The organism is Niallia sp. XMNu-256 (genome assembly GCF_036670015.1).
Lineage (GTDB): Bacteria > Bacillota > Bacilli > Bacillales > Cytobacillaceae > Bacillus_BD.
The window spans coordinates 1,538,124-1,595,794 of sequence record NZ_CP137636.1; the positions used below are offsets into that span (position 1 = coordinate 1,538,124).

48 protein-coding genes, 3 pseudogenes and 1 riboswitch (2 of these 52 cut by a window edge) are annotated in these 57,671 nt (G+C 38.7%); of the genes and pseudogenes, 44 read left to right on the plus strand and 7 right to left on the minus strand.

Going from position 1 to position 57,671, the window contains the following annotated elements; translation table 11 throughout:
- Positions 1–360: the end of an alpha-galactosidase gene (locus R4Z10_RS07900; protein ID WP_338472646.1), read on the plus strand. The gene continues 1,869 nt to the left of window position 1, outside the view; the window shows 360 of its 2,229 coding nt (coding positions 1,870–2,229); its start codon lies off the left edge, out of view; it ends in the stop codon at positions 358–360.
- 213 nt (positions 361–573) lie between these two features.
- Here R4Z10_RS07900 and R4Z10_RS07905 read toward each other — a convergent pair whose 3' ends face one another.
- Positions 574–756, minus strand: a complete 183-nt coding sequence (locus R4Z10_RS07905; protein ID WP_338472647.1) for a BA3454 family stress response protein — start codon at positions 754–756, stop codon at positions 574–576.
- Positions 757–2,032: 1,276 nt separating this feature from the next.
- Here R4Z10_RS07905 and R4Z10_RS07910 point away from each other — a divergent pair.
- From R4Z10_RS07910 to R4Z10_RS08020, 23 genes are all read left to right on the plus strand, one after another.
- Positions 2,033–2,803: an electron transfer flavoprotein subunit beta/FixA family protein gene (locus tag R4Z10_RS07910; protein WP_338472648.1), complete on the plus strand. Its 771-nt coding sequence runs from the start codon at positions 2,033–2,035 to the stop codon at positions 2,801–2,803.
- Positions 2,804–2,818: 15 nt separating this feature from the next.
- The gene (locus R4Z10_RS07915; RefSeq protein ID WP_338472649.1) at positions 2,819–3,793 is read left to right on the plus strand and encodes an electron transfer flavoprotein subunit alpha/FixB family protein; all 975 of its coding nucleotides are present in this window, start codon (positions 2,819–2,821) and stop codon (positions 3,791–3,793) included.
- A gap of 173 nt (positions 3,794–3,966) precedes the next feature.
- Positions 3,967–5,175: an acyl-CoA dehydrogenase family protein gene (locus R4Z10_RS07920; RefSeq protein ID WP_338473191.1), complete on the plus strand. Its 1,209-nt coding sequence runs from the start codon at positions 3,967–3,969 to the stop codon at positions 5,173–5,175.
- Positions 5,176–5,396: 221 nt separating this feature from the next.
- On the plus strand, positions 5,397–5,819 hold the full coding sequence (locus R4Z10_RS07925) for a hypothetical protein (RefSeq protein ID WP_338472650.1): 423 nt from the start codon (positions 5,397–5,399) through the stop codon (positions 5,817–5,819).
- Complete coding sequence (locus tag R4Z10_RS07930; protein WP_338472651.1) at positions 5,820–7,124, plus strand: sigma 54-interacting transcriptional regulator; 1,305 nt, start codon at positions 5,820–5,822, stop codon at positions 7,122–7,124.
- A gap of 317 nt (positions 7,125–7,441) precedes the next feature.
- Positions 7,442–8,242 (plus strand): 1,4-dihydroxy-2-naphthoyl-CoA synthase, encoded by an 801-nt coding sequence (gene menB / locus R4Z10_RS07935; RefSeq protein WP_338472652.1) that lies wholly within the window; start codon positions 7,442–7,444, stop codon positions 8,240–8,242.
- A gap of 18 nt (positions 8,243–8,260) precedes the next feature.
- Positions 8,261–9,904, plus strand: a complete 1,644-nt coding sequence (locus tag R4Z10_RS07940; RefSeq protein WP_338472653.1) for an AMP-binding protein — start codon at positions 8,261–8,263, stop codon at positions 9,902–9,904.
- A gap of 60 nt (positions 9,905–9,964) precedes the next feature.
- Positions 9,965–10,711, plus strand: coding sequence for a 3-oxoacyl-ACP reductase family protein (locus R4Z10_RS07945; protein WP_338472654.1), 747 nt, complete (start codon positions 9,965–9,967; stop codon positions 10,709–10,711).
- 185 nt (positions 10,712–10,896) lie between these two features.
- Complete coding sequence (locus R4Z10_RS07950; protein WP_338472655.1) at positions 10,897–11,676, plus strand: enoyl-CoA hydratase-related protein; 780 nt, start codon at positions 10,897–10,899, stop codon at positions 11,674–11,676.
- 139 nt (positions 11,677–11,815) lie between these two features.
- Positions 11,816–12,571, plus strand: coding sequence for an SDR family oxidoreductase (locus R4Z10_RS07955; protein ID WP_338472656.1), 756 nt, complete (start codon positions 11,816–11,818; stop codon positions 12,569–12,571).
- 66 nt (positions 12,572–12,637) lie between these two features.
- Positions 12,638–13,069, plus strand: coding sequence for a MaoC family dehydratase (locus R4Z10_RS07960; RefSeq protein WP_338472657.1), 432 nt, complete (start codon positions 12,638–12,640; stop codon positions 13,067–13,069).
- 233 nt (positions 13,070–13,302) lie between these two features.
- Positions 13,303–14,073: an electron transfer flavoprotein subunit beta/FixA family protein gene (locus R4Z10_RS07965; RefSeq protein WP_338472658.1), complete on the plus strand. Its 771-nt coding sequence runs from the start codon at positions 13,303–13,305 to the stop codon at positions 14,071–14,073.
- A gap of 13 nt (positions 14,074–14,086) precedes the next feature.
- The gene (locus R4Z10_RS07970) at positions 14,087–15,070 is read left to right on the plus strand and encodes an electron transfer flavoprotein subunit alpha/FixB family protein (protein ID WP_338472659.1); all 984 of its coding nucleotides are present in this window, start codon (positions 14,087–14,089) and stop codon (positions 15,068–15,070) included.
- A 281-nt stretch (positions 15,071–15,351) separates the two neighbouring features.
- Positions 15,352–17,430, plus strand: a complete 2,079-nt coding sequence (locus R4Z10_RS07975) for a (Fe-S)-binding protein (RefSeq protein WP_338472660.1) — start codon at positions 15,352–15,354, stop codon at positions 17,428–17,430.
- Positions 17,431–17,647: 217 nt separating this feature from the next.
- Entirely contained in the window at positions 17,648–18,829 is a 1,182-nt protein-coding gene (locus R4Z10_RS07980) for an acyl-CoA dehydrogenase family protein (protein ID WP_338472661.1), read from the plus strand.
- Between the two features lie 109 nt (positions 18,830–18,938).
- Entirely contained in the window at positions 18,939–20,132 is a 1,194-nt protein-coding gene (locus tag R4Z10_RS07985) for a thiolase family protein (RefSeq protein ID WP_338472662.1), read from the plus strand.
- A gap of 15 nt (positions 20,133–20,147) precedes the next feature.
- Positions 20,148–20,999, plus strand: coding sequence for a 3-hydroxyacyl-CoA dehydrogenase (locus R4Z10_RS07990; RefSeq protein ID WP_338472663.1), 852 nt, complete (start codon positions 20,148–20,150; stop codon positions 20,997–20,999).
- A gap of 56 nt (positions 21,000–21,055) precedes the next feature.
- Positions 21,056–22,204, plus strand: coding sequence for an acyl-CoA dehydrogenase family protein (locus R4Z10_RS07995; protein ID WP_338472664.1), 1,149 nt, complete (start codon positions 21,056–21,058; stop codon positions 22,202–22,204).
- Positions 22,205–22,311: 107 nt separating this feature from the next.
- Positions 22,312–23,070, plus strand: coding sequence for an SDR family NAD(P)-dependent oxidoreductase (locus tag R4Z10_RS08000; RefSeq protein ID WP_338472665.1), 759 nt, complete (start codon positions 22,312–22,314; stop codon positions 23,068–23,070).
- A 20-nt stretch (positions 23,071–23,090) separates the two neighbouring features.
- Positions 23,091–24,311 carry an L-2-hydroxyglutarate oxidase gene (gene lhgO, locus R4Z10_RS08005; protein ID WP_338472666.1) on the plus strand — a complete coding sequence of 407 codons (1,221 nt, stop codon included), beginning with the start codon at positions 23,091–23,093 and terminating at the stop codon, positions 24,309–24,311.
- A 41-nt stretch (positions 24,312–24,352) separates the two neighbouring features.
- Complete coding sequence (locus R4Z10_RS08010) at positions 24,353–24,685, plus strand: DUF3870 domain-containing protein (RefSeq protein ID WP_338472667.1); 333 nt, start codon at positions 24,353–24,355, stop codon at positions 24,683–24,685.
- A gap of 366 nt (positions 24,686–25,051) precedes the next feature.
- Positions 25,052–25,585: an acyl-CoA thioesterase gene (locus R4Z10_RS08015; protein WP_338472668.1), complete on the plus strand. Its 534-nt coding sequence runs from the start codon at positions 25,052–25,054 to the stop codon at positions 25,583–25,585.
- A gap of 136 nt (positions 25,586–25,721) precedes the next feature.
- Entirely contained in the window at positions 25,722–27,494 is a 1,773-nt protein-coding gene (locus tag R4Z10_RS08020; protein ID WP_338472669.1) for an adenine deaminase C-terminal domain-containing protein, read from the plus strand.
- Between the two features lie 174 nt (positions 27,495–27,668).
- Here the strand turns inward: R4Z10_RS08020 and R4Z10_RS08025 are convergent, their stop codons facing one another.
- Positions 27,669–28,892, minus strand: coding sequence for an amidohydrolase (locus R4Z10_RS08025; protein WP_338473192.1), 1,224 nt, complete (start codon positions 28,890–28,892; stop codon positions 27,669–27,671).
- A gap of 1,418 nt (positions 28,893–30,310) precedes the next feature.
- On the opposite strand from R4Z10_RS08025, the gene R4Z10_RS08030 reads away from it, so the two are divergent.
- The 3 genes from R4Z10_RS08030 (at position 30,311) to R4Z10_RS08040 (ending at position 32,724) form a co-directional block, all read left to right on the plus strand.
- Positions 30,311–30,850 carry a hypothetical protein gene (locus R4Z10_RS08030; protein ID WP_338472670.1) on the plus strand — a complete coding sequence of 180 codons (540 nt, stop codon included), beginning with the start codon at positions 30,311–30,313 and terminating at the stop codon, positions 30,848–30,850.
- A 53-nt stretch (positions 30,851–30,903) separates the two neighbouring features.
- Positions 30,904–31,551 (plus strand): class D sortase, encoded by a 648-nt coding sequence (locus R4Z10_RS08035; protein ID WP_338472671.1) that lies wholly within the window; start codon positions 30,904–30,906, stop codon positions 31,549–31,551.
- Positions 31,552–32,091: 540 nt separating this feature from the next.
- Complete coding sequence (locus R4Z10_RS08040; RefSeq protein WP_338473193.1) at positions 32,092–32,724, plus strand: flavodoxin family protein; 633 nt, start codon at positions 32,092–32,094, stop codon at positions 32,722–32,724.
- 303 nt (positions 32,725–33,027) lie between these two features.
- On the opposite strand, the gene R4Z10_RS08045 is transcribed toward R4Z10_RS08040, so the two are convergent.
- Positions 33,028–33,993: an LCP family protein gene (locus tag R4Z10_RS08045; protein ID WP_338472672.1), complete on the minus strand. Its 966-nt coding sequence runs from the start codon at positions 33,991–33,993 to the stop codon at positions 33,028–33,030.
- Positions 33,994–34,549: 556 nt separating this feature from the next.
- Between R4Z10_RS08045 and R4Z10_RS08050 the strand changes: the two genes are divergently transcribed.
- On the plus strand, positions 34,550–37,864 hold the full coding sequence (locus tag R4Z10_RS08050) for a glycosyltransferase (RefSeq protein ID WP_338472673.1): 3,315 nt from the start codon (positions 34,550–34,552) through the stop codon (positions 37,862–37,864).
- 423 nt (positions 37,865–38,287) lie between these two features.
- On the opposite strand, the pseudogene R4Z10_RS08055 reads toward R4Z10_RS08050, so the two are convergent.
- Positions 38,288–38,425, minus strand: a pseudogene (locus tag R4Z10_RS08055) (IS110 family transposase); the annotation flags it as partial.
- A gap of 329 nt (positions 38,426–38,754) precedes the next feature.
- Between R4Z10_RS08055 and R4Z10_RS08060 the strand changes: the two are divergent.
- The 10 genes from R4Z10_RS08060 (at position 38,755) to R4Z10_RS08105 (ending at position 49,568) form a co-directional block, all read left to right on the plus strand.
- Positions 38,755–39,054 (plus strand): hypothetical protein, encoded by a 300-nt coding sequence (locus R4Z10_RS08060; protein WP_338472674.1) that lies wholly within the window; start codon positions 38,755–38,757, stop codon positions 39,052–39,054.
- A 128-nt stretch (positions 39,055–39,182) separates the two neighbouring features.
- Positions 39,183–39,554 carry an iron chaperone gene (locus R4Z10_RS08065; RefSeq protein ID WP_338472675.1) on the plus strand — a complete coding sequence of 124 codons (372 nt, stop codon included), beginning with the start codon at positions 39,183–39,185 and terminating at the stop codon, positions 39,552–39,554.
- Between the two features lie 234 nt (positions 39,555–39,788).
- Complete coding sequence (locus R4Z10_RS08070) at positions 39,789–40,160, plus strand: peptidylprolyl isomerase (protein ID WP_338472676.1); 372 nt, start codon at positions 39,789–39,791, stop codon at positions 40,158–40,160.
- A 198-nt stretch (positions 40,161–40,358) separates the two neighbouring features.
- Complete coding sequence (locus R4Z10_RS08075) at positions 40,359–40,493, plus strand: hypothetical protein (RefSeq protein ID WP_338472677.1); 135 nt, start codon at positions 40,359–40,361, stop codon at positions 40,491–40,493.
- A 902-nt stretch (positions 40,494–41,395) separates the two neighbouring features.
- Positions 41,396–42,994 carry a collagen-like protein gene (locus R4Z10_RS08080; protein WP_338472678.1) on the plus strand — a complete coding sequence of 533 codons (1,599 nt, stop codon included), beginning with the start codon at positions 41,396–41,398 and terminating at the stop codon, positions 42,992–42,994.
- A 307-nt stretch (positions 42,995–43,301) separates the two neighbouring features.
- Complete coding sequence (locus tag R4Z10_RS08085) at positions 43,302–44,372, plus strand: glycosyltransferase (RefSeq protein ID WP_338472679.1); 1,071 nt, start codon at positions 43,302–43,304, stop codon at positions 44,370–44,372.
- 38 nt (positions 44,373–44,410) lie between these two features.
- Entirely contained in the window at positions 44,411–44,770 is a 360-nt protein-coding gene (locus R4Z10_RS08090; protein WP_338473194.1) for a hypothetical protein, read from the plus strand.
- A gap of 1,477 nt (positions 44,771–46,247) precedes the next feature.
- A riboswitch (purine riboswitch) is annotated at positions 46,248–46,349 on the plus strand.
- A 230-nt stretch (positions 46,350–46,579) separates the two neighbouring features.
- Positions 46,580–47,515, plus strand: coding sequence for a nucleoside hydrolase (locus R4Z10_RS08095; RefSeq protein ID WP_338472680.1), 936 nt, complete (start codon positions 46,580–46,582; stop codon positions 47,513–47,515).
- Positions 47,516–47,565: 50 nt separating this feature from the next.
- Positions 47,566–48,807: a nucleoside permease gene (locus R4Z10_RS08100; protein WP_338472681.1), complete on the plus strand. Its 1,242-nt coding sequence runs from the start codon at positions 47,566–47,568 to the stop codon at positions 48,805–48,807.
- 560 nt (positions 48,808–49,367) lie between these two features.
- Positions 49,368–49,568 (plus strand): cold-shock protein, encoded by a 201-nt coding sequence (locus R4Z10_RS08105; protein WP_338472682.1) that lies wholly within the window; start codon positions 49,368–49,370, stop codon positions 49,566–49,568.
- Between the two features lie 1,024 nt (positions 49,569–50,592).
- Here the strand turns inward: R4Z10_RS08105 and R4Z10_RS08110 are convergent.
- Positions 50,593–50,838, minus strand: a complete 246-nt coding sequence (locus R4Z10_RS08110; protein WP_338472683.1) for a hypothetical protein — start codon at positions 50,836–50,838, stop codon at positions 50,593–50,595.
- A gap of 302 nt (positions 50,839–51,140) precedes the next feature.
- The gene (locus R4Z10_RS08115; RefSeq protein WP_338472684.1) at positions 51,141–51,437 is read right to left on the minus strand and encodes a hypothetical protein; all 297 of its coding nucleotides are present in this window, start codon (positions 51,435–51,437) and stop codon (positions 51,141–51,143) included.
- Between the two features lie 101 nt (positions 51,438–51,538).
- On the opposite strand from R4Z10_RS08115, the pseudogene R4Z10_RS08120 reads away from it, so the two are divergent.
- From R4Z10_RS08120 to R4Z10_RS08130, 3 genes and pseudogenes are all read left to right on the plus strand, one after another.
- Positions 51,539–51,793, plus strand: a pseudogene (locus tag R4Z10_RS08120) (GNAT family N-acetyltransferase); the annotation flags it as partial.
- An 86-nt stretch (positions 51,794–51,879) separates the two neighbouring features.
- Positions 51,880–52,280, plus strand: a pseudogene (thiT, locus tag R4Z10_RS08125) (energy-coupled thiamine transporter ThiT); the annotation flags it as partial.
- A gap of 620 nt (positions 52,281–52,900) precedes the next feature.
- Positions 52,901–54,004 (plus strand): beta-propeller fold lactonase family protein, encoded by a 1,104-nt coding sequence (locus tag R4Z10_RS08130; RefSeq protein WP_338472685.1) that lies wholly within the window; start codon positions 52,901–52,903, stop codon positions 54,002–54,004.
- A 723-nt stretch (positions 54,005–54,727) separates the two neighbouring features.
- On the opposite strand, the gene R4Z10_RS08135 is transcribed toward R4Z10_RS08130, so the two are convergent.
- Entirely contained in the window at positions 54,728–55,690 is a 963-nt protein-coding gene (locus tag R4Z10_RS08135) for an HTH domain-containing protein (RefSeq protein WP_338472686.1), read from the minus strand.
- 106 nt (positions 55,691–55,796) lie between these two features.
- Between R4Z10_RS08135 and R4Z10_RS08140 the strand changes: the two genes are divergently transcribed.
- The 3 genes from R4Z10_RS08140 to R4Z10_RS08150 all read left to right on the plus strand — a co-directional run.
- The gene (locus R4Z10_RS08140; protein ID WP_338472687.1) at positions 55,797–56,276 is read left to right on the plus strand and encodes a GyrI-like domain-containing protein; all 480 of its coding nucleotides are present in this window, start codon (positions 55,797–55,799) and stop codon (positions 56,274–56,276) included.
- A gap of 130 nt (positions 56,277–56,406) precedes the next feature.
- On the plus strand, positions 56,407–57,114 hold the full coding sequence (locus R4Z10_RS08145) for an FAD-dependent oxidoreductase (protein WP_338472688.1): 708 nt from the start codon (positions 56,407–56,409) through the stop codon (positions 57,112–57,114).
- A 328-nt stretch (positions 57,115–57,442) separates the two neighbouring features.
- A protein-coding gene (locus R4Z10_RS08150; RefSeq protein WP_338472689.1) for an SRPBCC domain-containing protein crosses the window boundary here: on the plus strand, positions 57,443–57,671 show its start. 272 nt of this gene lie beyond the right edge of the window; only the first 229 of its 501 coding nucleotides appear in the window; the start codon lies at positions 57,443–57,445; its stop codon lies off the right edge, out of view.

Sequence of the window (57,671 nt, forward strand, 5' to 3'; positions counted from 1 at the left end):
CTCTATCATCGGATAAAGGAACTGGTTTTCTTTGGGAACCTTTATAGGCTGTTAAGTCCTTTTGATGGAATGGATGCGGCTTGGATGTATGTGGCACAGAATCAGGAAAGAGCGGTTGTTTTTTATTTTAAAACCTTAGCCACTCCCAACCCGCCATTTCTCCGTCTTAAACTACAAGGACTAAATCCTTTGGAGAGGTACAGAATTAACGATGGCAAGTTAGAATACTTCGGTGACGAACTCATGAAAATGGGGTTAAATCTTCCACTGATCAAAAAGGATTTTTTTTCTTTTATTTTTTTGATTGAAGCTAAATCCCGTGCCTGTCACCACCCGAAAGAAGGAGTGCCGGGGAGATAAAAATAAAAAAGACCATAAAAATTGGTCTCTTCACTAGTTGTTTTCATATTTAGAGTTTTGATTTCAATAAATAATGTGAAAATGAAACGCGAACCGTCCCCAATGTTTCCTTAACGAATGGTGCATGACCGAATTTCAGTCATGCTCATTTGCCATTTAAAGGGAAAGGTTTTTAGTAAAAATAGTGATGCTGAAAATGAACAAAGAGGGCACTTATCCAGCGTAAGATTGAGAGTGCAGATGAGCATTCATCGGATTTTTTAAATGAATCCATTGTTTCATTACTTGTTCTTTTGCGATTTTATATACTTCCTCTTCTGATTGATTTTTGTTAGCTATGACATTGGTTTGATAAATTTTATCTTGTAACGATACGTAAATTGTATATTGAACCATATTGATTCCTCTCCTTTTTTTAAGATGTTTTATTAATTTAATGATATAGGACGCATTTTGTGTGCTGATGGATTTTATGTAAAGGTTTAATAAAGTTCCTCTCCTTCTGTAAAGGAACTTTTCCCTATGCCTCTACTTTTTGAAATTCGCTGCCTTTCACCACCCGAAGTGATCCAAAGTTTGTTGAAATATGTAGATCTCTGGAACCTGTGAGAAAGTTGCTTTATGATACAAGTTCTAATTCCCGTAAATGATTTGAAGATGAAACGAGAGAACCGTCTCCCAATGTATCTACCCATTGTTTCTAGTTCTTAAACTACTGAATTTCTAAATAAGCATTTTAGAAAGTTTGTACTTCCTCAGGCACAATTTAGTATAGACACCGTTTTTTTCTTGCCGCTATCCGTTTATTTTAATTTTGTTCTAGATTGTGACTGCTTTGGGAATAGTTTTCTTGAAGGTGTTAGGTTTATCTTTTTTCTCTCCTATTTCCGCACTAGCCACCGTTTCAGGAGGAAATAATCCAATAGCACCTGTGACACCGAAAACAGCATCAGCACCTCCGATTTCTGCGAGACATACCAGTTGTCTCCTAAAACATAAACAAACCCCCTCTTATAAGGCTACTTTTTTAACTTTGACGCCATAGTACCTTTTCTTCTCCTTTTATTAGGTTTTTGGATTTTTATGTTAAATAGTATTCAAAAGGATCATGAAAAATAATAAAGACGTCATTAGTAGTTCAAGACAATCAAATGGATATAATTTTAATATTCATTAAATTAAAAATATAATAATAATAGTTTAAGTGATTAATCTATTTTTTTTCAATATTTAATCAACTAAAAACAGAGAAAGGCATTAATTATGCCAAGTAAAACTTTTTGTACAAAATCATTTCAAGGAAATAAAGTAATTATAAAGAGGTACAGGTTTGTCCATTCTTCTTCAGGCACAACACAATGTAGTAATAGACATCTTTTTCTCACTAAGATGTTCCTCTAACCCCGCAACAACAAAAAAGCTACGTTCTTCCTGCGCTTCCCTTGTTTCTACGAAAAATTAGTTGTAATTTTGCAAATTGGCTTCACAATTATGCGAATATTATTACTTTTGCAACATTAAGCGATCATTCGATCCCTTAATTACAAAGAATTAATGTTGGCATGATTCTTGCAAATATATTAAGTGAGAGGGAGAGTGATTCGTTTACTATACTCCCTTAGTCAATTTTAATTTAAATAGACAGTATAAAAAGAAAAAAGGAGAGACGAAAATGAACATCTACGTAATTATGAAACGTACATTTGATACGGAAGAAAAGATTGTGATTGAAAATGGAAACATCAAAAGCGATGGTGCGGAGTTTATTATTAATCCTTATGACGAGTACGCCATCGAGGAAGCGATATCTTTAAAGGAGAAGCACGGCGGCGAAGTAACAATCGTAACCTTTGGAGACGAAGAAGCGGAAAAAGAGCTTCGTACCGCTCTTGCCATGGGGGCTGATCAAGCGGCATTGATTGATGCTGAGGATCTTGAAGAAGCCGATCAATATACAACCGCTACGATTCTAGCAACCTATTTAAAAGATAAAAATCCAGATATTATTCTAGCAGGTAACGTAGCGGTTGACGGGGGTTCAGGTCAAGTAGGACCACGTGTAGCTGAGATTTTAGGGATTCCTCAAGTGACCGCAATTACGAGCCTAACGATTGAAGATGGAAAAGCGTCGATGGTTCATGATGTGGAAGGAGACGAAGAAACGATTGAAGTGCCCCTTCCAGTTCTAGTAACGACTCAACAAGGGTTGAATGAACCGCGTTATCCATCGTTGCCAGGGATCATGAAAGCGAAGAAAAAACCACTAACAACCCTTGAATTAGACGACTTAGATTTAGAAGAAGAGGATGTAGAAGCCAAAACCGAAAAGGTTGCCATCTTCCTGCCAGCTAAGAAACAACAAGGAAAAGTACTGCAGGGGGAAGTAAACCAACAAGTCCAAGAGCTTGTGTCTTTATTAAAATCAGAAGCAAAAGTCATTTAAGGGAGGAGACTTAATATGGGGAAAAAAGTATTGGTTTTAGGTGATATTCGAGATGGAGCTGTAAGAAATGTCTCATTTGAAGCGATTGCCGCTGCGAAATTAATTGCAGATGGTGAAGAGGTGGTGGCAGCTTTATTTGGAGAATCAATCGGTGAAGAAACCGCAAGCCTTTTCCACTATGGTGCAGATCGTGTGGTGAAGGTAGAACATCCAGATTTGAAAGGGTATACGACGGATGCTTACCAACAAGCGTTACTCCAAGTCATTGAAACTGAAAAGCCAGAGGGGTTAATTATGGGACATACCGCTCAAGGGAAAGATTTATCTCCAAGAATTGCGACAAAATTAAATGCCGGACTCGTTTCCGATGCTGTCGATATAGAAATTGAAGCTGGAGAAGCGAATTTCACCCGGCCGATTTATTCAGGAAAGGCGTTTGAAAAAGTTAAAATCAAGGATGGCCTGATTATGGTTACCATCCGTCCTAACAACATTCCAGCACTTGAAAAAGATGAAACACGTTCAGGTGAGGTAAGCAAGATCGCAGTGGAGATTAGAGATCTTCGTACAACGATTAAAGATATTGTCAAAAAAGCAACAGGTGGGATTGATTTATCTGAAGCGAAAATTATAGTTTCAGGTGGCCGCGGGATGAAGGATGCGGAGAATTTTCAACTATTAGAAGATCTAGCCAATGTGTTAGGAGCGGCAGTGGGTGCGTCACGTGGGGCTTGTGATGCCGGATATTGCGACTATTCATTACAAATTGGCCAAACTGGAAAAGTTGTGACTCCAGACTTATATATTGCCGTTGGGATTTCTGGGGCAATTCAACATCTAGCAGGGATGTCGAATTCAAAAGTGATTGTGGCAATTAATAAGGATCCGGAAGCACCGATCTTTGATGTCGCTGATTATGGAATTGTGGGCGATTTATTTGAAGTAGTTCCTTTGTTGATTGAAGAAATGAAAGCTGTAGCAGTTGGTTGAGTTAGGTAGTTGAATCAATAGATTTTAAAAGTATCAGTTGATGAGGTTTAGCTATCAGCGGATACCTCGGATATTTTAAAGGTATTTATCGAGCAAGTGCAGGGATTATACCCAGGTGCAAATTTGACAGGCGAATTTGATGATCAATAAAAAAATTGGAGGAATTTTTGATGATGAATTTTGAATTAACTGAAGAACAACAAAGTGTACAAAAAATGGTGAGAAAGTTCGTGGATAAGGAAATTATCCCGTACATTCAGGAATGGGATCGCAAAGGGGAATTTCAACCTTCTATTTTGAAAAGATTAGCAGACTTACAGTTAATGGGGGTTTGTATCCCAGAGGAATATGGCGGTGCAGGCATGGATTATAATACACTTGCGATTGTTTGTGCCGAATTAGAGCGAGGGGATACAGCGTATCGTACTGCCGTTTCGGTTCATACAGGTTTAAACAGTATGACGTTACTACAATGGGGGAATGAAGAACAAAAACAAAAGTACTTGGTACCTCAAGCAAAAGGTGAAAAGATTGGTGCGTTTGGTCTAACTGAACCAGATGCCGGAAGTGATGTAGCTGCCATGAAATCAACAGCACGAAGGGACGGAGACTCATATATTCTTAATGGTTCGAAAACGTGGATTTCCTTATGTGACTATGCTGATCATTTTATCATTTTTGCTAAAACGGATTTTGATGCTGCACATAGAGGAATTACCGCTTTTATCGTAGAACGCGACTTTCCAGGCGTATCAACAAGAGGCTTCACAGGCAAATTAGGAATACGTGCAGGTAATACAGGCGAAGTCTTTTTAAGTGATGTAAGAGTACCTGTAGAAAATCGACTTGGTGAAGAAGGCGAAGGGTTTAAAATTGCCATGGCTGCTCTGGATAATGGTCGTTTTACGGTTGCAGCAGGGGCTGTAGGGTTAATCGAAGCGAGCCTTGAGGCGAGTGTAAAATATTGTCATGAAAGAAAAACATTTGGAAAAGAAATTGGAAAACACCAGCTTGTTCAACAAATGATTGCGAAAATGAGTGCTGATCTTGAAATTTCTAGCTTGCTTGTTTATAAGGCAGGTTGGTTGAAAAATCAAGGAAAACGTAACACAAGAGAAACGTCATTAGCAAAATGGATTACATGTAATGCTGCGTTTGAAGCTGCGAATGATGCTGTTCAAATCCATGGTGCTTATGGTTACTCTGATGAATATCCAGTTGAACGTTTCCTTCGAAATTCTAAAGCGCCGGTGATTTATGAGGGAACAAGAGAAGTTCATACGGTGATGCAAGGAGAATATGCACTTGGTTACCGTGAAGATAAACCGCTTAGAAAAATGTTGCCTGCATGGCCATTTGAAGAAGTTTCTTTACAAAAGTAGTTTACGAAGACAAACACATATGAAAAAAGACCATATCCGTGTGATATGGTCTTTTTTTGCCGCTTTTTAGCAGGGGCTTACATATTTTTTGTTTAAAACAATGAAAAAAATCATTTGCTGTTGAAATTGTGAACATTTTCTTTTATTTATTTGATTATTTGTTATATACTAATAATTAAGAAAATTTAGTAAAAAGGATTTGTTTATTAAGGGGGATCCATATGAGCTTACCTAGTTATGAATTATTTATTGGGCAAAGTGCTCGATTGCAGCGGATCTTTACAGAAGTTGACATAAAACACTGTAAGGAATTAACAAAAGACTATAATCCGCTCTATCAGCAAAACGATATTGCTCTAAAGAATGAGGATAATAGGCCCATCGTTCCTGCGCTATTAGTAGAGGGGTTGGTCTCTCAAGTGATCACTGATAAACTTCCGGGAATTGCTTGTGTCTTATTACAAAAAGAATTGATCTATTATCATCCTGTCTATATTGGGGATGAGATAACCGCAGAATTAACAATTATTGATATTGATCATGATAGAGAATGGGTGACGCAAAAGGTGAAATGTATAAATCAAAACGGAACCGAGGTTATTAAGGGACAAGTTGTCATTTATGTTACCGGGAAGGTGATTTAAATGGAGAAATTGATTCATGTAATTGACGATTGGGGATTTTTTGAAACAGATGCCAATGGAAGGTTGATTGACGTTAGCCCAGACTTTTGCGAGAATTTTTCAATCGATAAACACGATCTTTTAGGTCGTTCTTTTTATGATGTAGTACATGGGCTGTATGGACGAAGGCGTAAGAAAGTTTTTTTTGGTGTGATCTCCGGAATCAATTGTATCATCCGAGTGACACAAAAAGGGGATCGAGAAGTATATCGAGTCATTGTTCGTGATGGCGATATCGAACATTATGAAATGGTATCTTTCATGAATACCATTGATTTACAAAAAATGAACAAAAAAAAGCCGCACCAAAATAAATATGAAATCGATGAAATCATTGGGAATAGTGAGGCCATGAAAAATGCAAAAGAATTAGCAACCCGAATCGCAACAAGTAGTTCAACTGTACTTTTGACAGGTGAAAGTGGAACAGGTAAGGAATTATTTGCTCAGGCGATTCATGGAATGAGTAAAAGGAAAAATAATCCCTTTGTCGCAGTAAACTGTGCCGCTATTCCTGGGGAATTATTTGAATCTGAGCTATTCGGCTATGAACCAGGAGCATTTAGTGGAGCCAGAAAGGACGGAAAACCTGGGAAAATTGAATTAGCCATGAATGGAACCCTTTTCTTAGATGAGATTTCAGAACTTCCATATGATGCACAAGGAAAGCTACTTCGTGTCTTGCAGGAAAAAGAGGTTGAGCGCGTCGGAGGAACAGCTAGTAAACACATTGATGTTCGTATTATCGCTGCGACAAATCGTGATTTGGGCAAACTCGTTGAAGAAGGGAAATTTAGACAGGATTTATATTATCGCCTCTATGTTTTTGATTTAACCATCCCTTCTCTTCGTGAAAGACATGACGACATTTTGCCATTAGCTTATTATTTTATCGATTATTTTAATGATCGGTTTGATCTTGAAGTGAAGTATATTGACAGAAAGCTTCAAAAGTGGATGTTGAACTATGATTGGCCTGGAAACGTCCGTGAATTAAGAGCTGTTATTGAACGGGGAATGAATATTGTCGAAGACGATACACTTTCGATGAGTGATCTTTATCTTACATCTCAGGCGCCGAATACCCCAACACACAAGAGAACCGTGTCTCTGCAAAGTTTAGAGGAAGAAGTAAGAGCGGCAGAGATCAGTGCCATTCAACGAGCTCTACAAGAGGCTAATGGGGACCGATCTTTAGCTGCTCAAAAATTAAAAATTCATATTGCAAGCTTGTATCGTAAAATAGCCAAGTACAACTTGAAATAATGGTAGCACACTACTTAGTAGTGTGTTTTTTTTGTCAATTTTTAAATCTATACGAAGGTCTCTTCGTTATGTAACCATCAGCGATAGTTATTTGCATTAAGGATTCTTAATTTTGCAAAAATTCTTAAATTTGCGAGATACATAAGAAAATAGTGCTTATATTACGAGGGATTTAGGTTGGCACAGAACTTGCAATATTAGAGAAGTGAAAGGGGGAAGGATAACCAAGCTGTGAGAAATGTACAAGGTAGCCTGATTGTATTAAAAATAACGGAAATCTTACAAGAAAAACAACAATGAAAATGGAGGAATGAAAAATGGAATTAACGGAAGTGTTGTATGAAAAAACAAATGGAATGGCAAAGATCACGATTAACCGTCCGCAGGCCTATAATGCTTTTACAGGACGTACGATTAGAGAATTAATTTGGGCCTTCCGCGATGCCTGGGATGATAACCGAATTGGTGTAGTCATTTTAACAGGTGCTGGAGAGAAGGCATTTTGTACAGGTGGCGATCAAAAGGAAAAAGGGGATGAGGGTGGCTACGATTATAACGGAGGATTAGGAGGCGGCATTGGACTTGAACTTGAAACCTTACACCAAACAATCCGAAACATTCCAAAGCCTGTCATTGCAGCGGTAAATGGTTATGCCATAGGAGGCGGACATGTTTTACATGTTATTTGTGATTTGACGATTGCTTCTGAAACAGCCAAATTTGGACAAGCGGGTCCAAAAGTTGGAAGCTATGATGCTGGATTTGGATCAACTTATTTAGCAAGAGTAGTTGGGGAAAAGAAAGCGAGAGAAATTTGGTATTTATGTGAACAGTATACGGCACAGGAAGCAAAAGAAATGGGACTTGTAAACAAAGTAGTTCCAGCAGAAGAGCTTCAAGGAGCAGCGGAAGAATGGGCTGAGAAGATTTTAGCAAAAAGTCCGACAGCGATTAAAATGCTTAAATATTCATTTAATGCTGATAGTGCCCACATGCAAGGGATTTCCCAACTTGCAATGGGCAGCCTAGCGATGTTCTACAACACAGACGAGTCTGCTGAAGGAATGAATGCGTTTATTGAAAAAAGATCTGCAGATTTTAGCAAGTTTAGAAAATAACTAGGAGATGAGAGGCCTGTGAAATTTGAAACGATTTTAAGTTCTGAATATTTAGATAAATATCAGTCTGTTTGGCCAAATAAAACCATCCTTGATTATTTAAATGATGCAATTGAAAAGAATCCAGATAAAGTTGCCATTATCGATAGAAAGAGTCGGTATACGTATCGTGAACTTGGAAAGATGGTCGATCGTGTTGCGTTAGGGATGCTGGAATTAGGCTTAGGTAGAGGGGATGTTATTTCGATTCAGCTACCAAACTGGAATGAATTTATTATTCTCCATTATGCGGCCACAAGAATAGGTGCCGTTACGAATCCATTGATTCCGATTTATCGTGATCGTGAAATTGGTTATATGGTCGGAATGGCTGAGTCGAAAATGATCGTCATTCCAGATGAATTTCGCGGCTATGATTATCCAGCCATGATTGATCGATTGTCACATCAATGGCCAGCGCTTCAACATGTATTTGTGATAGGCGACCATGTGCCAACCCATATGAAGCCACTGGCATCATTGTTCGATATCCCATGGGAAGAAATTCGCGATCCTGCTGAGTTAAATGAAATTAACCATGATCCAAACGATGTAACTGAACTTATTTTCACCTCTGGAACAACAGGAAATCCAAAGGGAGTCATGCATACGCATAATACCATTTGCGTCTCAACCAATTATTGGATTGAGCATTTGCAATTAACCTCTGATGATGTGATGTTCATGGCTTCGACCTTTGCTCACCAAACTGGTTTTGGTTATGGGGTAAGGCTCCCAACTACGATAGGCGGAACTGGGGTTTATCAAGATATTTGGAATCCATTAGAGTTCATTGAATTAATTGAGGAGGAAGGGATTACGTTTACAGCTGGAGCGACACCATTCTTGCAAGATACGATTCAAATAGAAGGTCTTAATAGACGTAATATTGATTCACTACGGGTTTTCGCAGCTATGGGTGCACCGATTCCAATGGCATTGGTAAAAGAGGCTTCCAAAAAAGTGAATTTTGCCATTCTTTCCGGTTGGGGTTCAACAGAATGTGGTCTCGTTACGTTGACAAAGCTTGACGATACGGAAGAGAAGCTGACAGGTACTGACGGTGTAGCGCTTGATAGTATGGAAGTAAAGGTAATTGATGCGGACGGAAACCTTTGTCCACCAAACAAAGAAGGCGATCTCCTCAGTAGAGGACCGGCCATATTTGTAGGCTATTTGAAAAATCTTGAAGGTACTTTGGCTGATTTTCACGATGGCTGGTTTTTCACGGGAGATCGTGCGTACATGGATGAAGACGGTTACATCCGAATTACAGGAAGAAATAAAGATATTATCATTCGCGGTGGTGAAAATATCCCTGTTGCTTATATTGAAAATATCTTGTATGAACACGAGAACATCTTGGATGCGCAGCTTATCGCACTGCCTGATCCAAGACTACAAGAGAGGGCTTGCGCTGTTATTAGTATGAAACCTGGAAAAGCGCCTCTTAGCTTTATAGAGATGCAAGATTTCCTTAAACAAAAAGGAGTCGCTAAACAATATTGGCCAGAGTATCTAGAAGTGGTTAAGGAATTCCCTAGAACGGCCAGTGGAAAAATTCAAAAGTTCCTCTTGAGAGAAAAGGTTCTCCTTAGATTAAGTGAAGGGAAATTAAATTAATAGATTAATAGAAACAGTTGGAATTTTAATCATTTTACTAAAAAATGGAGGGAAATAAAGATGACAAAAAAAGTGGCTTTTATTACTGGAGCAGGACGTGGAATTGGAAGAGAGATTGCTAAAACATTAGCTTCGCGAGGAATGGACATTATTGTAACCGATGTCAATATTGATAATGCAAATGAAACGGTTTCCATTGTCGAAAAGGAAGGTGGAAAAGCAGTAGCGGTTTATTGTGACGTTACAAAGCTTGAAAGTGTTCAGGAGGCAGTAGGGGCTTCTCTTGCACATTTCGGAAAAATTGATGTACTTGTGAACAATGCAGGATGGGATAAGGTTGAACCGTTTTTGAAAAGTGAACCAAGTACATGGAAGCTTATTGTTGAAATTAACATGATGGGGCAAATTCATACATGCAAAGAAATTCTACCGATTATGATTGAAAATGGTTCCGGCAAGGTGATCAATATTGCTTCCGATTCTGGAAGAGTGGGTTCAAGTGGTGAGGCTGTTTATTCAGCGGCTAAAGGAGGAATCATTGCTTTCACGAAAACGATGGCACGTGAAATGGCGAGACATAAGATCAATGTGAATTGTGTTTCACCAGGACCAAGCAATACCCCGCTTTTCGAAGAAATTGGTTCTTATAATGAAGGAATTGCAGCAGCACTTGAAAAAGCCATCCCATTCAGACGTTTAGCACAACCAAGTGATATCGCTAATGGGGTAGCATTCTTAGCATCGGAAGAAGCTGATTATATTACAGGTCAAACGCTTTCAGTCAATGGCGGATTAGCGATGGTTTAATTTTGAAATTCAGGAATTATATTCGGTTATATGATTAATTGGGGAAAATTCATTTGTCCCTCTTTTCACAAGCTGCATGTGCTAGCTTACTTCTATGGATTGAAAAGGCTACCATGCAGCTTATATCAAAGAAGTCAACCCCTATCCCACAATCAAACAAAATAGTAATCAAGGAGGAGTTCATCATGAACTATGTAAATCTTATTGTTAAAAAAGGAAATGGCATTGGCTTTATTACAATCAATCGACCAGAAGTAAGAAATGCCTTAAATAATGAAACGGTAACCGAAATCTTATCCGCTTTTGAAGAGTTAGAGAATGACCAAGACATCGGTGTGATTGTATTTACTGGAGCTGGTGAAAAGGCATTTGCAGCAGGAGCCGATATTAACCAGCTCACTACAAGAAAGGCTATTGAAGCCTTAAAAACAGGAAGTATGGGTGATGTGTATCGCCGCATTGAAAATAGTAAAAAGGCAACCATTGCCGCGATTAATGGATTTGCTCTTGGTGGTGGAAGTGAGCTGGCCATGAGTTGTGATATTCGAATGGCGTCAGATAATGCAAAATTTGGGTTACCTGAATTGAATTTATCGGTGATTCCTGGTGCCGGTGGAACACAACGCTTAACACGTATCCTCGGTAAGGGTCGTGCCATGAATATGATTTTAACAGGGGAAATGATCTCTGCGAGTGAGGCAAAAGCGATCGGTTTAGTGACAGATGTCGTCCCATTAGAAGGATTAATGGATGCTGTGCTCGAAAAAGCTGAAAAAATCTTAGCCAAAGGACCTCTTGCTGTTGCGATGGCCAAGCTTGTGGTCAATCGCGGCTTTGAAGTAGACATGGATACGGGACTACTAATTGAAAGTTTAGCCCAAGCTTTCCTTTATACAACAGAAGATAAGGTAGAGGGAACAAAAGCTTTCCTAGAAAAAAGACAGCCATCGTTTTCAGGAAATTGAAGAAGAAACTGATTTCTTATGAAAGTAGAGTGGAAGAGCGATAGAGTAGAGTAAAAAAATCGTTCACAGTTTAGCTTCTATGCTTACGCCTTTCTTTCTAGGAAATCAGTATCGGCCCATTTACAGGAGGTAAAAATAGATGGAACTTGATTTGAAAGGAAAAAACGTCTTAATTACGGGTGGTTCAAAAGGGATTGGTCGCGGAATTGCCTTAGCAGCTGCCGGTGAGGGGGCGAATATTGCTTTACACTATCTTAGTTCTGAGGAGGAAGCTGTACATACAGCTGAACAAATCAATCGTGTTTATGGAGTGAACGTTCAGCTTGTCAAAGGGGATCTTGCTAACATTGAAGATGTCATAAGGATTAAGAAGGAGCTAGATCAAGGGCTGGGGGACATTAATGGGATTGTAAACAATGCAGGCCTTGGGCAGATGAAATCGTTCTTTCAATATCAACCAGATGAATGGAAACGCGAAGTTGATGTTTGCTTTTATGGAGTTTTGAATTTAGTCCATACGTTTATGCCCCAAATGATGGAAAAGAAGCAAGGGAAGTTTATTAATATTGTTGGTGATTCTGCTCGGACTGGGGACAAACATTTTATTCTATCTGCAGCTGCTAGAAGTGGTGCGAATGGTTTCATCAAATCATTAGCCCAAGATGTAGGGAAAAACAATGTTCAATGTAACACCGTAGCACTTGGATTGGTTGACAGCGGTTCCCTTCAATTTAACGACGCAACATTAGAAAAAATTGCGAAACAATATCCTTTGAAGCGAATTGGAAAAGTGGATGATGTAACAGGAATGATTTTATTTTTACTATCGAATCAGGCTGACTGGATTACGGGACAAGTGTTCTCGGTAAACGGAGGGCATAGTATGCTTGGGTAACCATGTTTCCGAACAGTCGTCCAATAAAAAGTCTCAATATGGATCAATAGAAGGGGATGCTGATAAATGGAAATAAGGGTGATAAGAAAAGAGCGTATGTACGAGGAAATACAAATAGGGGATACGGATTCCTTTACGAAAACGATTACGGATTATGATATTGTTCAATTTGCCAGGTTAACGGGTGATTTCAATCCCGTACATCTTGATTCAGAGTATGCGAAGAATACGCCTTTTAAAGAAAGGATTGCTCATGGGATTTTATCTGGAAGTATTATTTCGACTGTACTTGGAATGAAGCTTCCCGGGACGAACACGATCTATTTGTCTCAAAACTTCAGGTTTCTTGTACCTGTTAAAATTGGCGATACCATCGAGGCAAATGTCGAGGTAGTAGAAAAATGGGATGATAAAAGAATTATTAAGCTTAAGACACAGGTGAAGAATCAGCATGATGAAACGGTGGTAGATGGGGAAGCGGTTGTGATGAAACGATAGAAGTAAGGGGGCTTATATTTGCAAGAACGATTCGCAATATTGCAAAATATTATTATTTTTGCGAGATAATGAAGACGGCAATCTATACAGAGCAACATTATTAGTTGGCACGAAACTTGCTTAATATTAAAGTATAGATTCTGAAAATTCTATTATTTACGCATGACTTGTTTGGTGAACCCTATTTCCGTCTCATTAATGGATAAAAATAATACGAAAAAGGAGAGACAAAAATGAACATCTACGTGATTATGAAGCGCACATTTGATACGGAAGAAAAGATTGCGATTGAAAATGGAAACATCAAAAGCGATGGTGCGGAGTTTATTATTAATCCTTATGACGAGTACGCCATTGAGGAAGGGATTGCTTTAAAAGAAAAGCACGGCGGCGAAGTAACAGTCGTTACTTTTGGAGACGAAGAAGCGGAAAAAGAACTTCGCACCGCTCTTGCCATGGGAGCGGATCAAGCAGTGTTGATTGATGCAGAGGATCTTGACGGAGCCGATCAATATACAACAGCTACGATTATAGCAACCTATTTAAAAGATAAAAATCCAGATATCATCCTTGCGGGTAATGTAGCGGTTGATGGGGGTTCTGGTCAAGTAGGTCCGCGTGTAGCTGAGGTTCTAGAAATTCCTCAAGTAACAGCCATTACTAGTCTGACGATTGAAGATGGAAAAGCAACGATGATTCATGATGTAGAAGGCGACGAAGAAACGATTGAAGTGCCCCTTCCAGTTCTTGTAACCACTCAACAGGGGTTGAATGAACCGCGTTATCCATCGTTGCCAGGGATCATGAAAGCGAAGAAAAAACCACTAACAACCCTTGAATTAGACGACTTAGATTTAGAAGAAGAGGATGTAGAAGCTAAAACCGAAAAGGTTGCCATCTTCCTTCCGGCTAAGAAACAACAAGGAAAAGTGTTACAAGGGGAAGTAAATCAACAAGTTCAAGAGCTTGTGTCTTTATTAAAATCAGAAGCAAAAGTCATTTAAAGGAGGAGACAATATGAGTAAAAAAGTATTGGTTTTAGGTGATATTCGTGATGGAGCTGTAAGAAATGTCTCATTTGAGGCGATTGCCGCTGCGAAATTAATTGCAGATGGTGGAGAGGTGGTGGCAGCTTTATTTGGAGAATCAATCGGTGAGGAAACCGCAAGCCTCTTACACTATGGAGCAGATCGTGTGGTAAAGGTAGAACATCCAGATTTAAAAGGGTATACGACGGATGCTTACCAACAAGCGTTACTCCAAGTTATTGAAACTGAAAAGCCAGATGGGTTAATCATGGGACACACCGCTCAAGGGAGAGATTTATCCCCAAGAATTGCGACAAAATTAAATGCCGGACTCGTTTCCGATGCTGTCGATATCGAAATTGAAGTTGGAGAAGCGATTTTCACCCGGCCGATCTATTCAGGAAAAGCGTTTGAAAAAGTTAAAATCAAGGATGGCTTGATCATGGTTACCATCCGTCCTAACAACATTCCAGCACTTGAAAAAGACGAATCACGTTCAGGTGAAGTAAACAAGATTGCAGTGGAGATTAGAGATCTACGTACAACGATTAAAGACATTGTCAAAAAAGCAACAGGTGGAATCGATCTATCTGAAGCCAAAGTCATTGTATCTGGTGGTCGTGGTCTAAAGGATGCGGAAAACTTTCAACTATTAGAAGAACTTGCCAATGTGTTAGGGGCGGCAGTGGGTGCTTCACGCGGAGCTTGTGATGCAGGATATTGCGATTATTCGTTACAAATTGGCCAAACTGGAAAAGTTGTGACTCCAGACTTATATATTGCGGTTGGGATTTCTGGGGCGATTCAACATTTAGCAGGGATGTCGAATTCAAAAGTGATTGTGGCGATTAATAAGGATCCAGAAGCACCGATCTTTGATGTCGCTGATTATGGAATTGTGGGTGATTTATTTGAAGTGGTGCCGCTGTTGACAGAGGAATTCAAAAAAGTACTTGTTGGTGCAGGGGTCTAACGTAGATGATTATGAGGAGTGCAGCTCCTCCCGCTATTCAAAAAAGTTTGCCACGTCATAACGGGCAGTAAGACCCCGTTCAAGACATAAAGTATAACGAGTATGGATAGGTAAGGGATCAACTGCCCGTAAAGACCTGAGATAATGAACACAGACTAAGTACGCCTGCGGCAACGTCTGCGTGACCAGCATGCTGCTGGCCTCAACTAACTATCAGTGTGGGATGGGAAAAATCCCCACCGATAGAAGTTTCACTTTATCATCGAAGGGGGATGGAAGAAATGTTCTCATTACTGAATTTGCTTGTTTTTCTAGGCGTAGTTGGATATGCACTATATTTATTTATTAATCTTCTATACACTCGCTATTTATTTATAAAACTCGGTAAAAAAGCAGAATTTGAACCAAATCTAAAAGAGCGAATCAATTCAATCTTGATCAATGGGTTCGGCCAAAAGAAATTATTCAAAGATAAGAAAAGTGGTGTGATGCATTTAGTCTTATTTTATACCTTTTTTATCATTCAAATAGGTCTTATCGAACTCATCATTAAAGGATTTATTAGAGGGTATGAGTTTCCTTTCGGTGAAGGGCATAAATATTTCAGTCTTATCCAGGAATGGGCAACATTCCTTATGATGCTGGCTGTCGTATATGGATTTTATCGCCGTTATGGTGAAAAGTTAAAACGGTTGCAATGGAAACGGGATGGCAAAGCGGCTTTTGTATATATCGCCTTATTCACTCTCACTTCATCCATCTTAATTACATTAGGATTCGAAACGATTATGCTTGGAGCCGAACCAAACCTTGTATATGCTCCATTCTCAGGTAGTATTGCGTTACTGTTCGGAGGGATCGGAGTAACCGCTGGAACCATCTTGTTTAACGTATTTTGGTGGGTTCATATGGCAGTAGTTTTCACCTTCATGGTCTTCGTGCCACAGTCTAAGCAATTTCATGAACTCTTTGCCATGATTAACATCTTCTTTAAAAAACAAGGCCCGGTTGGGAAGTTAAGAAAGATTGATTTTGAGGACGAAGAGGCGGAATCCTTTGGTGTAGGGAAAATTGAAGATTTTACCCAGCATCAGTTGATCGATCTCTACGCCTGTGCTGAATGTGGTCGCTGTACCAATATGTGTCCGGCTTCAGGAACGGGTAAAGAGTTATCTCCGATGGACCTTATTGTGAAAATGAGGGATCATTTGACAGAAAAAGGAGCAGCTGTGACTTCTAGACAGCCATGGCTACCTGCCTTTGCCTTTAAAAATTCAAAGGGAAATCAATTGGCTCTAGCAGGTCAAGGCGCTCAAGAATCTGCTGTAGCAGTGGAAGAAGTTAGTTTAATTGGCGATGTTATCACAGAAGAAGAAATTTGGGCATGTACTACTTGCCGAAACTGTGAAGACCAATGTCCGGTCATGAATGAGCATGTCGATAAAATTATCGATTTACGCCGTTATCTCGTATTAACAGAAGGAAAAATGAATCCCGATGCCCAGCGTGCGATGACAAATATCGAACGTCAAGGAAACCCTTGGGGCATTAATAAAAAAGAGCGTGAAAAATGGCGTGAGGCCCGTGAAGATATTCAAGTGCCAACGGTGAAAGAAGTGGAAAAGTCCGAACAGGAATTTGAGTACTTATTCTTTGTAGGTTCGATGGGTTCTTATGATAATCGTAGCCAAAAGATTGCCCAGTCATTTGCCCGTATCATGAATGTAGCAGGAATCAAATTTGCCATTCTTGGGAACAAAGAGAAAAATTCAGGTGATACACCACGTCGAATTGGAAATGAGTTTTTATTCCAGGAGTTAGCAACAGCGAATATTGACACTTTTCAAAAGCATAACGTCAAAAGAATCGTCACGATTGATCCACACGCTTATAACTCGTTTAAAAATGAATATCCAGAATTTGGCCTTGAGGCTGAAGTCTATCACCATACCGAATTACTGTATCAATGGATCAAAGAAGGCAGACTCACCTTTACAAAAGAATTAAATGAAGTGATCACTTATCATGACTCTTGTTATTTAGGCCGCTATAATAACGTCTATGATCCACCACGTGAAATTTTGAAAGCAATCCCAGGCGTAAAACTAGTTGAAGCCGAGCGTAACCGTGCAGACGGCATGTGCTGCGGAGCTGGAGGCGGGATGATGTGGACAGAGGAGACGGTGGGGACAAGAGTTAATGTAGCAAGAACAGAACAGCTTCTTGAAGCAAAACCAACGATGATTGGAACAGGATGTCCTTATTGCTTAACGATGATCAGTGATGGGGTAAAGGCGAAAGAATTAGAAGAGAGTATTGGAAACTTTGATATCGTAGAAATTGTTGAAAAAGCATTGTGATAAGAAAATAGTTGTACTCGATTTTGTCAATGGATTCTCATTTATGCTAAAAATTCCTAATTTTCGCATAAATAATTCGTAACTTTGCAAAAAAATGATCAATTCCGTGAGAATAATAGATTTTATGCTCTGAATAGCTAGGTTATAAGTTGGCACAAAACTTGCTTAATAAATATGTATAAATAACTTTTATAAATCATTAACAGGAGGAATTAATATGTTAAATTTTTCATTCACAGAGGAACAAGAGTTTTTTCGTAAGATGTTAAAGGACTTTGCTACTGAGGAACTGTTACCAAACTATACGAGATGGGAAAGAGAAGGGATCACCCCAAGACATTTATGGAAGAAGTTAGGTGAATTAGGTGTAAATGGACTTCGTATTCCCGTTGAGTATGGCGGTAGTGGAGCGGATTGTGTAACAACTGGGATTGCAGCCGAGGAAATCGGACGCGGTGATTTCAATCTTACGTATGCGGTTATGTTGAATGGTTTAATCGGTGAAATCATTAATAATCATGCTTCTGAAGAATTAAAACAAGAGTGGCTTCCAAAAATCGCGAGCGGGGACAGCATCGTAGGGATTGCCATTACAGAGCCTACTGCTGGAACAGATGCTGGTGGAATTAAAGCAACAGCCGTTCGTCAAGAGAATGGTTATGTATTAAACGGAGAAAAGTCTGGAATTAGTGTGGCAACAGTTGCTGATGCATTTCTAATATTTGCTAAAACGAACCCCGAATTAGGCGGCCGTGGGATCAGTTGCTTTATCGTACCGTCTGATCTGCCAGGAGTAGAATGTAAGGGTTACGAGGATATGGGAAATATTCCAATTGGTCGTGGTTCGGTGTATCTAACAGATGTAGTAGTACCTGAGGAGAACATGATTGGCCTTGAAAATAAAGGGTTTTCCCAGGTGATGAATGGGTTTGATCTTAGCCGTCTATTAATCGGCCTTCAATGTGTAGGAGCTGCTTCCCAAAGTATTGATGAGACGATTGAACACGTTAAAATGCGAACTTCCTTTGGCAAACCTTTAGCAACCTATCAAGGGGTTCAATTCCCAATTGTTACTCACTATACACAATTAGAGTTTGTTAAATGGCAGTCATATCGTGGTTTATGGCTTCGTGACCAAGGATTACCACATTCCAAGGAATCTGCATCGGTCAAATGGTTAGGACCTAAATATGGAGTGGAAGCGATTCACCAATGTTTATTGTTTAATGGACATTATGGTTACACGAAGGAAATGGCTCATGAGCAACGTTTACGTGATGTCATTGGATTGGAAATTGGCGATGGTACAGCAGAAGCAAATATGATGGTAATTGCGAAGGATATCATCGGTAAAGAATTTAAATCTACGAATCATCAATTAGTCACATCTAAAAATTAAAATTGTATGTATTCATTGATTAATAGATTCAAAATAAGCATTTAAATCCATGAATAGATAGGAGGGGCTCATGGCTCCTTAAATCTATTTACTTCTATAGGAGGAGCCTATGAAACAAGTATATGTAGTTGAGTCCGTTCGAACGGCTATTGGAAAAATGGGCGGCACATTAAAAGATGTGCAACCCGATTTCCTCGTAGCAAAGGTGATTGAAGAAGTTATTAGTAGAGCAAACATAGACAAAAGTGCAGTAGGAGAAGTAATTCTTGGTCAGACGAAACAAACATCAGACCAGCCAAATATTGGACGACTTGCTGCGCTCCGGGCAGGACTTCCTGTTGAGGTTCCAGGATACACGGTTCATAGACAGTGCGGATCGTCCCTTCAAGCAATCAATAATGGAGCATTACAAATCGCCGGTGGTGTAAACGAGGTCATTATTGCAGGTGGTGTTGAATCAATGAGTTTAGCGCCATTTTATATTCGGAACGCCCGTTATGGAATCGGTACAGGAAATAATGTTCTCGTTGATTCGAATACGGAAAGCCAATTACGTTCTCAACCGATTGAAGAATATGGAAATTTAACGATGGGTTTAACAGCGGAAAATTTGGCTGAAGCATATGTGATTTCTCGAGAAGAGCAGGATGAGTTTGCGATGAGAAGTCAACAACTTGCACATGATGCGATTTCTTCTGGCAGATTTGAAAAAGAGATCGTTCCTTATGAAGTTCGAGAGCGTAAGAGCGTAAAAACATTTGCGGTAGATGAGCATCCACGTCTATCAAGCTTAGAAAAGCTGGGAAGTTTAAAACCCGTTTTTAAGGAAAATGGAAGCGTTACAGCCGGAAATAGCAGCGGCCGTAATGATGGGGCATCAGCCGTTATATTGATGTCTGAAGAGGCTGTGAAACAATATGGAGTACAACCAAAAGCAAAGATCGTTTCACAAGCGGTTTCAGGTGTGTCCCCTGAAATGATGGGAATTGGACCGGTTACATCCACAAAGCTTGCCTTACAAAGAGCAGGGTTAACACTAGGAGACATTGGATTAATTGAGTTAAATGAGGCCTTTGCTGCACAGTCAATTGCCGTTATAAAAGAACTTAATCTGGATCTAGATAAATTGAATGTTAACGGTGGAGCGATTGCACTCGGTCATCCATTGGGAGCAACAGGATCTATTCTTACAACCAAACTACTTCATGAAATGGAACGTAGAGGCGTGAAGTATGGATTGGTGACATTGTGTATTGGCGGTGGACAAGGAATTACAACTATTTTTGAAAATTGTCAGGTATAGATGGGAGAGAAAAACATGGAAGTAAAAAAGATTGCGGTCATTGGCAGTGGCACAATGGGACGCGGAATCGCCTATACGGCAGCATTATCAGGCTTTGACGTCACCCTTCAGGATATTTCCGAAGAAGCACTTGGGAAGGCAAAAGATTATAATGGTTCACTCGCTGCTTCCAGTGCGGAAAAAGGATATATCACAAATGAACAACGGGGCTTTGTCCAACAAAACATCCTTTACACAACTGAACTTAGCGAAGCAGTAAAGGATGCCGATTTAGTCATTGAAGCGATCCTTGAAATCATGGAGTTAAAGATTGAAACCTTTAAAAAGGTCGAGGAGTTTGCTCCAGATCATGCCATTTTAGCTACCAACACATCGACCATGAGTCCAACGGAAATTGGCCATGCAACGAAAAGACCAGATCAATTTGTGGCCATGCACTTCTTCAATCCCGTTCATCGGATGAAATTAATTGAAATTATTCGCGGATTGGATACTTCTGATCAAACGGTCGAGGTGATTCGTCAAGTTTCTGAAAAAATGGGTAAGGAAACAGTTGAAGTCAATGAATTCCCTGGATTTGTCACAAGTCGGATGAATTGCATAATAGGAAATGAAGCAATGAATATGCTGATGGAAGGAGTAGCCTCAGCTGAGGATATTGATAAAGCCATTAAACTTGGCTTAAATCATCCAATGGGGCCACTTGAAATGGCAGATCTCGTAGGTTTAGATAGTCGTCTTCGGAACATGGAATATCTATACAACGCCCTTGGTGAAAAATATCGTCCATCCCCATTGCTAGTGAAATATGTGAAGGCTGGAAGATTAGGGCGGAAATCAGGTCAAGGATTTTATACTTATCAATAAAAAGAAGAGTAGATATAAAACAAAAACACGATTGGATAGAAAGGAACGTGAATAGAATGGAACAAGTTCTAACAAAGGACATTCAACAATTAAAAGAGGGAATTCGCGATTTTATTGATAATGAAGTAGAACCACATGCAAATTTAATTGAAGAAACGGATGAAATCCCACAAAGTATTTTGGATAAATCGAAGGAAATGGGCTTGTTTGCACTTAGTATTCCAGAAGAGTATGGCGGTCTTGGGATTGGAATGCTTGGAAAATGTGCAGTTCTAGAGGAAGTAGGTAGAACCATTAACGGATATACAACAGTCATTGGTGGTCATACCGGAATTGGAAGCGTCGGAATTGTAGAATTGGCAAACGAAGAACAAAAACAAAAGTATCTCCCAAAAATGGCAACCGGTGAATATATTGGTGCTTTTGCCTTAACAGAGCCAAGTGCCGGATCTCATGCGTACAATTTAAAAACAACAGCGGTCAAAAAAGGGGATCGTTATATTCTTAATGGCTCTAAGTGCTATATTACCAATGCAGGACTTGCAGATGTGTTCACAGTAATGGCGGTTACAGATCCGTCAAAAGGGCCAAAAGGAATCACATCTTTTATTGTTGAGAAGAATTTCCCAGGATTTATATTAGGAAATAAAGAAAAGAAAATGGGTCTTCATGGTTCACACACATATGAGATTTTCTTCGAGGATTGCGAGGTTCCAGAAGAGAACGTGTTAGGAGAAGAAGGACAAGGATATGTAAACGCATTGAAAATTTTAGCTAACGGCCGTGCAGCCATGGCGGCAAGAAATCTCGGATCTGCTGATAAATTATTAGAGATGTCCCTCGACTATGCTCATCTGCGTGTACAGTTTGGAAAGCCCATTTTCGAACAACAAATTATCCAACATTATTTAGCAGAAATGGCAACAGAAATTGAAGCACTTCGGGCATTTACTTATCATGTAGCGAACCTTGTAGATCAAGGAAAGAATGTGATTAAAGAAGCAGCAATGGTTAAATTGCTTGGTTCTGAAACCTATAATCGTGTCGCAGATAAAGCAGTCCAAATTCATGGGGGGATGGGATATATTTCTGAGTATCCGATCGAACGTTATTACCGTGATGCCCGCATTACTAGAATTTATGAAGGTACTTCTGAAATCCAAAAGAATATTATTGCCGCTCAATTACACCGAAAATATCAATAAAGGAAGGTCACTAGACTCATCATACTTTCCCTCAGTGGGGAGAAAGAAAACCCCCACTGATGGAAGTTTCACTTTATTAAACGATTAAACAAGTAGGGGGAATTCATTTGCGGCTTAAAGATAAAGTAGCTTTCGTTACTGGTGCTGGCGGCCCAATGGGAGAAGCGATTGCTTTGCGGTTTGCCGAAGAGGGTGCCAAATTAGTCATTACCGATATTTCTGAGAATCGATTAAATCGAACGAGAGAAAAACTGCTAGAATTATTGGATGCTGATCGGTTGGTAGCCATAAGAGCAAGTGTGCTAGATTTTGACGAGGTTAAAGAGGTTGTTGAAGAAGCAAATAAAAAATTCGATAAAATTGATATTTTAGTAAATGTCGTGGGCGGGATTCGCGATACGACCATGATCAAATCCCTTTTTGAAATTGATGGGGAACGCTGGGATCAAACGATGGAACTTAATTTAAAGGGAACATTGCATTGCACAAAATTAGTTGCTCCGATCATGCTCCAGCAAGGTTATGGAAAAATGATCAACATTTCTACCATTCATTTTGAAGGGGAAAAAGGGTACGCAGATTATGGAGCAGCAAAGGCGGGAGTAGCCTCCTTTACGAAAACAGCTGCAAAGGAATTAAGTCCAACGATTAATGTGAATTGTATTGCGCCAGGGTTAATTCAAACTTCGATTGTAGACCGTATGGACAGTGATACTCTAGAAGAATATCGTAGGAAGACTTTATTAGGTAGATTAGGAGATCCAAAGGATATTGCCAATGCGGCACTATTTTTAGCAAGTGATGAGTCCGCCTATATAACTGGACATATCATGCCTGTTTCAGGTGGGATTTGGCCGCATCTATAAAAGAATGGAGGGAAATGCTCATGTATGATTTTGCAATCATTGGGGGAGGGATTGTAGGTCTTTCAACGGGAATGGCGATTTATGAAAAGTTCCCAAATGCGAAGGTCGTTGTCATTGAAAAAGAATCATCGGTTGCGAATCATCAAACAGGCCATAATAGCGGAGTGATTCATTCGGGAATCTATTATAAACCAGGTAGTTTTAAGGCGCGGTTTGCTCGAGCGGGAAGTCAATCGATGCGAGAATTTTGTCAAACCTACGGAATCCAGCACGAGATTTGTGGGAAAGTCATTGTTGCCACGAAAGCGGAAGAACTCCCTCTTTTAGAGGATTTATATCAACGTGGGCTAAAAAATGGGTTAAACATTTATAGAATCGTACCGGAAGAATTAAAAGAAATTGAACCCCATGTAAAAGGATTTGGAGCCATTCGTGTGCCAATGGCCGGGATTGTAAATTACCGTCAAGTAAGTGAAAAATTTGCAGAACTTATTATGGAAAACGGTGGTGAGATTAGGTTAAACACAAAGGTCGAGAAAATACATGAGGCATCGGATCAAGTTACCATTGAAACGAACAGAGGTACGTTCAAAGCTCATATGATCATCAACTGTGCTGGATTGCATAGCGATCGTGTGGCAGCCTCAGCAGGCTATCAGACAGATCTGAAAATTGTGCCGTTTCGTGGTGAGTACTATAAATTGAGGCCTGAAAAACGGCATCTTGTGAAACATTTGATCTATCCTGTACCAAATCCTAAATTTCCATTCTTAGGTGTTCATTTTACCCGAATGGTCAGTGGCGAAGTGGATGCGGGTCCGAATGCGGTTATGGCCTTTAAGCGAGAAGGGTATAAAAAGACAGATTTTAGCTTTAAAGATGTAATGGACTCTTTAAGCTTCCCTGGATTATGGAAAATGGCTGGTAAATTTGCGAAGGAAGGACTTGATGAATATGTTCGGTCTTTTAGCAAAAAGCAATTTACGAAAAGTCTTCAAGAATTAATACCTGACATTCAGGAAGACGATTTAATCCCGGCACCAGCGGGAGTTCGAGCACAAGCGTTGAAATTTGATGGAAATATGGTTGACGATTTTCATATTATTATGGGAAAACGTTCGGTTCATGTGTGTAATGCACCATCTCCTGCAGCAACTGCATCCATTGAAATTGGGAAAGAAGTGGTAAGACGGATTCCTGTTCAATCCAATTTAACAAATCGCATCAGTACGATTGTTTAAATGATTTGTTTATATGATTTCTAATAAGGGGGGTCGATTTGATGTTTAACGAAAGAACGATGTTTATCGCCGGACACGCACGTTTACCTCAGGGAATGGCAGCCAAAAGTGTCTATGAAACATTGACGATTACAGCTGAAATCGATAGAAAGTATGGAGTGGTACTTGAAGCCTCTTGTACTTTAGCTACCGGACATGGACGTCAGTTTATTGGACAGCTCTTGAAGGGATTTAGTATCCGTGATGGAGTAGATGAAGCGATTGAAGCGATCCAAAACCATTATCATGGGAAGGGAGCCAATGCATTGGTTGCTGCATTGAAGGATCTTGCTCTGCATTATCAGCAATTAAAACCAGTTGCTAGTAGTAAGTGAGTAATTATTATTCATATAAACATAAGGAATGGTCAAGTTTAATTTTCTGACTCTGCTATAGAAAATGAACGTGACCATTTTCATTTTTCCATTCATTTTGTCATTTTGCATTCGTGTTTCGCATTCTTGCGAAGATTTATCACCATTAAGAATATAAATTCCATAGAGCTTACGTTTTAAGGAACAAAAAGTTGGCATGAAAATTGCAATTATACTAATAAGAAAATCTCTGTTAATTTGTGGTCTTCTTTTTCAGTAGGACAGAAAGGAGAGCGAGTTGAACTAGAAAAATATAAATAGGATTCAAGTACAAGGTTAATAAAAGAAAAACATTCGTTATTAGGTATTAAAAAGGAGGCGTAAAACATGAATGCAAAGTATTGTAAAGAATCAAGAGTGATTCAAACCAATCGTGTCTTTCAAAATGATGTGAATAGTCATGGGACGTTATTTGGAGGGCGAATCATGAGGGATATGGATGAAGTAGCTTCGATTTCTGCGTTACGTCATTGTCGTGCAAATTGTGTGACAGCTTCAACGGATTGTGTTGAATTTTTAGCACCAATCCGAACGACAGATGCCGTCAGTTATGAATCTTATGTTACTTGGGCAGGTTCATCATCAATGGAAATCGTTGTAAAGGTGATGGCTGAGGATTTAAAAAACGGAGAGCGTAAACTAGCCGCGACTGCAATCTTAACCTTTGTCGGATTGGATGAAAATAAACGTCCCGTAAGAGTTCCTGATGTTATTCCTGAAACAGAGGAAGAAATAAGATTAAATGAAACCGCACCGGACCGGGCTAAACTTCGAATGGAAAGGAAAGAAAAAAGTAAAGAATGGTTTGAGTATAGTTCGACGGTAATTCCTGGGGAGGTTATGATAGAAAGTTGTAATTAGTAGATCAGTACTTTTACACGAAATACGACTGGAAGGTGATTAACTGAAGGGCATCATCCTCGTGTTCGTTATCCATTCGTGATATTTTATATGAAGAGGAGTTGGAAAATTTTGAATAAAGATTGGGGGTTATTGGATGGATAGCAGAGGCTATAGATGGAGCAATGATCAAATTAGAAAACAAGTAGAGGTACTTGATGAAGTGATACATCCGCATATGATCCTCAAAAATGCCACCTATTTAAATTCGTATTTACAACAATGGCTAGTGGCCAATATTTGGATCTATGAAGATCGGATTGTTTATGTAGGAGAGAAGCTTCCTGAACAATTAGATGGGTGTGAGGTCATTGCTTGTCACGGTCAATTTTTAGTTCCCGGATATATAGAACCGCATACTCACCCCTGCCAGCTATATAATCCTCTTACATTAGCAGAACATAGTGGGCAATTTGGAACAACCACGTTAATTAGCGATAATTTAACCTTTTTCCTTCAGCTCACGAATGAATCCGCTTTCCAATTATTAAATGATTTAAATAACCTCCCATCAAGCATGTACTGGTGGTGCCGGTTTGATGCAAATACTGAGCTTGATCATCTTCAAGAGATGTTCAATCATGAAGATATTATGCAATGGATCCAACATCCATCTGTACTGCAAGGCGGAGAGCTGACAGAGTGGCCGAGATTAGTCAACGGTGACAACCAAATGCTAACTTGGTTACAAGAGACAAAGAAATTAAATAAGAAAGTCGAAGGGCATTTTCCAGGTGCTTCAGAACGGACGTTAGCCAAACTAATGGTTATGGGTGCAGATTGTGACCATGAAGCCATGACAGGTCAGGAAGCACTTACCCGGCTCATGCAGGGCTATGTGGTATCTCTCAGACATTCTTCGATTAGACCTGATTTGGATCATCTTTTAAAGGAATTAATACAGTTAGGTGTTCAAAAATTTGACAGATTTTTCTTTACTACAGATGGATCCCATCCATCCTTTTATGAAAACGGAATGACAGACGAGCTAATTAAAAAAGCCATTGATCATGGAATTCCATTCATCGATGCTTATCACATGGCAAGTTATAATATTGCCCGCTACTATAATTTGGAACATCTACATGGATCCATTGCTACAGGAAGAATTGCGAATATTAATGTATTAGAGAGCATAGAAAACCCTACGCCGATAAGTGTAATGGCTAAAGGGAAATGGATTAAAAAAGATGGTCACAATCAATACGATGCACCCGTTGTCGATTGGAATCAATATCAACTATCCCCACTTGACTTAAAATGGACTTTACAAGAAGAAGATATGACCTTTACGACGACAACAGGCATTCGCTTACGAAATAATGTAATTACCATCCCGTATGAAAGTAACATAGATATAAATAGTGATAAATTATCCTTTGACCATGATGAATGTTTCTTGATGATGGTGGGAAGAGACGGAACATGGAGAGTCAATACATTATTGAAAGGCTTTGCCCAACACTTGGATGGATTTGCCAGTTCTTATTGTAGTTCAGGCGACATGATCATAATAGGTAAAAATAAAGCAGATATGATCAAAGCTTTCGAACGTATGCAAGCAATCGGTGGGGGAACGGTGTTAGTGGAAGATCATCGGGTTCTCCATGAAATTCCTTTGACTCTAAGCGGAATCATGTCTGATCAAGATATGGGCTTATTAATCGAGAAAGAGAAAAGAATGATTCAGTTATTAAAAGAAAGAGGCTATAAATACAACGATCCCGCTTTCACGATATTATTTCTCCCGGGAACACATTTACCCTTTATCCGGTTGACTCCAAAAGGTGTGTATGATGTAAAAAATAGAAAAGTGTTAGTGCCTCCAACCAAAAGAAGAAATGGTTGCCGGGACATCCTTTCTTTTTGAAGGGCAGATGTACCTTTTAGCACCTTCTTAGTCCGAAAACGGACAAGAAGGTGCTAATTTTTCTATAGGAGTGATATTTATAAATAAAAGGTAAGTTTTTCAGTTCTCTTGTGCAATACAGAGATCCTCTTCTTAAACTGTCCTTTACAAACGGTACCCTTTCATTTCTCTTGCTTAATTTCTTTTTTCGTCTAGGGAGCCCGAAGATAAAATTCCTTTATGAAGGACAGCTACACGTTTTGGTAAACGTGCCACCGTTTCAGCTGAACAGCTTGCTTGGACTAGTACAGCTGTAGCCTCATCTCCTACTTTAGGCCATATTTGCTTACCGGACTCGTTTAATGGTGTAATTCCACCAGTAGCAAGGGAAAGGGCACGTGACAGACTGTATTCATGTTTCCACCCATACAACTGTGCGGCCAGGTGGGCCTTCTGTAACGTATCACCAATCCCGAATGGATCCCAGTGATCAGTAATACTATCATTACCAAGCATCACGTTAACTTTATGATTTTGAAGAGTTGGAATCGGCATTACTCCTTCACCAATCGGAACAGAAGATGCGATAGATATCCCTAAAGATGCAAGGCGATTGGCTATTTCTCCAACTTCATCAGGAGTTAACGATGCTAGCGCATATGCGTGGCTTATTGTTACTTTTCCCTGTAAACCTGCCTCTTCAGTCAGATCTGCCAATCTGTGAATAGCCTTTAAGCCCGTTTCGCCACCTTCATGCAGATGAATATCAATTCCTGCATTATAATCCACTGCGATTTGCACCATCGTATGTAATGATTTTTCCATATCCGTATCAAACACGGTTGGATCGATTCCACCTACGTGTGAAACGCCAAGCTGCATGGCTTCACGCATTAAACCCTCTACATTTGAACGAAGTAAGCCGTGTTGGGGGAAGGCAACAATTTCATGAGAAATCTTGTCTGAGTAATTTCCTAAGGCAAGCTTAAGTTTCTCGAGATTTTTCAAACCTACAACCGGATCAATGTTGCAATGGGTTCTCACATATGTGGATCCAAAGCCAAGAATCAGTTCAATTAACTTCTCAGCTCGTTCCTGAGCAGTTGGTAATAGCTCAAGAAGTAGGGTCTCTTCCAATTCAATTAAATCGAATCTACCATTTTTCCTCATACCCGCTGCTTTCCAGTGGCCACCATAATAAGTTTTATCTAAATGAATGTGCATTTCCCTAAAAGATGGCAGTAGTAGCAATCCTTTTGCATCATAGCAATCGATCCCCTTATTATAGGGTTTACTAGTATCTAGTATTTTAGAAATCTTTCCTTTTTTGATTTCAATATTCCGTAATACCGTTTCAGTTGCGACAACATCGCCATTTTCATAAGTGTAACCACTTTCTAATCGAACATTTAAAAGCATATAGGAACTGCCTTTTTGTGGTTTCTTTTTATTAGTTTTATCTTTTTTCTCTCCTGTATCCGCACTAGCCACCGTTTCAGGAGGAAGTAATCCAATAGCACCTGTGACACCGAAAACAGCAGAAGCGCCCCCGATTTTACAAGCATCACCGATAAACTTTCTGCGAGACATACCAGTTGTCTCCTGAACCATAAAAAAACCTCCTCTTATAAGACTTTCTTTAGCTTTGAAGCCATAGTACCTTTTTTTCTCCTTTTATTAGGTTTTTGGATTTTTATGTTAAATAGTATTCAAAAGGATTATGAAAAATAATAAAGACGTCATTAGTAGTTCAAGACAATCATATAAATATAAATTTAATATTCACTAAATTTTAAAAAATATAATAATAATAGTTTAAGTGATTAATCTCTTTTTTTCAATATTTAATCAACTGAAAACAGAGATAGGCATTAGTTATGCCAAATAAAACTTTTTGTAAAAAATCATTTCAAGGAAATAAAGTAATTACAAAGAGAATAAGACAAATAGAATAGACATTAGACAATTAAGCTCTTCCTCAATTAATTACGTCGAATTACCAAGATGTACACAGGCTAATAAAATAAGTCTGTACCAATAAATTTTCGTACAGACATAATAAATTGGTGCCGCCACCACCGAAATGACCCGAAGTTTGTTGAAGTTTGGAAACCTCTTGAACCTGTGAGAAAGTTGCCATAAAAATGGTTATAGTTGCCCCCCTCAGGGACATAGGATAGTGAACTGGCCCCCAATTGTTAGTTGTGTCTAACAATTGGGGGGGCATTTTTTGTGGCTTAGAAGTGCAGGGAAGATTTTAATGAAAAAGACCATAAAAAATGGTCTATTCACTAGTAATTTTTAAGATTCGAGTTCTGATTCCCATAAATTATATTAAAAATGAAACGCGAGAACCGTTCCTCCTGTGTTTCATAGTCTAAATAGATTAGATATTGTCACATTCATTATTAAAAGCTCTTAATGGTTTGGTAATAGGACAAGAAACCTGTCCTCATGTCTCAAGTTACACAAAACAGCTGATAACTCAGCTGTTTTTTTAACAGCAAAAATAAACCTAGAACCATTAAAAAGCGAGATTAAAAGTTAATAGAAGAGGCTTCAACTGTATAGGGAGAAAGAGGTCATGGAGTTTTAGGGTTTCTGATGCGAGAATATTTGTTAGAGAAGTCAACCGTGATTTTTAAGGGTTTTTAAATAAAAATCTAACAAGTAAAATTTATAACAGTGTTATTTGTAATGTAAGCTCTCAATTAAAGTTTTATTTCATCAGAATACAAGGAGAATAGTGTCGAAAAATTGCGTTAAAAATGTTGATTTTAATAGAATTAAATATTAATATAGAATAAATAGAATAATATGTATATGGAGGGATTTACTTGAAAAAGAAGTGGTTTGCATCCATTGCAGCATCATTATTGCTAGCAACATCAATTTCAACAGTTGCTTCAGCAGATGAAAGTAATGACAAGGATTGTGGTGATTTTGGATCATATGATGAGGTAGTAGCCTATTGGAATAAAATGGGGTATACAGCTACTAATGATCCTGAAAATTTAGATGGTAGAGGAAAGTCAGTTGATGATGGTATTCCATGTGAAGCACCGAGTGGCTATGATACATCTAAAATTAATGGATTAGCTGTTAAAGAAGAAGAGCCTGCTGAACAACCTGCACCAGTCGAGGAAAAAGCTGAGGAAAAAACTGAAGAAAAAACTACTGAATCCTCTATAGAAGAATCAGTTTCTTCAACAGATGATCAAGATAAGTCAACATCTGAAGAAAATAAATCTTCTCAAGAAGAAGGAGAGGCTTTACCAGACACAGCTTCTAACGGACCATTAATGCTATTAGTAAGTGTGGTTGTCGCTGGTTTAGGTTTAGTCATGGCTTTAGCTCCTAAAAAGAGAAGAATATAATGGTTTAAAAAGACGGGAATAATCCTGTCTTTTTTTTATAAGGGGTGTTTAATATGAGAAGAATGATCGGTGTTGTTATTTTTCTTGTTGGTATTGGTTTGACATGGTTTTATTATGACGTTTGGAACGACTCTAAAAGTTCCGCAGAAACAATTTCTACTGACATCATCGAAAAATATGAGGTTCAATTAAATGAAGGGGAAACTGAAACAATTGCACCCGCATACGCTGCGGATACTTCTGAAAACAATAAGTCCGCCGATGATCAATCTATTGTAGAAGAAGTTAATTATGAAATAGGTCAAGAAGTAGCTAAATTAATCATTCCAGATTTGAAAATGCAATATTCCGTTTACTGGGGAACAGATTCAAATGTTTTAATGCAAGGGGTTGGGATGTTCATTAGTGATTCTACGACTACTCCAAAAGGAATGAAACATACTGTTTTAAGCGGTCATAGAGATACCGTTTTTACTAGACTAGGCGAATTAGAAATTGGCGATAGAATCATTGTTGAATATGACGGTTCTTTATATGAATACAGAATCAATAAAACATGGATTACTCACTCGGATGATCGAACGGTCATTGTATCTAAAGATTCCCCAACCTTAACTTTGACCACTTGTTACCCTTTCGAATTTATAGGTGATGCTCCAGATCGCTATATTATTCAAGCAGACTTAATATCAACAACCTAAAGTATTTTCTAAAAGTAAGGGTCAAATAGGATCCACCTTTGAACACAATTAGGGATATAAGGAAAGGCACTCGTCCCGTTAATATCGTAGTGACCCCGCTGAGTGAGAAATTAGGATTGTAGATAGTAAGGATGGACATGAATTTAAATAACTCCTTCCTTAAAATTCGGTGTCTGACACCACCCGAAGTGACCCGGAGTTTGTTGAAGAGACCAATTTTCATAATCTTTTCATTAGAACCTACCCGGGACTTCTAAACCAAAAAACTGCAACACAGGGACAGTTAACTGCACCCCAATTGTTATACACAACTAACAATTGGGGTATTCCTATGGCAACACTAGTTATATCTATAATTCCAGTTCTGATCCCATTAATTATGTGAAAATGAAACGCGAGAACCGTCCCCAATGTTTCACCCAATGTTTCACATATGCGGTTGCACCAGCCTTTTTAACCGCGAACGAACCGCATTTCTAGTTTTATAAAAAATTCTTAGGGAAAAGAAATAGTATTACCATGACCTAAGGAGATGTGGCAATGAGCATTAAAGCACTAGTTTTAAATTGTAGTTTGACAGACAGTACACAGCAATCCAATACCCGCGCGCTGATTAACGAGATTGTAAAATTTTTTGATGAAAACAAAGTGGAGACGGAAGTGCTCAGAGTGGCTGATTATAATATCGGCTTTGGAATTACCCATGAGGCAGTGAATGATAGCGATCAATGGCCAGAGATTTTTGAAAAAGTGAAGCAGGCGGATATCCTTTTGCTTGGCTCGCCGATTTGGCTTGGCGAACAGAGCAGCCTGGCCACTTTAGTTGTAGAAAGACTGTATGGTGGAAGTAGTCTTACGAACGAAAAAGGCCAGTACATTTACTATAACAAAGTGGGCGGAGCGGTTGTGACCGGGAATGAAGACGGTGCGAAAAACGTCTCAAGCTACCTAATTTACGCCTTGTCGCATATTGGGTTTACGATTCCTCCGAATGTGGATACCTATTGGGTAGGGGAAGCGGGCCCTGGCCCATCCTTCATTGAGGCAAACGGGAGAGAGAACGATTTTACGATGCAGCATGCAAAAATAACTGCTAACAATTTAATGCATTTTGCCCGGTTGTTGAAAGAGCATCCGATTCCGGCAGAAGGAAATGTGATTGAAAGTGAATAGTAAGGTGGCTTGATTTGAATTTAAATTCAAATAACGAGTGGAAATATAAATTACGTGGCGAAGAGAAAAGTTATTTTGTGAGTTTCATAGACGAAAATTGCTATGCTATTTTTAAAACATTACCATTACGTTAGTAGAAAATAGCTCAGTATTCCTTAAAAGTGAACTGCACCCCAATTGTTATACACAACTAACAATTGGGGTGCAGTTTTTTGGCATAGAAGTGTCGGGTAGGTTCTAATGAAAATATTTTAAAACTAGTCTCTTCACTAGTTATATCTATCATTCCAGTTCTGATTCCCATTAATTATGTAAAAATGAAACGCGAGAACCGTCCCCATGTTTCAAGTGTGCCTTAAGTGTCTGTGACAGTTTTGTTCGTTCTTCTTCTGGGACAATGTAGTAGTAGACTCCGTTTTCTTCTTTGCCGCTTCCGTTTATTTGGATTTGTTCAAGATTGTGACGGGTTTGGGCATAGTTTTCTTGAATGAGTTTCATTTCTTCAAATGTTAAATTTGTTTTGAGATTCTTGCCGATGGCCTCTAATATGCTTCTATAGTTGGTGAGTGTTTCAACTTGTAAAGCTTTGTCGAAAAAACCTTTAATGATTTTACGTTGACGTTCTTGTCGTCCAAAGTCACCTTGGGGATCAAGAGCACGCATACGTGAATACTTCAGGGCTTCTTCCCCGTTTAATTCCAGTTTCCCAACAGGAAAGTCGCTCCCATCATAAGAAAAATCCAAGGTGTTATCCACCGTTACACCGCCAACTGCATCGACAAGATCTTTAAAACCAGCCATATTGACTTGTACATAATAGTCGATCGGGACATCGAGGAAATTTTCAACCGTTTTAATGGACATGTCAACTCCACCGTATGTATAGGAATGGTTGATTTTATCCTTTATTCCTTTTCCGGCTATTTCCGTATAAGTATCACGAGGAATACTGACCATTTTAATCGATTGATCGCTAGGATTTGCCGTTAATAGAATTAATGAATCTGGGCGTCCACGGTCTCCATCACGCTCGTCCACTCCGAATAATAATAAGGAAATGGGGTCTCCTTTTGATAGATCAATAACCCGCTGCTCCGATTCGGATCGTTCTAGTGGTTTATGTGTTTTTTCGATTGTGCCGGCAATCGAGTTATATACGGAAAAAGCGTATGTACCTGCACCTAATAAAAGAAGGAATATAACTCCAAGTGTAATTTTAAAGCCCAGCCGCTTTCTTTTAGGGGATGGAGATTTTTGCTCTTGTTCCATTTCTTCACATCCTTTCAGTAATCTAGGATAATTTTAGCATCTAATAAAATATACAGGTATTCGACAAAATCACTAGGAAAATGACAAAATGACATTATTTTACTCAAATTAGAAGATTATTCCTAGGCAGGAGGTCCTCTCTTTTGTTAATAAAACTTTACGAAAATATTAAAGATTTATTCAAAATGTTTACAAATATTTATTTTCCTGATTCAGCGGCTCTGTTTCCATAATGATTTGCTATCTTAAAAGGAATAAAAAAGAGGGTTTCCAAAGAGGAGGGAAACAAAAGATTTAGGCGAAAAAGGAAAAAACATTGCTTTTAGGTAATTATGCATAGGTAAAATCTATGAAAATGGCTTATGGATGTTAAAATTGGATATTACAGTCTATTTCTTCTAGTAAATCCTATTGATACTCTTATAAATAGATTGAAAAAAATAGTAAAATTTGACAGTTGTTGTCGAATTTCTTCAGAGATGAGCGACTTACGCTATTTTTGGAAACTAAGAACTTGTAGATTGTTTATATGCAAGGATAGGAGATAGGTAACAAAATGAAAAAAAGAATCTTCCGTGGCAGAAATAAAAAAATACCACAATCCCACCCTAAAACCGGTCCAAATGATTTTATTTTTGAGAGTGAATCAAGTCATCGGTGGAACCTTTTGATTATTTTCTTTGCTCTTTTAGCGGTGCTATTGTGTCTTGTGCTCTTTTTTTCTGGATTAGGCCTTTATATGAATCCTCGTCTTCCTGAATTGAAGACGGAGGTAACGGATGAATATGCACACATCAGTCCATCAGAAACGATGACTTCGACACGTGTATCGTCATCTAATACCGATACGACTGAGAAATTTCTCCACCAGAACATGGCCTATAAGGATGATGTGTACGCATTCTATGTGAATTGGGACAGTAACAGTGAACAATCATTAAGGGAAAATATTGAGACAATCGATGTTCTGATCCCTCAATGGTTAAGTTTAAATGAAGATATGGAGCTGGAAAGTGATATTGACCCCAAAATCGTGGAGCTTGCGAAAAAGAATGATGTTGAAATTGTCCCTTTAATTCACAACATACAGAATCGCAAGTGGGATCAGGACATGCTTCATCAGCTATTAAACTCTCCTGAAAAACAAACAAAGTTAATCAATCAACTACATGAACTAATTAAAGGGCATGGTTTTGACGGGATTAATATTGACTTTGAGAATCTAAATAGGAACGATCGGGAACGATTAACCCAGTTTATGAAGAAATTGTACACGACTTTTCACGCTGACGGTTTATCAGTGTCCATCGATGTACCGGCTGCCAATCAGGCGTATGATTATAAAGAGTTGGAAGAGTATGTGGATCAGATGATTGTGATGACATACGATGAGAATGTGGACAACCCTGGTCCCATTGCTTCTTCATCATGGTTTAAAGAGGTGCTTTCAAAATTACCGAAGGAAAAGCTAATTGTGGGGCTTGGGAATTATGGATACGACTGGGATTGGGACAGCCAGGAGCCGGGAGAAGTTGTTTCCTTTGATGACGTCACAAGGCTTGCCGAAAAAGCAAACTTGAATATCCAATGGGATGATATGAGCAAAACCCCTTACCTTAAATATATAGAGAACAACAAAGTCCATGAAATATGGTTTCTAGACAGTGCAACTTTTTACAATCAATTGAAAATGTCTACCGAGGCTGGCGCACAGGGAGTAGCACTCTGGAGGCTAGGGTCGGAGGATCCATCGGTTTGGGATATTCTCAAAGGTAATAAAATGGAAGAACTGCTTGCTGTTAAGAATGGGGGAAATATTTACAGTACAGGAGATGGGAATATTTATCGAGGGTCAGAGAGTCGGAAAGAGGGGGAACGTAGTCTTCAATTTGATGACTCTGGCTATATAACAAATGAAACCTATATTTCCAATCCTAAATCATCTGAGTTTGAGCGTTTAAGCCAACCAGGGGAGAAAGAGATTGTCCTAACTTTTGATGATGGACCTGATCCTAAGTATACGGAACAAATATTGGATATTTTGAAACAATACCAAGTGAAAGCTTCATTTTTTATCATTGGGAATAAGGCGATCCATAATCAAGAGATTATTGAACGGATGGATCGGGAAGGTCATGAGATTGGCAACCATACCTTTTCTCACCCGAAAAAAATTGGAACGTCCGATAAACAGTTAAAACTGGAACTTAATGGTACACAACGTATTATCCAGGGAATTACTGGACAAACGACCTCTTTGTATCGGTCTCCATATGGAGATGAAGAGGCAAAGTATATGCTATCTCATTTTCAAAAATTACAGGATGTCACACAAATGGGGTACATCACCGTCAATTATGATATTGATTCAAAAGACTGGAAACTACGTGACAGCGAGGCCATTGTCGAGAATGTTTTGAACCAGGCATCAAGCGGAGATATTATTTTGCTTCACGACGGCGGAGGAGACCGGCAGGCGACCGTTGAGGCGCTTCCTGAAATCATCGAACAGCTACAGAATCAAGGATATACATTTGTGACGGTCAATGAATTAATGAAACAAAGCAAAAGCAATATTATGGCTCCTGTTACAAAGGCGGAAAATCCGATTGTACAAAGCAACAAATTGCTGCTGTTCAATATAGCAAACTTTAAAGCGGGCATTTCTATTTTGCTTGTCGGCGCGATTTTCATTATAGTATTGCGAATTTTAATTTTAGGCAGTTTAGCTCTCGTACATAAAAAACGCGTCCGTCCTCCTATGGGACAGTCTACTCCGTTTGTAAGTGTGATTATTCCAGCCTACAACGAAGAGAAGGTCATTGGAAGAACCATTGAGTCCATTCTGAAAAGCAATTACCCAAACCTAGAGATGATTGTTGTCGATGATGGTTCCAACGATCAGACTTCCTTAGTAGTAAACAATAAATACAAAGGCAGTGATAAGGTTCATCTTTTTCAAAAGAGGAATGAAGGAAAAGCTTCAGCTCTCAATCTAGGAGTACAAAAGGCAAAGGGAGAGATCCTTGTCGCTATTGATGCGGACACCGTTGTTCCTCCTAATTCGATTTCCATGCTTGTTCGGCACTTTGCTGATGAAAATATTGCGGCAGTATCTGGAAACGTGAGGGTTGGAAACAGGGAAAATCTATTAACCTCCTGGCAGCATATTGAGTATGTAACTGGATTCAACTTGGAGAAGCGCGGCTTTGCCACTCTAAATTGTATTCCAGTCGTCCCAGGTGCTATCGGGGCGTGGCGCAAACAGGTGGTAGAAGAGCTAGACTATTTTTCGAATGATACTCTTGCAGAAGATACCGACATGACATTAAAAATCCTCCGCAAAGGCTATAAAGTGGTGATTGATGAACAGGCCTATGCTTATACCGAGGCACCTAAAACGGTGAGAGATTTCTTAAAACAGCGATTCAGATGGACATTTGGAACTTTACAATGTTTTTGGAAACATAAAAAAGCGTTTGGGGGAACAAAACATAAATCACTAGGGTTCATTGCCCTCCCAAATATCCTTTTATTTCAATTTATCGTTCCTTTGTTTGCTCCACTTATCGATTTGTTGTTTATAGTAGGAATCCTGTCAGGGAATGCTCAAACATCACTATTGATTTTTGCTAGTTACCTATTGGTCGATTTCCTTGTTTGTCTTGTTGCTTTCAGGATGGAGAAACTAAGCCTTAAACCGCTTATATCCCTGATCCTGCAAAGAATGATCTACCGCTATCTATTACTATGGGTAACATGGAAATCTATATTTACTGCACTAAAAGGAACCCGGGTAGGATGGGGGAAATTAAAAAGAGCAGGGAATATGACGGTAGAGGCACGACTGGAGGAAAAGCATATCATTTAAATTGCAACGCGGGGACGGTTCTCGCGTTGCATTTTTGTATTTAAGAATGGCATCCACCGTCACTGCATTCAGAGTTATGTTAAGGTTTGTAGAATCTCGAATTGATTTGTCAGCGCACCTTATTTTTTGTGCCTGTGACCACCCGAAATGACCCCAAGTATGTTGAGATTTGTAGGCCTCCTGGATCTGTGAGAAAGTTGCCATAGGAATGGTTGTAGTTTGCCTCCACAAAGAGACATAGGGCCAGTGAACTGCACCCCAATTTTTATACACAACTAACTATTGAAGGTGTTTTATGGCTTAGAAGTGCAGGGAAGGTTCTAATGAAAAAGACCATAAAAACTGGTCTCTTTACCAGTTATTTTTATGATTCGAGTTCTGATTCCCATAAATGATGTGAGAATGAAACGCGAGAACCGTCCCCAATGTTTCTAATAAACTAGCTAAACCTTCAAGATTATGTTGTACTTTAAAACTCTTTTTATATGGTTTCTTTTTATCCAAGTATGCTTGAACCTGACTTTCACCTTTTGCTACATCCAGACCAATGACTGGACTCATTGAAATTCCTCCTCCAAAAATAATTACCGGTACCCCTAAATTCTCCTTGTAGTGTCATAGCTTCGCTTGTTATACGAGATCTTAGTCCCAACCAGCCTCAAACATGTTTCTACAAGTAGGGGGTGAACTGTTTTGCGGACGGGATCATGGTCCCACGGGCCATACGTTCTACCCCGGCTACAGTAATCATATATCGATATAAAAAATGCTCAACCAGAAATATCTGGCTAAGCTTATAATACGAACGTGCCATTTAGTTGAGCAAAACATTTAAAGTAAATTGAGCATCTGTGTTAAAGTTTAGAAAAATCAAGAAAGGAAAATATATTATGATCGTAAAAGTCGAATTTATGTACGATAAGGATACTGAATATATAAGTTGTCCTGCAAAAGTAGGGAGAAATATTCGTCAATTACAAAGAGATTTTGATAAATGGTTATATAACAGAGAAAATAATCATCCTTATTGGGTGGCAGCTGCCGAAGATGAGGAAGGCAATAAAATCTATGGAGTTTGTTTTAATGCAGAGGCTTTCGTATTTTGGCTTAATAACGTAAGGTTTAACAAAGGTAAAAAAGTTGCAAAGTTAATAGAAACTCCAAATAAACTAGTTAAAAAAGAAAATTAGGATTTAAACTAAAACACTTAATAGAAACTACTCTGACTATTTCATTATAGGGCGAAATTCAAGAATTGGATATTAGTTTAGAATGAATTCGAATTAAACGAGAAAATTTTATTCTAGGAGGGATCAACATGGAGGTTTTTGAAAAATATTTAGCAGGAATCGACAACCCTGACCACCGTGACAGAACAGAGGAGATTTTGGTGTGGGTTGCAAGTAAATTCCCGAATTTGGAACCGATATTCAAATGGAATACGCCAATGTTTTCCGACCATGGCACATTTATCATAGGCTTTTCTACAGCCAAGCTGCATTTGAGTGTTTCGCCAGAGGTAGCAGGCATTTCGCATTTTGCCGATGACATTGCAAAAGCTGGCTACAGCTCTACCAAAGGCTTATTTCGTATTCCGTGGAATGAGCAGGTAAATTACGAATTACTAGAAAATATTATTGAATTTAATATCATGGATAAGGCGGACTATACGAATTTTTGGCGGAAATAAAGCATCACGCCTTATCAAAAACGCTTTGTTCAGTTAATAGTGTTGGATATTTAAGGTAGTTTACCTTCAGCACTAAATGAATTTTTGAAGTGTGTTCGTTTAACGGATTTTAAGATGGGGATCATGTTTGAGTTAGTCCATTATAGGGCGCAATTCTTGAAGAGGAATGTGCCTTTTTTCAGTAATAGGGCCAGATTGTTGAATTAACAAGAATAAGACAAGGGAGTGAAATAAGTGAGGAAATTATTTTTAATAATGTTTTTAGTTCTAGCAACCTTATCAGCGTGTACGCAGCAAAAATTAAGTTTTGGCGAGGTGGATAAGGTTCCGAAAAAAGTAACTGAAGTAATAGATCCTGATGCTCAACTTCAAGTGATTAACAGAAGCGGCAAAATATATTATATTGTTTTTCATTCTCAAGAAGAAGTTGAAGCCAGTTTGGAAACGGTGGATACGATAGCACTTGTTAAGTTAGATGAAATGGATTCAAAAGATGATGAAGTAAGGCAATATATATATTCTTTAACAACTGATCAGTATCATGACACAATAGATATTAAGGTTAATGGTGAGTCCAAGTCTTATCTAGTGACTATTATAGACTAACGGGCGCAATTCTTGAAGAAGAATTGTGCCTTTTTCAGTAATAGGGCCAGATTCTTGAACAACAGCGTAAAAGAAAATTGGTTATCTATGTAAAAGTTTAGAGAGTGTGTGAAGGTTTTAAAGTAACGTGGCAGAATACTTTAAGAAACATTCAAAAAAATAAAATAGGAAAAGGTCTTTCGAGGATGGTGATAAATTATGAACGATTTAGAAGATAGTGGTAAATTTACCGAAAACGAGATAAAGAAAAAAGCTTTTTGGTCAAGAAAAAAAGGTTTGGACTCTTTCTTTAATTTTCTACCTGATTTTTCTTGTTTATATGTTTCTGATTAAGAAGGAAAGTGAATTTATTTTCTTATACAATATTCCTGAAAATATGTGGTTCCCTATATTTAATGTCCTGTTTATTGGATTTATATATAAATATGACCAAAAATATTTGAACTACAAGAGTGGCAGTTTCAGGAAAGAAAAAGAAGGTATTATCGTATTTCTTATTATTTTTATCTGTTTGGGAATATTCTTTTATAACTACGTGTTTCATCAATCTGAATACTATAAATTAAAGGATAATAACTTATCAAGCCAAATGATTGCTGGAATAAAATATCAATATCCTTCTTCTGGAATGAATCAAATTACTTTTTATAAGAAAGTAGGTGCAACGCGGGGACGGTTCTCGCGTTGCATTTTTGTATTTAAGAATGGCATCATCGTCTCTGCATTCAGAGTTATGTTGAGGTTTGTAGAATCTCGAATTGATTTGTCAGTGCCCCTTATTTTTTTGTGCCTGTCACCACCCGAAATGACCCCAAGTATGTTGAAATTTGTAGGCCTCTTGAATCTGTGAGAAAGTTGCCATAGGAATGGTTGTAGTATGCCTCCACAAAGGGACATAGGGCCAGTGAACTGCACCCCAATTTTTATACACAACTAACCATTGAAGGTGTTTTATGGCTTAGAAGTGCAGGGAAGGTTCTAATGAAAAAGACCATAAAAACTGGTCTCCTTACCAGTTATCCAAATTTCTAATTTACTTTGATATATAAGGCTTTTTTTCTGTTTATTTTGCAAAAGTGAATCCTACAAAGATACCCATTTACCAAAATATCAAGCAAAGGTGGAAGATATCGAAAGCCAAATAATATGTACCTATTATTCTTTATTCATAGGTACATTAAACAGGCAACCACTACTGAAACAACATATTAATAGTATAGAAAGGAGGAAGATTAATGAGTTCTTATAAAAAAAGCAGATGTGAAATATGTAATTGGGACAAATATTGTTGTGAATGTGAATGTTGTTGTGAATGTGACGAATGTTGTTATGAATGTGACTGCCCACCAGGCAAACCAGGCCCACCAGGCCCACGGGGAAGAGCAGGAAGACCAGGAAGACCAGGACCAGTCGGACCAGCCGGAGCACCAGGGCCAGCCGGACCAGCAGGTGCTGATGGAGCAGCGGGAGCAACAGGTCCAGCCGGACCAGCAGGTGCTGATGGAGCAGCGGGAGCAACAGGTCCAGCGGGAGCAACCGGACCAGCGGGAGCAACCGGAGCAGCCGGTCCAGCGGGAGCAACCGGAGCAACAGGTCCAGCGGGAGCAGCGGGAGCAACAGGTCCAGCCGGACCAGCAGGTGCTGATGGAGCAGCGGGAGCAACAGGTCCAGCGGGAGCAACCGGACCAGCGGGAGCAACCGGAGCAGCCGGTCCAGCGGGAGCAACCGGAGCAACAGGTCCAGCGGGAGCAACGGGAGGAACGGGACCAGCGGGAGCAACCGGAGCAACGGGAGAAACGGGACCAGCGGGAGCAACCGGAGCAACGGGAGAAACGGGACCAGCCGGAGCAACCGGAGCAACGGGAGGAACGGGACCAGCGGGAGCAACCGGAGCAACGGGAGAAACGGGACCAGCCGGAGCAACCGGAGCAACGGGAGAAACGGGACCAGCCGGAGCGACCGGAGCAACAGGGGCAACGGGAGAAACGGGACCAGCCGGAGCGACCGGAGCAACAGGGGCAACAGGAGAAACGGGACCAGCCGGAGCAACCGGAGCAACGGGAGCAACGGGACCAGCCGGAGCGACCGGAGCAACAGGGGCAACGGGAGAAACGGGACCAGCCGGAGCAACAGGGGCAACGGGAGAAATGGGACCAGCCGGAGCGACCGGAGCAACAGGGGCAACGGGAGAAACGGGACCAGCGGGAGCAACCGGAGCAACCGGAGCAACGGGAGAAACGGGACCAGCCGGAGCGACCGGAGCAACAGGGGCAACGGGAGAAACGGGACCAGCCGGAGCGACCGGAGCAACAGGGGCAACAGGAGAAACGGGACCAGCCGGAGCGACCGGAGCAACAGGGGCAACAGGAGAAACGGGACCAGCGGGAGCGACCGGAGCAACCGGTCCAGCGGGAGCAGCAGGAGGATTATCCCAATACGGTTATATTTACAATCTCGGTGCTCGGGTTGTGCCTATAGAGGCTGATGTCATTTTTGATTCAAATGGAATAATTACTCCTGGAATTACGCATGCCCCTGGAACCTCTCAAATTTTAGTTACCACTCCTGGAGACTACGAGGTTACTTTCTCTGTGTCGGGTGTACAACGAAACCAATTCGCACTATTTTTAAATGGTGCACTTGTTGCAGGAACCGTCTATGGTTCAGGGGCCGGAACTCAGCAAAACAACGGTCAGGCTATAATCGCCGTAGCAGCAGGAGATGTTCTTACCCTTCGAAATCATAGTTCTTCTGCAGCAGTTACCCTTGAGACTTTAGCTGGAGGCACACAAACAAACGTAAACGCTTCTATTGTAATTAAAAAATTAAATTAGTTTTGAATGGATAAGAACCCTCATAAAATGAGTGTGAATTTGTACAAAGCTTGCGCCAAGTGTTCCAGGAGGACAGGGAGTAACATTTGGAGAAAAAACTTGTGGTTCACAGGGCACTAAAGGAATTTAATATTTGTATACCGAACAACTTTCAATCAATTGCGCCCTCAATTTTATGTACAGCATGAAATTGAGGGCGCAATTGGTTTTTTTATATAACCAATTACCAAGATTGTACACACCATAAATTGTCTTTTTACGTAACTTAAAAATAGGAAAATCGTGGGGTTAAAGGAGCTGATTAAACATGATTACAATTAGTCTTTGCATGATTGTAAAAAATGAAGAGGACACTATCGCAAGATGTCTTGATTCGGTAAAAGACCTTGTAGATGAAATCATTATAGTAGACACAGGTTCAACAGATAAAACGAAAGAAATTGTATCTCAATATACGGATCATATTCTCGACTTCCAATGGATTGAAGACTTTGCTGCAGCCCGTAATTTCGCTTTTAAAAACGCCAAAATGGATTACATTTTTTGGTTAGATGCGGATGATGTTTTAATGGAAGATGATTACAGAAAATTTTCAAAGTTGAAGGAGACACTTGACCCTACTATTGATTCAGTCACCATGCATTATAATCTGAACATAGATGAAAAAGGAAAAGTCATTACGAGCCTGCGGCGTAATCGCCTTGTAAAAAGGAAAAATAACTTCCAATGGTATGGGGCGGTGCACGAGTACTTGGAAGTTTGGGGAAATATTCTACACAGCGAGGTTGCTGTTACCCATTGCAGCATACATCACGACTCTGACCGTAATCTCCTTATCTATGAAAACCGTCTAAAACGCGGAGAAAAATTCTCTCCCAGAGACTTATTTTACTATGCAAACGAACTGTTTGAACACGATAAGCTTGAGGATGCTATCAAGTACTATAAACAATTTTTAGCAACAAATAATGGATGGGTAGAAGATTACATTTCTGCATGTGGCAGGCTTGCCGATTGTTATTATGCAAAAGGTGATCATGAAAACGAGCTTCATTTTATATTAAAATCTTTTGAATACGACTCACCTCGAGCTGATTTTTGCTGCAGATTAGGGTACAGATTCCTTCATAATAATCACCCCTATCAAGCTCTTTTTTGGTACAAACTAGCCACCCAACTCGAAAAGCCCACAGACAATTTGGGGATGATTAACCATGCTTGCTGGACTTGGCTTCCGCATTTACAATTATGCGTTTGTTACTCACAAATAGGGAACCACGAACTAGCCTATGCACATAACGAAATCGCCCGGCAATACCTTCCTGATCATCCAAGTATTCTTCATAATAAGCATTATTTAGAACATCTATTACAATAAAGTGGTTCCGTTTTTAATAAACAAAAGACAATTTGGGAATGATTAATCATGCTTGCTGGACTTGGCTTCCGCGTTTTCTTGGCAAAATAAAAGAAGCTGCAGCAGTGGATTACCAATGGCTTATGTTTTATCCTTGTTTTTATTTGTTTGCTATGTATGATGCCTATAAATTTGTGGAAGGGGAAAATCCTCGCTTATCGTTTTTTCCATTTGCTTTTGGAGCGTATTTTGTCACAATAGGTCTCATGTACTCGCCAAAAATCATTTTAGGAATATCATTTGGTCCTATTTGGCTTCCAATGTTGTCTTTAATTCCTCGATTAGGAATTGGATTTTTTATTCGTTATATATTAATAAAAATAGCTTCTAACCCAAACTATAGTGAAAGACATTCATAGTATCAAAAAGGAAATAGCGCAAGTCGCCTTTAGAAAATCGCGATCCAAGCATAAATTTATCTATAATTTTCAGTATAAAATGAATCGTTAATGGTTGCTACGGCGACCCTTTTTTAGTTTAAAAAGAAAGATTGTGAAATAATGCGCTTAAACTATAGGGTGCTTGAGTTGAAGAAGGATTGTTTGCTGAAGAGGAAAAGCCCCAATCAATTGAGAAGGGCTTTATATATACTTATTAGTCCTCTTTTGTCCTCCTATTTGTCCTCCAATGCTTTATATCGTATTTAAAACATTTAAGTAAACTATTTTGAAACGTTGATTTAAAGGCTTTTTTTATATACCATTTCTTTCTATTATATATGCAAATGAATGGGCGGCATGATGTAATCTTTGACCGCTTTTGACCACCAAACATATATATTGCTCCCAGTTTCTTCATATTTAATATATAAAAAATTAAAAGAGAGCAAAAAATACGTTCTAAAAGGTGCAGTTTGTCCATGAGTCAGGGATGGGTTAATTATTTCATCTCTCATACAGTACCATCACACGTCTGCTGTTTGGTTTGGCTTTTTGACCTTTCATTAATATAGGTATGGGCTGAAAAATTTGTGAGAAAAGAGCCACAGATTGTTGTCTGTGGGTTCTGTTTTTACCATCTTTCATAAGTGCTGATGTTGTATTTTGAAATCCTGAAAAACCATTATTTATGGGCTTCAGCAATTGCCGGCACTGTGCCGATTTCGTGCCGAAATGAATTTATTTTGTATTTTAAGCTATTTAAAAGAATGGCTTTATATCAAGATTCAGCCGCTTTTTTTATATCATTTTATGCCGTTTTAAGCAAAATTAATCAAGTTTGAATTAGAAGGTAAGGTCTTTAACACTACCTTATATGGTTGTGGTATTTAACTAATGTATTTTACGCAGTATGTTTATCAATATTTTTGAATCATTTTTCCAAAACGAACTGTATAAACACTTATATTTATACATAACTTTTGAAGTTGCACTTATTCAATAAACGGGCCATATTGTTGAGAAGACAGGAGAAGTAAGAATCCTCATAAAAGATTGTTTGTTAAGCATTTAGTGAGGCAACGGGTTGCAAGAGTGGAAAAACTGTGAGTTGTTTTGACAACTCATTTTTTATTGAAGAATTGGGCAGGGGTTTCTTTTTTCTAAATGAATAAAGTAGAAATTCACTTTCTGAAAAATAAATGATTGTCCACCTTGGTTGGGATCATGGGTTAGATTAAAATCTTCGCAACGGATCAGATTCTGACAATTTCGATTTTAAACTGTGCTGAATATAGTAGTTGAGGGATTTAGGTAAGTTCTCAAATTGCAAAAGTGTGAAAGCGGTAAGGGGCGAATAAAATTGTAAACGCTTCTAAACACGAACGTTATACTGTTAATTAAAGAAAAATATTCGTTATTTAGTTGACGGAACCCTAAATTATTGCTATTATAAATACGAATTGAATGTCGAATACGTCGTATAATATTGGGGATATGGCCCAAGAGTTTCTACCAAGCCACCGTAAAGGGCTTGACTACGAGGTAAGTGTTAAATGAAAGAAGGATTAATTCTTCCTTTTGTATTTACCATGCCCTAGTCAACGCTCCGGTAGCTATCGGAGCGTTTTTTATTTTTTATAAGCTATCATGCGAAGCGGGAAGTCAGGCACATTTCGATGGCTCTTAGTACGGAACAAGTGCGACGTTATTCGAGTATTCCAACAAGAAAACAGTTGGATGAATCCCAAACAATTTATAAAAATTCACCATGAAGGGATCGAGAAAATAATGAAAAAGAAAATTTACTTTAATCATGATGGCGGAGTTGATGACCTGGTTTCGCTATTTTTATTACTAAAAATGGATACGGTTGAACTCACAGGTGTTTCAGTCATTCCAGCAGATTGTTATTTAGAACCAGCAATGTTTGCGAGCCGAAAAATTATTGATCGCTTTGGTTATGGTGGTCTTGAAGTAGCAGAGTCAAATTCTCGTGGGAAAAATCCTTTTCCAAAAGACTGGCGTATGCATGCATTTTATGTTGATGCCCTACCGATTTTAAATGAATCTGGAAAAGTTGTAACACCAGTGGCGGATAAACCAGCACATCTCCATTTAATAGATACGGTTTTAGCAACTGAAGAAAAAACAACTTTATTATTTACAGGTCCGCTAACTGATCTTGCTCGTGCATTAGATGAAGCTCCTGAAATTGAAGCGAAAATTGAAAGACTTGTTTGGATGGGTGGTACATTCTGTGAAGCAGGAAACGTACATGAACCTGAACATGATGGAACAGCGGAATGGAACGTATTTTGGGATCCTGAAGCAGCTGCTCGTGTATGGGAAACCGGCATAGAAATTGATTTAGTGGCGCTTGAAAGTACAAACCAAGTACCGTTAACCTTAGATGTACGTGAGCGTTGGGCAAAGGAACGCCAAAATATTGGTGTAGATTTTCTTGGCCAATGTTATGCGATGGTACCACCACTTGTTCACTTTTCAACGAATTCCACATATTATTTGTGGGATGTGTTAACAACCGCATTTGTTGGTAATCGTGATCTTGTGAAAGTACAAACCATTAACAGCATTGTTCACACAGACGGTCCAAGCCAAGGCCGTACAGTTGAAACCTCTGATGGCCGACCTGTGAATGTCGTTTATGATGTGAATCGCGATGCATTCTTCGATTATATGACTGAATTAGCTAAAAAAGCTTGATGACTAGAATAGTACAACTTAGACATTAACAACTTAGAAAGAGGAGAACAATGACAATTAAATCTCGACTTAAAATTATGATCTTTCTCCAGTTTTTCATTTGGGGATGTTGGCTAATTACACTTGGCTCGTATATGATCAATACATTGCATTTTTCTGGCTCACAAGTTGGAGCGGTTTATGGCGCATCTGGACTTGCTTCTCTTATAATGCCAAGCTTTATAGGAATAATCGCTGACCGATGGATGAAAGCGAATAGATTGTACGGAACTTTACATTTTCTCGGAGCGATTTGTTTATTTATAGCAGCACAAGCTTCTGACCCAACCGTTATGTTTTGGGTAATGTTTTTTAACGCTATGGTTTTCATACCGACAATTTCATTATCTTATACTATTTCCTATATTGGTTTAGAAAAAGAAGGACTTGATACGACGAAAGAATTCCCGTCTGTTCGTGTATATGGAACTGTTAGTTTTATTCTTGCCATGTGGCTCATTAGTGTTGGTGGATTTGAGTTAAGCAATATCCAGTTATACATTGCATCGGGGGCTGCCATCTTACTGGCACTATTTTCAGTTGTGCTGCCTGATTGTCCAACAGCAACTGTTAATAAAGAGAAGTCGTGGGTAAGCCACTTAGGACTCGACGCTTTTGTCCTATTTAAACAAAAGAAAATGGCCATCTTTTTCGTGTTTGCAATGCTGATCGGTGCTGCACTGCAAATTAATTTGGCATTTGCAGACCCATACCTTCATGATTTTGCGCTAAATCCTGATTATAAAGATAGTCTTGCTGTGAAATATCCAGCTATTTTATTATCAATTGGACAAATTTCTGAAGTAGTCTTTATTCTTGCCATACCATTTTTCTTACGTAAATTTGGGATTAAAACGGTTATGCTATTGAGTATGGCGGCTTGGACGTTGCGATTCGGTTTATTAGCTTTTGGAGACCCAACCGGATTAGGGTTCATCTTATTACTATTATCCATGATAGTGTACGGTGCAGCGTTTGACTTCTTTAATATTTCTGGATCGATGTTTGTAGATAAAGAAGTGGATCACCGAATTCGTGGGAGTGCACAGGGCTTATTCATGACAATGGTGAACGGACTGGGAGCTTATTTAGGTGCTGTGATTAGTGGGAAAATAGTGGATTATTTAACGGTTGACGGCATAAAAGACTGGCAGAATATCTGGTTAGTTTTTGCTGCCTATACCATCGTTCTTGGAATCGTTTTTGCGGTAACTTTTAAATACAAACACAGCCAGGATACAGGAACCATGTAAATCAAGCTACTTGATCTGTATGATTTAAAGTCAAGTTAGGATATGAACGATTAAATTAGCAGCCAATTTTTCCTTTTTTTGGGGAAATGCTGCTTTTTTTAATTTTAGAAGCGTGGAAAAAGGTCTTGTGTAAACACAGAACAAGCTTATGAAAAGAGGCGGTGATTGGGCTGAAGGCAAAATGCTACAAGGAAGAAAATGAAAAGCTTTCTAAACAGAGCCATGGTTACCTCCTAAACTCAAATTCTTATGCTTATTCCATTTTAATTTTAATTGGAGTTCGATTCCATTATGCAGTAGCTTATTTAAGAATCGAGCGCTATTCTTGAAGAAGGTATTCTCTTTGTATCGGACCATTTTCTTCAGGTAACGTTTGATAAAGAAATATCTTCATTAGAAATGAGGTCTATACCATTTGCTATTTTATGGTATGTGTGCTATTCTTAGGAAGAATTATTTTTGTTCTTTTTTCAGCGAGAATTGATTTTGTTTTTCGTCTAAGGTATTTGAGCAAGGATAGTAACACAATGTGTGGAGACCCACACGAGGAGGCAACATTTATGGAACAAGGTAAAGTTAAGTGGTTTAATGCAGAAAAAGGTTTTGGATTCATCGAGCGTGAAGCAGGAGAAGACGTATTTGTACATTTCTCAGCAATCCAAAGCGAAGGTTTCAAATCTTTAGACGAAGGTCAAAGTGTAACTTTTGGAATTGAACAAGGCCAACGTGGCCCACAAGCGACAAACGTTCAAAAAGCTTAATAATAGCAGCTGACAGACCCTAAATGGAGGGTCTGTTTTTTATTTGCTTTGGACATGTTGGTATTTTCATTGAGATGGAGAGTTTATGGGAGCATAGTCGTCTACGCGATGTTGATAAGACCTGGAAGTTAATGGAGAGGAGTATTTAACGGACGTGTTAAGAGAATATGAGGTTTAAATGAACCCCTAATCGAATTGATTAGGGTTAATTTAGTATAAATAAAGATTACTCGTTGTTCAGCTAGAAGAATAGTAGTACCATTAAATATTCCATTATTCCTGTTTATATAAAATTCGAATGATACATACTTTCTACACATGTTGGAGGATTAAATGTCAGCTTAGTTATTCCAATAGAAGTGTTTAAGTCAGCCATCTTAAATAACCCCGTATCCATCATTTTAAGCCATCAACATCCAAGCAAGTGGGGATACATATCCAAGCAGAAGAGGATATAGGTGTAACCAAAAGATTAGTAGAATGCGTAAAATCCTAGGGATTGAGGTATAGGATTACATCATTCTGATCAAGAGAGGGAGAGCAATCTCCCTTTTTTACGTGCGCCCGGCATGGGTGCAATCTCTAGGGTGCAAGTCCCGAACTGTGAAGGCAGAAGTAGCAGTTAGCCTAACGCAAGGGTGTCTGTAGTGATGCGGAATCTGAAGGAAGCGGGCGGCAAACTTCCGGTCTGAGGAACACGAACTTCATATAAGGCTAGTTATCGTTGGATGAGTTTGCGTAACGAAACAAAGTCCTTTTCTGCCAAAGCTGATACAGAGTAAATGAAGGAGATAGATGGAAGGAAAGACTGTACTCTTACCGGGGAGGTCTGATGGATATGTGAAGCACCCTTCATAACCTACTTAGTGATAAGTAGCTGAACCATCAGAAATAAGCAGAGGTCGTAGTACGAATCGGTCTGGGACGATTCGGAAGGACTGAACAATTAATAAAGAGAATAACAAATGCCTATATTATAGTAAACCCCCATTTTACTGGCACCGTACTCTAGTTATAAATATTGTTATTTAATTAATATCTTTTCATTTATGATCTGTACATAACGTACTAAAGATGAGTCAATCCTATAATTCCCTTTTTGATGGTTTTTTACAATAAAGTATCTGTTATTATCCATCTTTTCAATTACTTCTTGTTCAACCTCTTCTCTTGTAACATCTAATTCTTTTATTATTTTTTCGGTTATGATTTCATGATCAAACGTATAGCAAACTGTAAATTCCTTCAAACTAATTTTCCTTTCTATCATTGATGGTGGTTAAGAACTTCACCTTTGCAACAGTACATCTGTAAATTCATATATTGAAAGAATGGAGTTTACCTTTCAAAGACCTTGCACACGAAATAGGTATTCCTGCCATTTCATGACGATACCGATGTTTCTGGTTTATAACTATTTCATATGTACCATAGAAAAAACCTAAACAAATGAAGTCAAAACCATGTATAGAAATCTTCATAATCTTTATTCCTTGCCTAGCCTATAGTTGAAATAAGATAGGCGGGTAATATGCCCTCGTTTTCAGTAGGTAGAAGCAGCACCCTAGGATATTATTTCTTCTCCACTTTGACTACTGTTTTACCTAAACTATTCCTTTCGAGATAGACTATTACCTCATCCTGAACTTGTATCTTATCACCTGAAAGGATGTTTTCATCAGAAAAACGAATCTCGGTCCCGTCCTCACTTTTTCCATAATATTGATCACCATCAATCTTGGTAATCGTGTATTCGAGCACAGTTTTATTATTTATATTGTTAACAGGAGTAGCTGTTTGACCTCCTACTAATAATAATGCTAATAAAATGGATGACAGCGCCACAAGGATGATTACTCTTTTGAACATGTTTCTACCTCCTTCTTTGTATTGTAAAAGATAAAAGAGGAAAGTAAATCCTTCTAATTTCCTTTCTACCAATTTCAGGAACCAACCACAATGCCAAGTCTGCAACATATCTCGCAATGGACTATGCGTTTTCTGTATTAAATATGTATAAATTATATTTAATCGTTGATAGAGCTAATGAAAAAGCCATTCATATTTATAAAAAACTTGGTTTTCAGTTTGAAGGAGAATGAATCGATGAGTATTTTGTTGACGGTGAATATCATTATGCAATAAGAATATGTATGTTTCAACATCAATATTTTAGTAGGGGTTCGTTCTTGAGATTGTACCAGTATCCACCAATGCTTATATGATTGTTTTAAGAAGAACACATCATTATCAATTTGTGGAATCCTTTAAAACATTCATGGAAGACATTGTAGGGATATAATGGTTTCGTTGGGGTTTAATACAAGTTGCAACGGGAGATGCTTACTTTCTTACACCCAGCCCATTCATTATTGAATACTTTTTAGCCTTTGCTTTTGTTGGCTTTGCTGGCCTTTTTTATAAAATTATTAAAAGACATTTTCAAAATGGGGATAAGAAAAAAGCATTATATTGGATAGTTTTAGCAACATTTGTAGGAAGTCTAGCTCGTTATTTTTGGCATTTTGTTGCTGGGGTTATCTTCTGGGGGGAATATGCGCCAAAGAAATGTCACCCGTTATCTATTCACTTATCGTTAATGGTGGAACGATGCTAGGAGCCTTTGTCTTATGCTCGGCGGTACTAGTCCTTTTATTAGGTAGAGCATCAAGAATCATTCATCGAAAAGGCTCAGCCACAACAACTCGCTAAAATAGCGCATCATAATAGGAGACCATAATATTTTGAAAAATCAGTAACACCTTTTTCAATAACGTCTTTAAAGCGTTTGTTCAACAAGAGACGGACCATCGTTAACTTATTATAAAAAGCTAATCAAAAACATTCGCTTTTATGACAGATTGATTTTGAAATAAGTTCAGATTGAAAAAAGTACAAAAAAGAGGTGAACTATACCTCTTTTTAATTTATCTCAAAAACCATGGTTTTCGAGAATGGTAATACATCTATTCATTGATGGTAATTAAGCTAAGAAAGACACTGAATCTCAAAAGAGAAGATGAATAGGTACTAATTTTTTATACATATTATGGAATTGAGTTTACTGCACAAAAGGAGCAAGTTAGTTCATTACAGATTTTGTTCTAATTTAAAGAAAGGAGCCGTCTATTTTAAAATGTCCTTTACAAGGGGTACACTTTAAAAATTGGCTAACCCTACGGGTGTGTTTCTTCAATAAGTAGAAACGAATTCTCTTATTGAAATCAGTGTAGTAGTAGTAGTCCACCTCACTTTGTAAACCCATTAAATCCATTTGGGGAATTAAATGGTAAAAGGAACCATATAAAATTATGGAGGGGGGGAATCATAAAATGCAGTTGACCAGCAACTATGTTCATACGAGTATGGTTTACATTATGACTAATATGGAAGCAATGAATACAGTCATTGCCTTTAATAGGGATATGAATGGAATGCTTACTTTTGTCGGGTCATACCCAACATATGGAAAAGGTACCGGTGCAAAGGAGGTCTCAACTGCAACACCAAACGATGGTATCGATCCCCTTATGTCAGAAGGCTCACTAACTTTGTCCCCCGATGGCCGTTTCCTATTTGCCGTTAATACAGGCAGTAATAGTATAAGTAGTTTCATTGTTTCTGACAGAGGAAAACTTATTCTCGTGGATGTGAAGCCATCGGGAGGCACTCAGCCCAATAGCATAGGTGTGTTCGGTAATCTTCTCTATGTTTCCAATGTGGGAGATCCCGCTAATCAATTTACATCTAATATTTCGGGTTTTCGAATAGAGGATAGTGGGCACCTTACTCATATCCCAGGATCTATTCATTCTCTAAGTACCATTAATGCTCAGCCTGTGCAAATTCTCTTCACTCGGGATGGCAGTAAAATGGTTGTACCCGAGCTTACTACAAACCATCTCAGTGTATTCCATGTTAATAAAAATGGTACTCTTAATGGACCAATTATTAATGAATCTAATGGTATGACACCGTTTGGCTCTTCTATCCTTTCCTCAGGAGTGCTTTTGGTTTCGGAGGCAGGTTCTAATGCACTATCATCATATTCGTTAAGTGACAACGGGATAATTAATGTAATCAGTGGCTCTATACCGACCGGCCAAAAAGCGACCTGCTGGGTTACTACATCGAGGAACGAGCAATTTGCTTACGCTATCAACACCTTAAGCGGCACAATAACGATCTATCGGATTGATCGTAACGGTGCACTAACAGTTGTCGGGCATACTACTAGTACACCGGCAGGGACAGCAACTGGCTTGCCAATGAATGTTGGAGTGAGTAAGGATGGCCGAAATCTTTACACTTTAAACGGGAATCAGGGTACAGTATCAGTATTTAATATCAATGATGATGGTAGTCTAGTAAGAATACAAGTTGCTAAATGGACTGAATTTCCTTATTTTGGATCGCAAGGTTTAGCTATTCTTTGATTGGATCGGGTTCAGCATACCGGGTACAATAGAAAAATTCAAAAGTTACTAAAACGCCTGCCGACATACTGGTAGATTTTGTTATGAGAAACATAATACCTAAGCAAGATTGTAAAGAAATGTACCTAAACGAACGGGTGCTTTTGTTGAATATCCATAGGTATACTGCCATAAACGACATCTTCTGAATGCCGAATACAGTTTAGATAATAATATAGATGAACATTAAACGAATGGAAGATGTAATGGTGATCATGAAAAAATTAGAAATCATTTTTTATAATTATTAAGAGAAATTTGTACCTCTGTTCGTTTTACGGACAGGGGTATCTTATTTTGAACTGTAGTTAGTTAGTCAGAAGGCATCGAAACATGAATCCGTTGGCTATAATTTTGTTTTCCAATAAAAATTCGGTGCCTGTCACCAGCCGAAGGGAACCGAAGTTTGTTTAAATTTGTAAACCTCTTGATGTGTGAGAAAGTTGCCATAGGAACGGTTGTAGTTTGCCTCCACAAAGGGATATAGGACCAGTAAACAGCACCCCAACAACTAACATTTGAAGGTGTCGTATTATGGTTTAGAAGTGCAGGGAAGGTTCTAATGAAAAAGACCCTAAAAAACTGGTCTCTTCACTAGTTACTATTATGATTACAGTTCTGATTCCCATAAAAGATGTGAAAATGAAACACGAGAACCGTCCCCAGTGTTTCCACTAGCCACGCTTATTGGCCGTATAAGCAAACTCTCTTTCGTAAACTTTCTAAGACTTCTTCTGGCACTTCCCTAAACTTGATATCGTCACCTAGGAAAAGAAGCCAATTGGTTATATCCGTCAATTCTTCGGGCATATTAATATTGATAAAAGTCTTTAAGATAGCTGTGGCTTGGTAAGGATTTGTATACGAAATTGAATATTTAAAAGGATGGTATTTTCTAAACTGGGCAATTGCTTTTGGACCTAATTCGATGACAAGATTGTTTACTTCTTCCTGCTTACTTAGTTTTTCTAAATCCTTTTTATTATTTACTCTTTTTTTCGTAGGGTATGGTTTTACATTGGTGAGCTGGTCGACAGGAAAAGTCCTCTTTTTTTCTTCCTTTAAGTCAAATCCTTCAATTTGCCATAGGCTTTTTTCGCGGTAAAGATGCAAGAGATAAACGGGATAAGACTTTATAACCTCACCTACTTTGATGGTAATCAATAAATGGCGATCCATAAGAATGAGTTGGATGAGCTCTTCTAACATAGGATGAGGGAGGTCTGACAGATCAAGTAAATCAGGATTATTGGGATTCGTCCCTTCGAAAAGCAAGATTTGATTTAATAACACTAGAGTCTCTTGTTGGTATTCTGGGATGAGGCCTAGTAATTTTTCAGCTAAAGACTGTCGACTTTTTAAATAGGGAAGTTGTTGATTTCTTGAGGCCATAAAGGCAATAAAAAGTGCTTTAACCTCATTATCGGTAAAGTTAATAGAAGGCAGGACAGAGTTGTTCATGACAGAATACCCGCCATCTCTTCCAACTTCAGCTTCAAGAGGCATCCCCATCGCTTCAATTTCTCTAATATCTCTAATAGCAGTCGAACGAGAGATGTTAAATTCCCGCATAATTTCAGAAATGGTAAAGTAGGAGCGATTGTTGATATACCGCATGATGGTATTAATCCGTTCAACTTTTTTCATTGGGTCCTCCTAAACAGTATCATTTTTTGACATGATTCAATGCTATTATAAATCCAGTAAGTATAAAAATAAATCTTTTGTCTAATTTAAAAGGAGGAATTTTGAAGTGGCAACTTATACGTTAGAAGAAAAGGACAGCTTTACTGTTTTAGGGATTGGAACGGAGCTAAAGAGTGATTACACAGACTATGCTGGGATTCATAAGGAAAAAGCAGACTTTTGGCAAGCTATTAATCAAGATGGAACGCTTGAGAAGTTAAAAGCTGTCGCAACAAATGACTATATTTTTATCGTAAACGAAGCAGTAAATAACAAGATGATGCATTACGCGGGTGTAATGACGGAGGAGTCCTTGCCAGAAGCAACTAGAATGATCGAATTTCCTAAAGGGGAATACATCGTTGTTAAAGGGGAAGCCAATACAGATGAAGAGTTGAGTAACAAGCTTACTGGTATTGCCTTTGGTGAAGTCTTGATGGAAGTAACGGAGGTATCCTATGTTGGTGGTCCAAATGCAGCGGTTTTGATGGGACAGCAAGACGGCTTAGTATACGGTGAAATGTGGATCCCTGTTGTTAGAAATTAAGAAATAAAAGCCAGAATGGAAACCTCCTGTATTAAAAGGGTGGTTTAAAATAGACAACACAAAACAGATCACTGTTGCCAATCAGTGATCTGTTTTGTCCTTTTAAAATTTTTAATAGAGGAGATAAGAAATGAGTTTTTTTCAAGATACATTATCTATATTTAAAAAAAGAGATTTATTATTTTTACAAAGCTATAAAGAGTCAGAAGGTGTTTATTCCTTCCTATTTAAAAAAGAAGAAGATTTAACTTGGAAAGCAGGACAACATGGGTTGTTTAGCATTACTCATAAGAAAATAAAAAATCCTACAAAACCATTTACTCTTGTCTCTGCTCCCACTGAGAATGTTGTGAGACTAACAATGGCTATTGGTGAGAATCCAAGCGATTTTAAGAAGGCGATGTTGGAATTAAAACAGGGCATGAAAATTAGAATGGCCGGGCCAGTAGGGAGTTTTTATTTGAAAGATAACAATCCTTCCCTTTTCATAGCTGGTGGAATTGGAATCACACCATTTCGTTCCATATTAAAACAAGTAGAGGCAGAGGGGAATGGAGTCGAAAAACAAATCCAACTTCACTATATAGATAGCAAAAAGTTATATCTATTTAAAGAAGAACTGGACGAAATTGCTAACAAAACTTCAATAAGTGTAACTTACCTTGATTCAAGGGAAAACTTACATCATGAAATAAATAAGTTTGCCACCTTGAATAAGAATAATGGTAACTATTTTATTGCAGGATCGAGGTCAATGGTAGGTTCTATTTCTACTTATCTACAAAAAAATAACGTTTCAAAACGAAATATTAAAAAAGATGCCTTTTATGGGTATTAGGATAGAATGAATACCAATAAATAATGATGAGCTTATAGTTGGAAAGCCATCGGCTCCCTAAACTTTATTTATACTATTGAACCATTTGAACCGATCATGGCACATATATGAGCGCCTTTAGTGTAGCCAAACAAAATTTTTCCGATGAAATGGTGCAGGCTGGCTATAAACATACCAACTTAAAATAGTTTTTATTGTGAAGGGTTGTATTTTGTAAAATGATCCAATATTAGATATACTAACTGTTTGAAATGGCCGCTGTCGTTTTAAAAGAACCCTGTTTCAAGTAGTTAAAATAGAATAAATATGATTGAAGAGGATGGTTTGCATGACAAAAACATCAATAACAACCCTTAATATGAAACGCGAATTTGATGTTCCAGCAGAAAAAGTGTTTGACGCGTGGACGAACGTAGAAATGATTAAAAAATGGATGTTCACCATGGAACACACAAATAAAGTGGCGAAGAGTGAACCTCGTGTTGGCGGAACCTGGGAAATTGTGGATCACCGAGATGGGAAAGATTATCGAGCAATTGGAGAATACAAAGTGGTTG

What these genes read in the sequence shown, in the direction of transcription:
- R4Z10_RS07905 (WP_338472647.1), bottom strand. Translation starts at nt 756, where the DNA reads ATGGTTCAATATACAATTTACGTATCGTTACAAGATAAAATTTATCAA.
- R4Z10_RS07910 (WP_338472648.1), top strand. Translation starts at nt 2,033, where the DNA reads ATGAACATCTACGTAATTATGAAACGTACATTTGATACGGAAGAAAAG.
- R4Z10_RS07915 (WP_338472649.1), top strand. Translation starts at nt 2,819, where the DNA reads ATGGGGAAAAAAGTATTGGTTTTAGGTGATATTCGAGATGGAGCTGTA.
- R4Z10_RS07920 (WP_338473191.1), top strand. Translation starts at nt 3,967, where the DNA reads ATGAATTTTGAATTAACTGAAGAACAACAAAGTGTACAAAAAATGGTG.
- R4Z10_RS07925 (WP_338472650.1), top strand. Translation starts at nt 5,397, where the DNA reads ATGAGCTTACCTAGTTATGAATTATTTATTGGGCAAAGTGCTCGATTG.
- R4Z10_RS07930 (WP_338472651.1), top strand. Translation starts at nt 5,820, where the DNA reads ATGGAGAAATTGATTCATGTAATTGACGATTGGGGATTTTTTGAAACA.
- menB (WP_338472652.1), top strand. Translation starts at nt 7,442, where the DNA reads ATGGAATTAACGGAAGTGTTGTATGAAAAAACAAATGGAATGGCAAAG.
- R4Z10_RS07945 (WP_338472654.1), top strand. Translation starts at nt 9,965, where the DNA reads ATGACAAAAAAAGTGGCTTTTATTACTGGAGCAGGACGTGGAATTGGA.
- R4Z10_RS07950 (WP_338472655.1), top strand. Translation starts at nt 10,897, where the DNA reads ATGAACTATGTAAATCTTATTGTTAAAAAAGGAAATGGCATTGGCTTT.
- R4Z10_RS07955 (WP_338472656.1), top strand. Translation starts at nt 11,816, where the DNA reads ATGGAACTTGATTTGAAAGGAAAAAACGTCTTAATTACGGGTGGTTCA.
- R4Z10_RS07960 (WP_338472657.1), top strand. Translation starts at nt 12,638, where the DNA reads ATGGAAATAAGGGTGATAAGAAAAGAGCGTATGTACGAGGAAATACAA.
- R4Z10_RS07965 (WP_338472658.1), top strand. Translation starts at nt 13,303, where the DNA reads ATGAACATCTACGTGATTATGAAGCGCACATTTGATACGGAAGAAAAG.
- R4Z10_RS07970 (WP_338472659.1), top strand. Translation starts at nt 14,087, where the DNA reads ATGAGTAAAAAAGTATTGGTTTTAGGTGATATTCGTGATGGAGCTGTA.
- R4Z10_RS07975 (WP_338472660.1), top strand. Translation starts at nt 15,352, where the DNA reads ATGTTCTCATTACTGAATTTGCTTGTTTTTCTAGGCGTAGTTGGATAT.
- R4Z10_RS07980 (WP_338472661.1), top strand. Translation starts at nt 17,648, where the DNA reads ATGTTAAATTTTTCATTCACAGAGGAACAAGAGTTTTTTCGTAAGATG.
- R4Z10_RS07985 (WP_338472662.1), top strand. Translation starts at nt 18,939, where the DNA reads ATGAAACAAGTATATGTAGTTGAGTCCGTTCGAACGGCTATTGGAAAA.
- R4Z10_RS07990 (WP_338472663.1), top strand. Translation starts at nt 20,148, where the DNA reads ATGGAAGTAAAAAAGATTGCGGTCATTGGCAGTGGCACAATGGGACGC.
- R4Z10_RS07995 (WP_338472664.1), top strand. Translation starts at nt 21,056, where the DNA reads ATGGAACAAGTTCTAACAAAGGACATTCAACAATTAAAAGAGGGAATT.
- lhgO (WP_338472666.1), top strand. Translation starts at nt 23,091, where the DNA reads ATGTATGATTTTGCAATCATTGGGGGAGGGATTGTAGGTCTTTCAACG.
- R4Z10_RS08010 (WP_338472667.1), top strand. Translation starts at nt 24,353, where the DNA reads ATGTTTAACGAAAGAACGATGTTTATCGCCGGACACGCACGTTTACCT.
- R4Z10_RS08015 (WP_338472668.1), top strand. Translation starts at nt 25,052, where the DNA reads ATGAATGCAAAGTATTGTAAAGAATCAAGAGTGATTCAAACCAATCGT.
- R4Z10_RS08020 (WP_338472669.1), top strand. Translation starts at nt 25,722, where the DNA reads ATGGATAGCAGAGGCTATAGATGGAGCAATGATCAAATTAGAAAACAA.
- R4Z10_RS08025 (WP_338473192.1), bottom strand. Translation starts at nt 28,892, where the DNA reads ATGCTTTTAAATGTTCGATTAGAAAGTGGTTACACTTATGAAAATGGC.
- R4Z10_RS08035 (WP_338472671.1), top strand. Translation starts at nt 30,904, where the DNA reads ATGAGAAGAATGATCGGTGTTGTTATTTTTCTTGTTGGTATTGGTTTG.
- R4Z10_RS08040 (WP_338473193.1), top strand. Translation starts at nt 32,092, where the DNA reads ATGAGCATTAAAGCACTAGTTTTAAATTGTAGTTTGACAGACAGTACA.
- R4Z10_RS08045 (WP_338472672.1), bottom strand. Translation starts at nt 33,993, where the DNA reads ATGGAACAAGAGCAAAAATCTCCATCCCCTAAAAGAAAGCGGCTGGGC.
- R4Z10_RS08050 (WP_338472673.1), top strand. Translation starts at nt 34,550, where the DNA reads ATGAAAAAAAGAATCTTCCGTGGCAGAAATAAAAAAATACCACAATCC.
- R4Z10_RS08060 (WP_338472674.1), top strand. Translation starts at nt 38,755, where the DNA reads ATGATCGTAAAAGTCGAATTTATGTACGATAAGGATACTGAATATATA.
- R4Z10_RS08065 (WP_338472675.1), top strand. Translation starts at nt 39,183, where the DNA reads ATGGAGGTTTTTGAAAAATATTTAGCAGGAATCGACAACCCTGACCAC.
- R4Z10_RS08075 (WP_338472677.1), top strand. Translation starts at nt 40,359, where the DNA reads ATGAACGATTTAGAAGATAGTGGTAAATTTACCGAAAACGAGATAAAG.
- R4Z10_RS08080 (WP_338472678.1), top strand. Translation starts at nt 41,396, where the DNA reads ATGAGTTCTTATAAAAAAAGCAGATGTGAAATATGTAATTGGGACAAA.
- R4Z10_RS08085 (WP_338472679.1), top strand. Translation starts at nt 43,302, where the DNA reads ATGATTACAATTAGTCTTTGCATGATTGTAAAAAATGAAGAGGACACT.
- R4Z10_RS08090 (WP_338473194.1), top strand. Translation starts at nt 44,411, where the DNA reads ATGATTAATCATGCTTGCTGGACTTGGCTTCCGCGTTTTCTTGGCAAA.
- R4Z10_RS08095 (WP_338472680.1), top strand. Translation starts at nt 46,580, where the DNA reads ATGAAAAAGAAAATTTACTTTAATCATGATGGCGGAGTTGATGACCTG.
- R4Z10_RS08100 (WP_338472681.1), top strand. Translation starts at nt 47,566, where the DNA reads ATGACAATTAAATCTCGACTTAAAATTATGATCTTTCTCCAGTTTTTC.
- R4Z10_RS08105 (WP_338472682.1), top strand. Translation starts at nt 49,368, where the DNA reads ATGGAACAAGGTAAAGTTAAGTGGTTTAATGCAGAAAAAGGTTTTGGA.
- R4Z10_RS08110 (WP_338472683.1), bottom strand. Translation starts at nt 50,838, where the DNA reads ATGATAGAAAGGAAAATTAGTTTGAAGGAATTTACAGTTTGCTATACG.
- R4Z10_RS08115 (WP_338472684.1), bottom strand. Translation starts at nt 51,437, where the DNA reads ATGTTCAAAAGAGTAATCATCCTTGTGGCGCTGTCATCCATTTTATTA.
- R4Z10_RS08130 (WP_338472685.1), top strand. Translation starts at nt 52,901, where the DNA reads ATGCAGTTGACCAGCAACTATGTTCATACGAGTATGGTTTACATTATG.
- R4Z10_RS08135 (WP_338472686.1), bottom strand. Translation starts at nt 55,690, where the DNA reads ATGAAAAAAGTTGAACGGATTAATACCATCATGCGGTATATCAACAAT.
- R4Z10_RS08145 (WP_338472688.1), top strand. Translation starts at nt 56,407, where the DNA reads ATGAGTTTTTTTCAAGATACATTATCTATATTTAAAAAAAGAGATTTA.